Here is a 57,671-nt window from a genome sequence, read left to right on the forward strand (position 1 = left end):
AGGTGTAAAAAACGTCCATCAGGCTTTTGCGACAGCCTCTGAAGGCCGGGGTTTCAAACCCTAGTCAGATTTTTGATGAAGTTTGATCTTGCTCAAGCGCTACCGACGCCATAGCTAGGATGATGAAGACAGCACACGCTTGCCTTGAAAGGATTGGTCATGTACCACAAAATCTTACTGCCCACCGATGGCTCCGAACTGGCCTCGGCCGGCATTACTGCCGGCATCGCTTTCGCCAAGCAAATTGAGGCGCAAGTCGTCGCTGTCTTCGTCGCTGGCAATTACCAGTACCCTATCTATATCGACATCATCCCACCCAACACGCCAACCGAAGCCGATTATCAAGCCACCATGCGCACGGTCGGCGACAGCTATCTTGAAGCCGCACGCACACTGGCCGAGGAAGCCGGCGTGTCCTTCACCGGCGTGGTCGAGTTCAACGATTCAGCCGCCAAACAAATCGTCCGCACCGCATGCCAGCAGGGCTGCGACTTGATTTTCATGGGCTCACACGGACGCAGTGGCTTAGGGCAATTACTGCTAGGCAGTACCACCGCCAAGGTCTTATCACTGTGCGACATCGCAGTGCTGGTGCACCGAACGAAAGTGCGCTGATTGACGCACAGTTACCACACCAAGGCGGCGGCATTCAAGCCGTCGCGGGCTCTGGCGCGCTTTTGTACAGTACAATGGTGCAAATCTTGGGAAGCGCGAATGAAATTGCAGCGGCTTGCCTGCCACCACTGCGATGAAAATTCACACATGATCCGTATTCTGATTGCCGACGACCACACTATCATGCGCGAAGGGCTCAAGCGCATCCTCGACGGCAATGAAGACATCGTCGTCGTCGGCGAAGCGGTCGATGGCTTCGATACACTGGAAAAAGTACGCAGTACCAGCTTCGATGTCTTGTTAATGGATTTATCGATGCCGGGACGCAGTGGCGTCGATTTGATTCGTCAAATCAAAGAAGAATTCCCCAAGCTGCCGATCCTGATTTTAACCATGCATGAAGAAGAGCAGTATGCCGTGCGCGCCATTCGTGCCGGTGCACGCGGCTATCTGACCAAAGAAAGTGCCGGCACCCAATTAGTGACAGCGCTGCACAAGGTCGCGTCCGGGCGACCTTACATCAGTATCGAAGTGGCCGAACAACTGGCCATGAATGCCATGCCGGCCGATGACAGCCTGCCACATCTGAGCCTGTCGGACCGCGAGTTTGAAGTATTCTCGCACTTGGTCAAAGGCAGGACCATCACCGAAATTGCTGAACTGCTGCATCTGAGTGTCAAAACCGTCAGCACGCACAAAATGCGCATCATGCAAAAAATGAAAATGCATACCCTCTCTGACCTCGTGCAATACGCCGTCGCACACAATCTCCTCGTCCCCGCAGTCTGAAGCTCAGCGCCCAACGTGTAGGAATCGTCCTATACGGGCGGCGCTAAATACTACAAGTCAAATCAGCATCGACTGATATAAATCAAAGTTCGTAAGCGTGATAATGGACACAAGCAAACAAAGCAGTGTCCAAGCACGCACGCATCATGAATTTATTTATCGTTGAAGATTCCGTCTTAATTCAGAACCGACTCATACGCTTCGTTGAAGAAATCCCCGGCATCCATGTTATCGGGGTCGCCGCCGACGTCACCACTGCCTACGATCGCGTCATCCACAGCAATACCGACGCGATGTTACTCGACCTGCAACTCGGCGAAGGCAACGGCATGCAATTGCTCAAAGATATCAAGCACAGTAAACCGGAAGTGAAAGTGCTGATCTTGACCAACCATTCCAACGCTGAAAATCGTCTGCATGCCTTACGCGCCGGTGCCGACAGTTTCCTCGATAAATCGACCGATTTCGCCATGATTCCCGCCGTACTGCACCGCTGGCAAGCACCGATCACACTCAATACTATCAATTAAACTATTTCTCGTATTTCAGGAGACTGACATGAACACTACCGCAATTTCTTCCCGCCCGAGCAGCAGCAAACTTCCGCTCAGCAAGGTGCTGCCCTTGAGTAGCGAGGCGGGCTGGCGCTGCCATGGTAATTTGTGGTCGAATTTACGCGAAGTCTGCGAGCTCTTGCACATCCCGGCCCCGGCCAGCAGCGGCGACGAAGAAATATTGTTTCAACATGTGCGCTTCAAAGCCGGTCAACGCGTGCATACGATAGGCCAGAATTTCGAATCGCTGTACATTGTTAATTCCGGCTTCCTCAAAACTGTGCTTATCGATGAATACGGCAATGAACAAGTCCTGAGCTTCCCGATGAAAGGTGATTTGCTCGGCATCGATGGCATCCATAACCAACAGCATGCTTCTGAAGCGGTGGCCTTGTCCGATTGCGACATCATTTTACTACCCTATAAAACCTTCGCTGCGCTCGGCCGTACCTATGCCGAACTCGAGCATGCGATGTTTTCGGTGATGAGCCGCGAACTGGTGCGCGAACAATTAATGATAGGCATGTTGAGTGCCTTGAGTGCCGAAGCCAAAGTCGCGCGTTTCCTGACCAGTCTGGGCGAACGCTTCAGCTTACTCGGCTATTCCGGCCGCGCCTTCAATCTGCGCATGACGCGCCATGAAATCGGCAGCTATCTGGGACTGACGCTGGAAACGGTCAGCCGTACCCTGTCGGCCTTCAATGAAATGGGCTTGATCAGTGTCGATCAGCGTGAAATCTGCCTCATCGATATACTGACCTTAAAAACCCTGCGCCGCTTGCCACCGGCTAAGGCACGCAGTAAAGTCAGCGACAAAGTAACGGCATTGGTTGGTAAAAAGCTGTTGCCGCAATGGGGTAGCGAAGCAGCCGTCGCTGCATAATCCACAAATACCGTATGCTTTGTGTCTGACGCAAAGCAAGCGTTTAATTTTATCTATGGAGGCTCAAGATGTCATACAAAACGATACTGGTACACGTCGATGAATCGGACCGTTCCAAACTGCGCGTCGATTTGGCCGCGCAACTCGCTCTCGATCAAGGTGCCCACCTGATCGGTACCGCCGTCACCGGCGTGTCACGCTTCATCTACCAAGATGGCAATATCAGCGCCAGCGACCCCAATCTGACGATACACCTGAATTTTTTACGCGAACGCGCAGAAAAAGCCATCGCCGTATTTAATCAACAAGTCACCCAACGCGGCGTCACTTCATTCGAGAGTGCGATCGCCAATGATGAAGCCGGCGGCGGCATAGGCTTGCAAGCGCGGTACAGCGACTTGGTCGTGATCGGCCAAACCAATCGTGATGAACCATCGCCATCGGTATTGCCCGATTTTCCTGAATACCTGATCATGAATTCCGGTCGCCCGGCCCTGATCATCCCGTATGCCGGCGAATTCGACCACATCGGCAAACGTCCGCTGATTTCTTGGGATGCCAGTCGCGAAGCGACGCGTGCCGTCACCGATGCGATTCCGCTGCTGAAAAAAGCCGAGCTGGTGCAAGTGGCGATTTTCAATACCAAGTCGGTGCCCGACGCGCACGGCGAACAACCAGGTGCCGACATCGCCCTGTATTTGGCCCGGCATGGCATCAAAGTCGAAGTCTCGGTGCACAAGACCTCCACCGACATCGGCAACGCCCTGCTCTCGCTGGCCCATGACTTCGACAGCGACATGCTGGTCATGGGCGGCTACGGTCACTCGCGCTTGCGCGAAATGATCATGGGCGGCGTCACCAGAACTATCCTTGAAAGCATGACCGTGCCGGTATTCATGTCACATTAAGTTCACGCGCAAGCGGAATCGATGGCACTCTGTTCGAGTGCCATTTTTTTATCCGCAACGCGCCCTTCCATACCTTGATTCCTTGTAATATAGAAAATGTTTTCGCCACCGAGCCCAGCCATGCCATCCACCGCCCTGTTTCTGAGTCCCGCACTGCAGCGCGCGCGCTGGCTGTGCGCCTTGCTGTTTTTGGTTTCTGGTATTTTATGGAGCACGCAGGAACGCTTGTCGAACATCGTCATTCACCATGCGCTGCCACTGCACATGCTGCTGGAAACGATAACGATCATTATTTTTACCTCAGTATTCATCGTCTGTTGGAATGCCTTCGGTGAAGTGCGCAAAATCAGCAGCGTGATACTGGCCGTGGCATTTTTATGTGCCGCAGTACTCGGCTTACTGCATGCGATCAGCTTTCGCGGCATGCCCGGCTTCGACAGTGCGACCGATATGCACAAATCGCTAAGCTTTTGGCTGGCCTCACGTGCCATCATCGCTGCCACCCTGCTAGGCTTGGCACTCGATCCGCAAGACTCGGAAATCAGCGAACGCCACTCGAATACCCTGCTGCTGGTCGGCGTGACGATCACCGCGTGCTGGGCCGGCGTCATCTTCAGTTTCCCCTCGTTGATTCCATTAACCTACCTCGAAGGCTATGGCCAAACCTCATTCAAACTCAGTTGTGAAGCCGGCCTGATCGGCGCCAATGGATTGAGCGCGATATTATTTTATCGCCATGCATTGCGCTTCGGACGCCAACAAATCGCCGAACACTTGCATATCGACCGCACCCCATTACTGCTGGCCAGCGCCATGATGGCCCTGTCCGAAGTGTATTTCTCACTGTACGCCAGAGCGAGTGAGATCGATGTCGTGATCGGTCATGTGCTGCAATTATGCGCCGCCGTGGCGATTTACCGCAGCATGGTGGCAGTCAATATCCACAAACCTTATGCCAGTCTGGCGCAAACTACTGCTCGTCTGGCCAATTCAGCTCGCGAACTGAGCTTGCAGCGCGAACGTCTGAGTCGCATGATCGATACCGCCATCGATGGCATCATTACCGTCGATGATCAGCAAAACATTGTGTTGGTCAATCCGGCGGCCGCCTTCATCTTCGGTTATACGGTAGAAGCCTTGACCGGCAGTTCGCTCGACCGACTGATTCCGCCGCGTCACCGCCATACGCACGCAGATCACGTCCAACAATTCGGTGCGGCCGGCGTCACTCGACGCAAAATGGGCACGCACTTCGAAGATTTTTACGTCACCGGTTGCCGTGCCGATGGCAAGGAATTTCCACTCGAGGCCTCGATAGCGCATCAACTGGAAGATGGAAAACGCTATTACACCGTGATTTTCCGCGACGTCAGCGAACGCAAAATCGCCAAAGAAAAAATGGCCGCCTACCACGACCAATTAAGCCTCTTGTCATCCACCCTGCAAACCATACGCGAAGAAGAACGCAAGCACATCGCACGCGAATTGCATGACGATTTAGGCCAACTGCTGGCGGCGCTACGGATGGATCTCTCGCTGCTACAACGTGATCAACAACTGACCAGCCGCAGCGGCCAAACCATACACAGCATGGATCAGCTAATTCTGACCGCCATTACCACCTTGCGCCGCATCGCTACCGATTTACGTCCACGTGCCCTCGACGAGGGTGGTCTGTATTTTGCCCTGCAAAGCTTACGTAAAGACTTCACACAAAGGCATGGCATAGAATGCGAATTGATCGCCGATGAAGAACAACTGACACTCGATGATGCCCACAGCACGGCGATTTTCCGCATCGTACAAGAGTCGCTCACCAATGTTGTACGGCATGCCATGGCCAGCGAAGTACGCATTGAATTTGAACGCACGCCGAGCAAATTGGAATTCAGTATCAGCGATAACGGCAAAGGCATCGATGAGGGAGATATGCGCAAAACGCAGTCATTCGGCTTGGTCGGGATGCGCGAACGAGTCAAGGCCATGCAAGGAGAATTCCAGATAAACAGCCGCGGTAGCGATGGCACAAGCTTGAGAATCAGCTTGCCAATGCGAAATATTTCTGCAAATCATGAAAAAATCGACTAAGCTCAAAGCAGTTTCTTCTTAGCGGAGCATGTCATGTCTATTTCATCACTAAGCAGCGGCCTATCGGGTATGCGTGCCAATCAAACTGCGCTCGATGCCGCCGGCCACAATATTGCCAACGCCGAAACCGACGGTTTTACGCCGCAGCAAGTCAGTTTTAAAGAAAATGCTGGGGCCGGCGTCCAAGTCAATATCAGCCAAGCCGGTGCCAATGCCAGCACCACGACAAGTACCAGTACAGCGAGCAGCCAAGCCAGTGCAACCGATCTCAACAACGAGATCGTCAACTCGCTGACCTACCAAGCCAATTTCGCCATCAATGCCAAGGTGGTGAAAAGCGCCGATCAAACTTTGGGCACGCTGCTCGACATCAAAGCCTGAACGATTCAGCGGCACTCAAGTCAGCGGTACCACACATAAAAATCCCGGCATGTTCTGCATATCGACGTAGAAAAAACCTGCGCTTCCCAACCCAATGAGCAGCACCGCACCAGCGTAACGTGCAGCCGGTGGCACGCCGACGCGGCTAATGGCATGAAAAATCCCCTGACTGAGCAAGAGATGCGGCAAGGCGCACAAGCCGAACAACAGCATCAGCACGGCACCCGACCAGGCTGCGCCCGATAATAAGGCGAACGGCAACACCGCATACAGCAAGCCACACGGCAAACAGCCCCAGCCCATACCGATCAAAAACGGCCAACGTAAGCCATGCTTCAAGGCCGGTAAAGCGGCAAACAGCCGCGCCTGTAAGTTGGCACCCCACTTACTCAAGGCAGTCACTTGCCAACGCCAACCGAGTACGCGCAAACCGAGAAAAATCAAGGCCAAGTTACCGAAGGCATACAGAATTTGATGCAATGGCCAATGCGGCGGCAGCAAAATGCCGGCACTGCCGAGCGCACCGAGCACCGCGCCGATCAGCATATAGGTAGTCAGCCGCCCGGCTTGCAGCAGAATTTGAAACCGCAGCGCCGTGCGCGGCCTTGATACGACCGGCGACCCTGCCGAGCCTATCGGTATGATACGGCGCGTCCCCGCCTGTGTCAGCAAAGTCGAAATACCGCCACACATGCCAACGCAATGCACGCCACCAGCCAGTCCGGCAGTAATGGCCGCCAATACCAAGGGAAGCGTCAACACTAAGTGGCCTTTTGCGCCAATAAGGCGGTCAAGCCGCTGGATAAAATACCGAGCATCCAGAAAATAAAGAATCCCAGCGTGTAGACACCGCTGATATGCATTTGCAAACGTCGATCAAAAATGATCAACTCCATCGGATCGACCAAACTGAAAAACAAGCCGGTCGCTACCGCCGCCATTAAAAACGCCGGCCACAAAACTATCATCAACATCGGTCGCAACATATGCTGAGGATGCGCGTTCTGTTCCATGTTCTTACCTCCTTGTACCAGGTGAAATCTGCTATCCCATACTACGCTGGGCGCTGCTCCAGCTTCCCCTCAGAGAAGCGCCGAACACACTCAGCGCGCGGCCGACAATGCGGCCGGCTTTTGGGTCGGCTCATACCAATCACCGGTCAAGCGCCAGTCGCTCGTTTCCAACTTAATATGGAATAATTTAACAGCACTCGAAGAAATATTCGAGGCCAGCTTGATATCGCCTTCATAACGACCGTCGCTGATCAGCTTCATCGGCAAACGACGTATGACTTCATTAACCGAACTGCCATCTTCGGCGGCATTGGCCAAACTCAGTTGTAAAGTTTGCGGCAATACGCCTTGACCGCGTAATTGCAGGCGAATTTTTCCGGCATTCATATCGAGCGTCAAATTTGCCGCCAACTGCAATTCTCTGGCTTTGGCATCGCGCCGAATATCGGTATTAATCATCAAGCCTTGCTTATAATAATCTTCGGCCACCACTTTATCGGAACCGAGATACGCCAACACGCCGGTAAAAATACTGGCACAAACCACTATCGCAGGCCCACCAACAACCAGCAACAACCACGGTTCTTTGTACCATTTATCGATTTTCTTCGGTATCAATACAGCTTCCATACTTTCCTCCAAAAAGCCTTGAGAGGCAAACATACAATCAAATTCGTCTGAATAAAACCAGCAGCAACGCTATCGCGGAACAATAAATACTGCTTTTTCCGTCACACTCACATCCTCGGCATCGAGATCTTGAATCACGAAGCGAATACGGTTCGAACCGATTTGCAGCACATTCGGCGGCACCCGTACCCGTACCGGCATGGCGCGAGCCGTGGCTGACTTGACGTCGATATCGGCATTATTGAGAATCACAGCACCCGGCACACCGAGCACCCGCACACTGTAACGACGCGGTGACTCCTGAGTATTCATCACTTGCAAGCGATAGACATTTTCAATCTCACCGGCTTCGGTGATACGTGGCTGACCGCGATCTCGGATCACGTCGACTTTCAAGGGCACGTGGTAGTACAGCGACACCGCACTGGCAAGAATGATGAGGCCGAGTATGGCTGCATAAATCAGCGTGCGCAGACGGAATACGCGCTGCCACATCGCTTGCTTATCGAGCTTGCCAACCAGCGCGTGTTCGGTCGTGTAGCGGATCAAACCGCGCTCATAACCCATTTTATCCATCACCTGATCACAACCATCGATACATAAGCCGCAGGCAATACACTCATATTGCAGGCCGTTGCGAATATCGATGCCAGTCGGACAAACCTGAACACAGATGCCGCAATCGACGCAAGCACCGAGGCCGGCCGCTTTAAAGTCGACTTTTTTATTGCGTGAACCGCGCGGCTCGCCGCGTTCACTGTCATAGGTGACGATGAGGGTATCTTTATCAAACATGGCGCTCTGAAAGCGCGCATACGGACACATATACTTACACACTTGCTCGCGCATCCAACCGGCATTGCCATAGGTGGCAAAACCATAAAACAGAAGCCAGAACGTCTCCCACGGCCCCAAAGTAAGGCCGGCGACTTCCAGCGTCAATTGGCGAATCGGTGTGAAGTAGCCGACAAAGCTAAAGCCGGTCCATAAGGCGATCGCCAACCAAATAAAATGCTTGATGAATTTTAAAGAAAATTTACGCGCCGTCAGCGGCCCGGCATCGAGTTTAATGCGAGCATTGCGGTCACCTTCAACCCGTTGTTCTACCCAAAGAAAAATTTGGGTATACACGGTTTGCGGACAGGCGTAACCGCAGAACAGGCGGCCAGCCACAGCGGTAAATAAAAACAGGGATAAAGCTGAAATCACCAACAACACGGCCAGATAAATAAAATCTTGCGGCCAAAAGACAATACCAAAGATATAGAATTTACGCGTAACCAGATCGAACAGCACGGCTTGCCGGTCATTCCAGTTCAACCACACGGTACCGTAAAACATCAACTGCGTAATGACCACCAACACCCAGCGCCATGAGGCGAACCAGCCTTTTTGCGAACGCGGATAAATCTTCTTGCGCTCTTCAAACAGGGCAAGGTCAACCTCGTCAAGAGGCACCGGGATGATGGGGATATGCTTCATTTTTTGCGTCTTTATTAAATAATTACTTGTACTGCAAAAACTTACTTATCAAGCGTGGTGGCAGCTGAAATTTGCTTGATCGCAGGGACATCGGTGTCACTGACCTGGGCTGCCGTACCGTTATTCGACAAACTCCACACATAGGCTGCCAACAAATGGATCTTAGCTGGCGTCAGAATGTCTTTATGTGCCGGCATCTGGTTATTGCGACCCTTATTGATGGTTTCCATGATGGTATTGATATCACCGCCATAGAGCCAAATTTTGTCGCTCAAGTTCGGTGCGCCGAGCACTTGGTTACCCTTACCGTCGATACCATGACAAGCCGCGCAAGCCGCAAATTTCGGCTTACCGATCGCCGCTTTAATCGGATCATGCGCCGAATTCGACAAGCTCAGCACATAATTGGCGACATTGCGTACATCATCATCGGTACCGACCACGGCACCCATCGGTGGCATTTGACCGTGACGACCTTCATTGAGCGTGGTCTTGATCGTTTCCGGATCGCCACCATAGAGCCAGTCGGTATCGGTCAAATTCGGATAGCCTTTACCACCTTGCGCATCCGAACCGTGACACTGCGAACACGTGTTCAAGAACAGCCGTTGGCCGATTTCATGGGCTTGCGGATCTTTAGCGACCTCTTTGATATCCATTGCCAGAAATTTATTGAAAACCGGACCGTACTGCGCCTCGCCATCTTTCATTTCCTTTTCATATTCGCCAACCTGACTCCAACCCAAGCTGCCTTGACGGGCACCAAAGCCTGGATACACAATCAGATAGCCGATGGCGAACACGATGGTCAGATAAAACAACCACTTCCACCACAATGGCAACGGATTATTCTGCTCCATCAAGTTGCCATCCCAAACGTGTCCGGTCGTTTCCGCCGGCAAAGGCTTGCCGTCAGTACCGATCTTGACTCTCACCTTAGACTGCGACCACAACAGCAGTGCGCAGGCGGCAATACTGATGGCCACAACAATGGCGATCCCTATTCCCCACCATTCATTAAAAAAATCAGCCATGACTATTTTCCATCCTCATTTTCAATTGGCAAGCGAGCCAGTTTCTCGAAGCGCTCCTTGTTACCGGAACTGAATGCCCAGTAGACGATGCCCACAAAAACAATCAGGCTGATCACCGTCACCACACTGCTCAGGATTGTAAAGCTCATAATTTTCCCTTTTTTAAAAAGTGATAACCCAAGGAGACACTCTTCTTAGTTTTTGTTTTTGATTGCCGTACCAAGAACCTGCAAGTAAGCGATCAAGGCATCAAGCTCAGTCTTGTTTTCCAATTCCGCCGGACCAGCTTTGATGTCGGCATCGGTGTATGGCACACCAAGTGTCTTCATCGCTTGCAGTTTCGGCGTGATATCGGATGGATCCAAGGGCGACTTGGCCAACCACGGATAAGCCGGCATATTCGATTCGACCACCACCGAGCGCGGATCAGTCAAGTGATCGCGGTGCCAGTTGTCGCTGTAACGACCACCGACGCGCGCCAGATCCGGACCAGTGCGCTTACTACCCCACTGAAACGGATGATCGTAGACCGATTCACCAGCCACCGAATAGTGACCATAACGTTCGGTTTCCGCACGGAATGGACGGATCATCTGCGAGTGGCAGCCGTAGCAACCTTCACGCAGATAAATATCGCGACCGGCCAGTTGCAGCGGCGTATAGGGCTTCATACCCTGCACCGGCTGCGTGGTCGACTTCTGAAAAAACAGCGGAACGATTTCCACCAAACCACCGACACTGATCGTCAAGATAACCAATATCAGCATCAGGCCGACGTTGCGCTCGATCAGATCGTGAGTAAATTTACGCATTACATTTCTCCTGTTGATTTCTCTGACTTATGCATGCGCGGTCGGCAATGCGGGAATCGCATTATTGACCGGCTTGGCAGCCATCAAAGTTTTCGCCACGTTATAAGCCATGACTACCATGCCGCTCAAATACATCGCGCCACCGGTCAGACGAATCACGTAGTACGGGAAGGTTGCTTTGACTGATTCCACGAAGGAATACGTCAAGGTACCGTCTTCATTCACCGCACGCCACATCAAGCCCTGCATCACACCGGCGATCCACATCGAAGCGATGTACAGCACCACACCGATGGTGGCAACCCAGAAATGCACCTCAATCAAACGCTTGCTGTACATTTCAGTCTGACCGAACAGACGTGGAATGAGGTAATACAAACTGCCGATGGAAATGAAACCGACCCAACCCAAGGCACCCGAGTGCACATGGCCAATAGTCCAATCGGTGTAATGCGAGAGTGAATTGACGGTTTTAATCGCCATCATCGGACCTTCGAAGGTCGACATACCGTAGAACGACAGCGAAACGATCAGGAAACGCAAGATAGGATCAGAACGCAACTTGCTCCAAGCACCCGACAAAGTCATGATACCGTTGACCATGCCGCCCCAAGATGGCGCCAGCAAAATCAGTGAAAACACCATACCGATCGATTGTGCCCAATCCGGCAAAGCGGTGTAATGCAAATGATGCGGCCCCGCCCACATGTAAGTAAAAATCAGCGCCCAGAAATGGACGATGGACAGACGGTACGAGTACACCGGACGATCGATTTGCTTAGGAATGAAGTAGTACATCATGCCGAGGAAACCGGCAGTCAGAAAGAAACCGACCGCATTATGTCCATACCACCACTGCACCATCGCATCCTGCACACCGGCGTAAGCCGAGTAGGATTTAGTCAGCGAAACCGGAATCGCCGCACTGTTGACGATATGCAGAATCGCGACGGCCAAGATGAATGCACCGTAAAACCAGTTGGCAACATAAATATGCTCGACTTTGCGCTTGACCAGCGTACCGAAGAACACGATGGCATACGCGACCCACACCACGGCGATCAAAAGGTCGATAGGCCATTCGAGTTCAGCATACTCTTTACCCTGCGTGTACCCGAGCGGCAGCGTGATGGCCGCCGCGACGATCACCAATTGCCAACCCCAGAACGTGAATTCCGCCAAACCGTCCGAAAACAACCGGACGTTGGAAGTGCGCTGCACAACATAGTATGACGTCGCCATCAGTGCACATCCGCCGAAGGCGAAAATCACTGCATTGGTGTGCAAGGGACGCAAACGTCCGTAGCTCAACCAAGGTATCCCTGTTAAAAATTCCGGCCAGGCCAGTTGAGTCGCAATCACCACGCCTACGAGCATGCCGACTATTCCCCAAACTACAGCCATGACAGAAAATTGGCGTACAACTCGATAGTTGTAGGTGTTTTCTTTAGTTATCGTCATGATCTCACTCTGTTGTAAAAATACCCTGCCAGAATAACAAGGCACTGTTTAGTTACATTGATACACATCAAATGTTTTCGGAATCCGAGAATGCTTCGCACAGTCCTGCCGCAAATAGCGCAAAGCTGCGTGCCCACAGGCGCAGAGTGAGACTGACGGTGGCTGGCCGCCTTAATAAAAAAATATCATCGGACCATCATAGCAAGTCCGTCATCATCACGGCTAACTCAATTCAAGACGAAAAAAAACGGCGTCCGCAGACGCCGTTTTTTTGGAACTACCTGGTGTTACTCAATGACTGGCGCGCTCGTGCTCAGTGCCGCCTTATTGATCGTGACCTTGGCTTTGGTTTTCAAACCCTCGATATACGAACTCAGTTCTTGCTGTGCGATCAGATTAGCAAGTTGCTTCGCTTCCGCCTTGCGTTTTTCCAGATCTGGTGTGCCGGCATTGACTTTGGAAATCCGATAGATGCTGTAGGCCTCGCCCGCTTCCAATGTGGCAAACGCCGGCAGCTTACGCGTATCGGCTTGCATGATTTGCTTGAGCGCCGCCGCCGGTATATCGAGCGGCTTGGCGCGCGAAACCAGCTTCGCTTCAGCAAAGCCACTGCTTGCATCCGCCACCAGCAAGGCCGCCAAGCGCGCTTTACCGGCTTGCTCCGCCAAGACCAAGGCTTGCTCCTGCGTCAAGCGAGAAATGATCGCCGCGCGCACTTGATCCAAGGGTTGGCGACTGGCTGACTTATAGTCGACGATACGCGCTGCGACCAAGGTATTCGGTGCCACTTCAACCACTTCAGTGTTGTGTTTCTTCTTCACGACATCATCGGCAAACAAGGCTTTGATCAACTTTGGATTGGCCAGTACCGGATTAGTTACAGCAGGGTTGCCGCTGCGGGTGATGCCATCGACGACTTCAATTTTCAAACCGAGTTTATCCGCGACCGGCTTCAAACTGTCGGACTGTTCATACGTCAGATTACCGAAGCTTTCAGCGGCGTCAGCATACGCCTTGAGCGCTTTTTGTTTTTTAATATCACCAGCGATCTGGGTTTTGATATCAGCCAGCGGTTTAACCGATGCCGGCTTGATATCAGTGACTTCAATGATATGAAAACCATAGTCACTCTGTACCACGTCGCTGATTTGTCCTTTACTGAGCTTGAACACGGCATCTTCAAATGGCTTGAGCATCGCGCCCTTACCGAAGAAATCGAGGTCACCACCACGTTCAGCCGAACCGGAATCTTGCGAGTTTTCTTTTGCCAATTTGGCGAAAGCCGACGGATTACTGCGCAACTGCAGCAGCAGCGCATCGGCTTTGGCTTTCGCCTTGGCTTTGACATCGGCGCTGGCATCTTTGCCGGCGGCGATCAGAATGTGGCTGGCACGACGCTGTTCATCGACGCTGTAAGCTTTTTGATTACTTTGGTAGAACGCTTCAATTTCCGCATCGCTGACCACACTGCGCTCGGCCAAGGCTTCATTACTGAGCACCACGTACTGGGCTTTGATCATTTCAGGGATATCAAATTGCGCAGCATTTTTATCGTAATAGGCCTTGATCATCTCATCACTGAGCTTGACCTCTCCGAGGTAATCGCTAGCCTTGAACGATAACACCGCGACTTCACGTTCCTGCTCACCGATCAAAGCCAAACGGTCGGAAATGGTCTTCGGTACAAAACTGGTGTTTTGCACCGCCCCGAGCAACTGCTCGAGCACCATATCTTGACGTAAGCGCTGTTCGTACAGGGCCGGATTCATGCCCTGGGCAGCGAGTAAGCTGATATAGCGTTCTTTATCAAAACTGCCGTCCGGTTTGATCATGCCGGGCGTCGCCAAAATCGCCTGCTGCAACATGGCATCGCTGATCGACAATTTACTCTGCACAGTTTCGACCGCAATGGCCTTGCGACCGACCAGTTCATCGAGCACGCCCAGTTTCATTTCCGGTGTATTGAGCAATTTCGAATCAAATTGCGCACCATACATCTGACGGAATTTATCGAGTTGCTCACGCATGGCACCATCGAGTTCCTGCTGCGCCACCACTTGGCCGGCGACTGTCGCGACCGTGGCACCGGCAGCCGCTTGCGATCGGGTATAACTTTCTATACCGAAAAAAGCAAACGACGGGAAAATAATCAGCAACAGCAAAAACTGCATCAAGCGCTGATGGGTACGAATATATTCAAACATGTTCAACCAATCGTATGACTAAAAATGACAATTCTGGAATAACAAAAAAAGGCGAACTCGCGTTCGCCTTTCGCATTTCCAGCGCAGCGGAACCGGTCGTTAGCGACTGATACGCCGGTCTATCCAAGGAATTAACAGCATTGTTAACACAAGAGAACAATTTTCATCATTCCGTGTCGCCGCTGACCGAATCAGGATTTTATCAGTCTTTTCTGCCTGCTTGTGGCAGTGGCAGCAAAAAGAAGCAGTGAAAACAGGCTTTTTTGCTGATTTTTCATGATTAAAAACACAAGCAGGACAGACGTTCATGCTCATGCCAGCAACATTAATGACAAACCATTACAATCACCCACCTATTCTCACCAACATGGCCAGTTCACGCCTCATGCCTCTTTCCGCAAAAGTCACCCCACCAGCGATCTACACAGATGGCTTGCCGGCGCGCGAACGTTTGCTCGCCATGCTGGCACTCTCGCTCGGCGTCGCCATGGCCTCACTCGACACGGCCATCGCCAATACCGCCCTGCCAGCGATCGCCGCACAATTGCATACCTCAGCGGCGGCCTCGGTCTGGATTATCAATGTCTATCAACTCGCCATGGTCGCAACCTTGCTGCCGTTTGCCGCGCTTGGCGAAATCATCGGTTACCGGCGCGTTGCATTGGCCGGCATCGCACTGTTTACACTGGCATCATTGGCCTGCGCCTGCGCTTGGTCGCTGCCCTCACTGGTGATCGCCCGGCTATTTCAGGGTTTAGGTGGCAGCGCCATCATGGGTGTCAATACGGCACTGCTACGTTCGATTTTCCCTGCCCAGCTACAGGGACGTGGCTTCGGCCTCAACTCCATGGTGGTCGCAGTAGCCTTCGCGACCGGGCCAACCCTGGCTTCCTTGATTTTAGTCAGCGCCGCATGGCCCTGGCTGTTCGCTATTAATATCATACCGGGTGTGATCGCACTGCTGCTGGGGCGCCGCTTCCTGCCGCTGAGCGCAGGGGCCAAGCATCAGATCGATAAACTGACGGTGTTTTACAATATCGTCGCCTTCAGCCTGCTGATTTTATTATTCGGTGACGCCGCCCATCTCGCTGCGCGCACCACCCTGCTGACCGAATTGATCGCGACGATGGCCTTCTTCGGCTTACTGATTCATCGCCAGCGCAATCATCATGCCCCGATGCTGCCGCTCGATTTATTACGCCGCCCCTTGTTTCTACTCTCGGTGGTGACAGCGATCTTTACTTTCGCCACCCAAAGCCTGGCCTTCGTGACGCTACCGTTTTATTTTGAAATCGTACTCGGCCGCTCACCCGTGGAAACCGGTTTTCTCATCACCCCGTGGGCCATCATGGTGGCCATCATGGCACCGCTAGCCGGACGCCTCAGTGACCGCTATCCGGCCGGTCTGCTCGGCGGCATAGGCTTGGCGATTTTGGCCGCAGGTATGAGTGCACTGGTATTTATGCCAACTACAGCCGGCGTAGCTGACATCGTCTGGCGCATGGCGGTCTGCGGAGTCGGTTTCGGTTTTTTCCAAGCCCCTAACCTGAAAGCGATCATGAATTCCGCCCCCGCCAAACGTGCCGGCAGCGCCAGCGGCATCGTCGCCACCGCGCGCCTGCTCGGGCAAGCCAGCGGTGCCGCCTTGGTCGCGCTCTGCCTTAGTCTGTCTGGCAACGCCGGCACCAGCCATGCCTTGGTGCTGGGCGCACTGTTCGCCGGCTGTGCCAGCATTGCCAGTTTTTCACGCTTATTTGTTGCTGCGACGCCGGAATAGTCAGGCTAAGTCGGTTTTTTTAACAATCGCTGGCGCCGATGAACGCGTTTGGTTTGATGTTACCTCAGCTGCCCACGCCTCCGCATCGTCGCTCCCGCGTAGGCCGATACCTAGTGGCGGTTCACACAAAATACAAAGCAATACGATCAGATGTCCAGGTTGGCACGCCGATCATCAGGCGCAAAGAACTTGACCGTCGCAGCATTGTCGAAAATCAGTTCACGCACCCGCTTCCCCAGCACAGCACGAATCAGAATGTTCGCATCGAGAACGATGGCCTTGCCACTCATGCTGCTTTGGGTTTCAACTTTTTCGCAGGCGCACTTGCCCTCTTGCGTGCGACTTTGAAATCTGCCACTACAGACTCGACATCCACCCCCTGTGCCTCAAGCAGCTCGTCCAAGGTCTTGCTGGCTTTTTTCAAGGCAACAATATCGGCTTCCGCTTGTCCATGTATGGGAATAAAGTAGCCAACTGTTTGCCCATGCCGTGTCACCGCCACTGGCGTGCTTGATGCAATGTACTCGGCCAAGTCGGTGCGGAACTCGCGTATACCCACCTTCATTGTCTCCATGTGATTGCCCTTTCAGTTGCGAATCTATGTGTACACACTTTACGCAATCCAGCAGACTGATGCAAGTCTCTCTCCAATTAATCAGCGATTGCAAGACGTAGTGCGACCAGTACTCAGTTGTATCGACAAAACGCGGAACACACGACAACTTTCAGACATGTGGCCCCAGACCCCAACACCAGTAAAGCGCATCCGCAGAACAAGATTTACCCGTACTTACTGAGACGTATCGACGTCACTCGACCAAATATGGTCTGGAGTACAGACATCACCTTCATCAGGCTGCCGCGGGGTTTTGTGTATCTGGTGGCGATGGTTGACTGGTACAGCCGGAAGCTGCTGTCCTGGCGGTTGTCGAACACGATGGATACGGGGTTTTGCGTGGACTGCTTGGAAGAAGCCATAAAATGGTATGGAACGCCGGAGATTTTTAATACCGATCAGGGTGCGCAGTTTACCAGCCACGCCTTTACTGGGCTGCTGCTTAGAAGCGGCATTAAAATCAGCATGGACGGTCGCGGTCGGGCACTGGATAATATTTTTGTTGAGCGCCTATGGCGCAGCGTGAAATAGGAAGAAGTGTATTTGAAAAAGCATGAAAGTATGCCGGAATTGGTGATCGGCTTGGCGAACTATTTTATGTTCTACAACGCTGAACGTAAACATCAATCATTGGGTTATCAAACGCCGGAAACCGTGTATGGCTCAGGCGTGGGCGGCGGTGCCAAGCTCGTGAATAAATTTGGTGCTGAACTGCCTGATTCAAAAATACAGGAAAAGAAAAGCACGGTAGTGATGTAGTGCGAATAACGGGGCCGCGCCGTGCAGCTGTGGCAGAAACAGGCACTATCTTAAACTCTTTGGATAATTGTCTGGACTTAGGGGGCCACTTTACCGTTCCAAGAGGCGGAACACGCCGATGAAATTCGATTTTCCCGAACCGTTGGCGCCGATGATCACGTTCAAATCACCCAGCTCCAACTCCGCGCTGGCGATCGATTTGAAACCCTCTATCTTGACCTGGCGTAACGTTCGCATGGGGTCTCCTATGTAATCCGCAAATGAAATAGGCCAGCAGGTTTGGCCTCGTTGCGCAACAAAATTTCCTGCGGATAATCATGCGCCTCGCCCATAAAATAGGACCGAAATCGAGGCTGTCGCTGGCGTTAGGGTGAGCGCAACGCCAGCGTACGGCATCCGTGGCCGAGTTGTTAACGATGCGGCCGGTGCCAGATGGCAACCAGAACAATGGTACAGCCACGAGCATCGGCATAGTGGCATTCCGTTCGTGACGCCAGCAGAACGCCATCAGGAACGTGGCCGAATGATTTTAGCACAACGCAAAGCAGTCTATGAAATCGCCCGTGCAAAGCAACCGGAACGCTGGCGAGGTGATACGCGAAACTGGACTTGGGTTGATCAGGTCAGTCTCAATCCTGATCGTGAAGAAGTCTAAAAAATGAATAAGGAAATGGCAGCGGCTTGACCTCAAATCTTACCAACTATCTTGACAGATACCGCCCGCTCACCCTGATAAGCAGCGCCTTCTATGCGATTCGTGTTCCTCGGCTCATGATTTATGATTCGTACTTCCTTCCCACGGTTGGTCACCCTTCCGCAGTTGTACTTCACTTCGCTCGCTGTGGTCAGCTTGCGGGAGGACTTGCACCTCCAGGAGTGCGCCCATGCTGGGCGCACATGAAAAAAGCCGTTTGCTTGCGCAAACGGCTTTTATTGTTTTGGCGGAGCGGACGGGGCCCTCCCACATCCTGCGGGCCGCTGCCGGGCTGGTAAGCCCGGCCCAAGCTCAGCCTCACCCCACCCCGACGCAAGCCAAACTCTTGGCTTGCTTCCGCTGAAATGAAAAAAGCCGTTTGCTTGCGCAAATGGCTTTTATTGTTTTGGCGGAGCGGACGGGGCTCGAACCCGCGACCCCCGGCGTGACAGGCCGGTATTCTAACCAACTGAACTACCACTCCTGGTATTTCTTTTCTATTTCTATTTGATGAACTGGTGGGCGCTGAGAGGCTCGAACTCCCGACCTAAGCCTTGTAAGGGCTCCGCTCTACCAACTGAGCTAAGCGCCCGCACCTTACCATCAAACATCACGACGCCGTCACAGCGCCACGAAAGAGCATTAGTTTACAGCATCTTTCAACGCTTTGCCAGGTTTAAATTTAGGAACCTTGGCTGCCTTGATTTTTATTGCCTCGCCGGTACGTGGATTGCGGCCGGTTCTGGCTGCACGCTTACCAACGGAAAACGTGCCGAAACCGACCAAGGTGACGGTGCCGTTCTTCTTTAAAGTCGTTTTTACTGCATCGATCAATGCGTCCAGGGCGCGCGCTGTAGCCGCTTTGGAAATATCCGCTGTTTTCGCTATATGATCGATCAACTCAGTTTTATTCACTTCAAGCCCCCTCGTAAAAATTTGAATTCGCTGCGATATCGTCGGTTATTGTATTGGTCGTTCATCGCTCGCACTCGGCAAAAATTGCTGCCCACGATATTAAACAAGCGGCCCACTTTGGTGTCAAGCGGTTTGCAAGCTTTCCATACAAACATCCGTTTTAATTCTGATTTCCTCAGTATAATTTGAACTTTGCAGCAATGACCACACCGGCTGCCTGCACACCAAACCCTAAAACCATTACCAATCCATGAACTCCACACACCTCATCGGCACACCGCTGTCACCATCCGCCACAAAAGTCATGTTACTCGGCTCGGGTGAGCTCGGCAAAGAAGTTATTATTTCGCTTCAGCGACTGGGCATTGAAGTCATTGCCGTTGATCGCTACGCCAACGCCCCCGGTCATCAAGTGGCGCATCGCGCCTATGTCATCGATATGACTGATGGTGCCGCATTGGCCGCTCTGATCGAACAAGAACGCCCTGATTTAGTGGTGCCGGAAATCGAGGCTATCGCCACACCGATGTTGATGGAATTGGAAGCCGCCGGTAAAGTGCGCGTCATCCCGACCGCGCGCGCGGCTTGGCTGACCATGAACCGCGAAGGCATACGCCGACTCGCAGCAGAAACATTAGGGCTGGCCACCTCGCCATACCGCTTCGCCGATAGTCAGGAAGAATTACGCGCCGCCAGTCTTGAAATTGGTTTTCCATGCATCGTCAAACCGGTCATGTCGTCGTCAGGAAAAGGCCAGTCGCGTCTCGACAGCGCGGCGGATGTTGATTCTGCTTGGGACTATGCCGCCGCCGGCGGTCGCGTCAATTCCGGTCGCGTGATTGTCGAAGGCTTCATCGATTTCGATTATGAAATCACCCTCTTGACGGTACGCGCCATCGGTGCCGCCGGTCAGATAGAGACGCATTTCTGCGAACCGATCGGGCATGTGCAAGTTAACGGCGACTATGTCGAATCCTGGCAGCCGCAAGCCATGCATCCGGCTGCTTTGAAACTGGCACGTGAAATCGCCAAAAAAATTACCGATGACCTCGGCGGCCTGGGTTTGTTCGGTGTTGAGCTGTTCGTTAAAAATGACATGGTGTGGTTCTCCGAAGTCAGCCCGCGCCCACACGATACCGGCATGGTGACGATGGCCAGCCAGGCTCAAAGTGAATTTGAATTGCATGCCAAGGCGATACTCGGCTTGCCGGTCGATATCAGCTTGTTGTCGCCGGCCGCTTCGGCCGTCATTTATGGCCAACATGATGCGGTCGGCATCGCCTTCGAGGGCGTTGCTAAGGCTCTGCAAGTGCCGGGCACCGATATCCGTTTATTCGGCAAGCCGGAATCGTTCGCACGCCGGCGCATGGGCGTAGCACTGGCGAAAGCAGCCGATACCGATACCGCGCGCACCTTGGCCAAAGCAGCCGCTGCCAAGGTGAAACCTGTAATTCCGGGCAAGGCAAACTGAGCGTACCGCGCGACCGCGCCGCAATCCTGTAATATACGGGTTAGCGCGGCCGGGACGTCCGCGTTCCGGCCGCGCCAGAACAGCTGCGACTGCAACCATATAAAGTAGACATAATGAAGAATTTCGATGTTGCCATCGTCGGCAGCGGACTGGCCGGCCTGTCGGTCGCCTTGCATCTCGCCAAGACCCGCAAAGTGGCGATCATTTCCAAGCGCGAATTACTCGATGGCGCCAGCAGTTGGGCCCAAGGCGGGATTGCCGCAGTACTCGATTCGCATGACAGTCACGAACAACATATTGCCGACACCCTGATTGCCGGCGGCGGCTTGTGCGATGAAGGTGCGACGCGCTACATCATCGAACATGGTCGCGCTGCCATCGACTGGCTTATTGAGCAAGGCGTACCATTCACGCGCGACGACGAAGCCGAGCTCGGCTTTCATTTGACGCGCGAAGGCGGCCACAGCCAGCGCCGCATCATTCATGCGGCTGATGCCACCGGCCATGCGGTGCAAGTGACGCTCGAGCAGAAGGTGCGCAATCACCCCAATATCAGCCTGTTCGAACACCATTACGCCATCGACGTCATCACCTCAGCCAAACTCGGCGCACCCTTGACTACACCTCGCTGCGTCGGCCTGTATGTGCAAGACGTCCGCACTGGCAAGGTCGATACCTTCGCGGCGCAACACACTGTGATGGCCACCGGCGGTGCCGGTAAAGTGTATCTGTACACGACCAATCCCGATACCGCCACCGGTGATGGGATTGCCATGGCTTGGCGTGCCGGTTGCCGGGTCAGCAATATGGAATTCATGCAATTCCACCCGACCTGCCTGTACCATCCGTTTGCCAAATCTTTTTTAATTACCGAAGCCGTGCGCGGTGAAGGTGGGGTACTCAAACTGCCGGCCGAAGCCGGGGCTGCTGCCGGCACGCGTTTCATGCTGGCGCACGACGAGCGCGCCGAATTAGCCCCGCGCGATGTGGTCGCACGCGCCATCGATTTTGAAATGAAAAAACGCGGCCTTGATTATGTCGAACTCGATATCAGTCATCAACCGCCGGAATTTCTCAAAGAACACTTCCCCACCATTTACGCGCGCTGCCTTGAACTCGGCATCGACATCACCAAACAAGGTATACCGGTGGTGCCAGCGGTGCATTTCACTTGCGGCGGCATTGTTACCGATACCGATGGCCGTACCGATTTACCTGGTCTGTATGCGGTCGGCGAGACTGCTTGCACGGGGCTGCATGGCGCCAATCGCTTGGCCAGCAATTCGCTGCTCGAATGTTTGGTGGTCGGTCACGCCACGGCCCTGCACATCGAGAGCCAGGAGCGTGCGAGTCCATTAGCCCTGCCGGATTGGGATGAAAGTCGGGTATCGGACGCTGACGAAGAAGTCGTGATCGCGCACAATTGGGATGAGCTGCGTCGTTTCATGTGGAATTACGTCGGCATCGTACGCACTACCAAACGACTCGAACGCGCCAAACACAGAATCCGCCTGCTCAAAGAAGAAATCGACGAGTACTATGCTAATTTCCGCATCTCGAATCACTTGCTCGAATTGCGCAACTTGGTGGAAGTGGCTTCGCTGATCGTCAACAGCGCGCTATCGCGCCGGGAAAGCCGCGGCCTGCATTTCAGTCGCGACTACCCCGATACCTTACCGAAGGCCTTGCCAACGGTATTGACACCGAAACGCAAAAAATAAGCGCGCCGCAGCGACCGCTGGTCGCTGCGTTTTAAGCAGTAAGCGATCAAATAATCCGCAAAGAATAATCAATCGCCCGCACGTCTTTCGTCAGGCTGCCGATGGAAATTCTATCGACTCCGGTTTCTGCAATCGCGCGCACCGAACTTTGATCTACCCCGCCGGACGCCTCGAGCACCGCACGGCCAGCCGTAAAGGCAACCGCCTCGCGCATCTGGGCCAGATCAAAATTATCCAGCAGTACCGAGGTCGCCCCAGCTTCCAGTGCCAGCGCCAGCTCAGCTAAATTTTCCACTTCAATTTGAATGCTGACCCCAGCCCGCAAGGCCAGTGCATGCGCCATCGCTGCGGCCACCCCACCGGCTGCGGCAATATGGTTTTCCTTGATCAAAATACCGTCATACAATGCCAGTCGCTGGTTTTGTCCGCCACCTGCCAACACCGCGTATTTTTGCGCCAAGCGCAAACCCGGCATAGTTTTACGCGTATCGAGTATGGCCGCCTTGGTACCGGCCACCAAGCCCACATAGTGGCTGGTGGCGCTCGCTACGGCCGACAACATCTGTAAAAAATTCAATGCCGCGCGTTCAGCCGTGAGCAAAGCGCGGGCTGGTGCCGTGATCTTGCACACCACGCTATCGGCCTGCATCAGAGCGCCCTCGGCATACTGCCAATCGATCTGCACCGATTCTGCGCAGGCCGCCATGACCGCATCAAACCATGGCGCACCGCACAGCACCGCCGCTTCGCGCACCACCACATGGGCCGTCACCTGTTCGTATGCCGGCACCAACAAACCGGTCAAATCACCAGCACCGATATCTTCACTCAAGGCATCGCGCACATTGCGCTCGAATGCCGCTTGCAAATCAGCCTCAAATGGCCCCAGACGATTGATTAAATTACTACTCATGCGCATTCCTTCCTTCACGCCGGACCAATGCCGGAAAATAATTGTCCATCTTGGGCCAAATCTCCCGATGGTCGAACCACGGTTTTTCTGGCCGCAGCAAAATCGAGCATACGATCAATACACTGCTTGGCTGGTAGCGCGATTTCGGCCGGCACGTGGATTTCATTGGCAGCATTTTCCAGCACCGCCACCAGATTCCGCAAACCGTTCATGGCCATCCACGGGCAGTGAGCGCAACTCTTACAGGTGGCGCTGTTACCGGCGGTAGGTGCCACCAAAAAGCGCTTGCCGGGGGCTGCCATCTGCATTTTATGTAAGATGCCATTATCGGTAGCAACGATGAATTCAGTCGCTGCTAAATTCTGTGCCGCTGCAATCAACTGTGAAGTCGAGCCGACCACATCGGCCAGCGCCACCACCGCTGCCGGTGATTCCGGGTGCACCAGTACCAAGGCATGCGGATGTTCCGCCTTGAGCAAGGCCAGTTCAGTAGCCTTGAATTCATCATGCACCAAACAAGATCCTTGCCACAGCAACATGTCGGCACCGGTTTGCTTTTGGATATAGCTGCCCAAATGCTTATCCGGCGCCCACAGTATCTTCTTGCCCTCGGCATGCAAGGCTGCGACGATATCGAGCCCTATGCTCGAAGTGACCATCCAATCGGCACGCGCCTTCACAGCGGCACTGGTATTGGCATAGACGACCACGGTGCGATCCGGATGGGCATCACAAAAGGCGGCGAATTCATCGGCCGGGCAGCCGAGATCGAGCGAACAGGTGGCATCGAGATCGGGCATCAGGATGGTTTTTTCCGGGCTCAGTATTTTCGCTGTTTCACCCATGAAGCGCACCCCCGCTACCACCAGCGTTTGCGCCCGGTGGTCGCGACCGAAGCGTGCCATTTCCAGTGAATCGGAAACACAGCCGCCGGTTTCCTCGGCCAAGTCCTGCAAATCCGCATCGACGTAATAATGCGCCACCAAGACCGCCTGTTTCTCAACCAGCAACTCACGCACTCTTTGCTTGAGCAGTAATTTTTCCGCCGCATCGGGCGTTTCGGGGATGCGCGCCCATGCATTGGCGGTGCAACTGCTGCCAGCTTCCATTTGTGGACGTTCAAATTCTATGACTTTAGTGGTTTCCATGATAAATCATCAGTGCGCTGCCGACCACCGAGCTCGGGTCGACAGAATCAAAATCGGCACCGCTACCTGACAGACTACAGGCAGCGGCGAACAGTCAATTACGCACACAGTATACCGTAGCGTGGCGCAGGCGTTTTACCAGATCTGCACCAGCTTGCTGCCATGCCGCAGCGGCGAGCGCTCGCCTTGACAACTGAACGCTGCGGAAAACTCCGGCAGATTCGCCAATGGGGCAATCACACGGTATTTATCTGGGGCATGCGGATCGGTTAATAATCTCAAACGCAGCATTTCAGCGCGAATCGAACTGCGGAAACTCTGGCCATTGGCCACGAAAAACCGTTGTTCCGGCGTTAAACCATCGATCAGTGCCGCCTGCGGCTGCACTTCTAAAGCCGTGCGCAAGGCTTGCAAGGCGATTTTCATCCCACCTAAATCGGCAATATTCTCACCGGCCGTCAGCTTGCCGTTCACGTGCAAGGTATCAATCGGATTGAATTCATCGAATTGCTGCTCTATCGCCTTCACCCGCAGCAGAAACTGCTGTTCGTCACGTTTGCTCCACCAACTTTTGAGATTACCCTCGGCATCAAACTGACGTCCTTCGTCATCGAAGGCATGGGTCAATTCATGTCCTATGGTGGCGCCGGTATTACCATAATTAGCGGCAGCATCGGCTTTGGGGTGATACAACGGCGGTTGCAGTATGCCGGCTGGGAAGACGATTTCATTCATGCTCGGGTTGTAATAGGCATTGACAGTCTGTGGCGTCATGCCCCATTCGTTGCGGTCGATCGGTTTGCCCAGCTTGGCTAAGCCACGTTGAAACTCAAACATCGCCGCCTGCGTGACATTGTCGACATACGAATCCGGCGTGATCTGCAGGCTGCTGTAATCGCGCCACACATCGGGATACCCGATCTTAACCATCACGGTATCGAGCTTCTTATAGGCTTGCTGTTTGGTCGGTTCCGACATCCATGCCAACTTGCCTATACTGGCACGCATCGCGGCCTTGATGTTATTCACCATCTCCAGCACGCCGGCTTTGGCATCGGGCGGGAAGAATTCCGCCACATACAATTGGCCGAGTGCTTCACCGGCTTGCGCATCGATATTGCCTAACACGCGTTTCCAGCGTGGTTGCAGTTGCTCGGTGCCGGCCAAGGTTTTGCCATAGAAATCAAAATGCGCATCGACAAAATCATGACTGAGGTCGACGGCACGGGCATTGAGCAATTCCCAGCGCAAATAAGTTTTCCATTCCGGCAGCGACAAACGCTCGACCAGACCGGCAGCGACACGCAAAAACTGCGGATGTGCCAGATTGATTTGCCCTGGCTGCGGCAAGCCTATGTCATTGAAATACACTTGCCAAGGCGTGTTTTTATGCAACTTCTGCAAACCTGCCATATCCGACAAATGGTAACTGGCTTGCGGATCGCGCAGTGCCACCTTGGAGAGTGAAGCTTTGGCCAACTGCGTTTCGAGCTTGACTACCTGGGCCGCCGCTTGCTGTGCCTCGGTCTCAGATTCACCGACGAGCATGAACATGTGCGTGATATAGGCCAGATACTGCGCACGTATCCGCTGCGTCTTGGCATCCGTATTGAGATAATAATCACGATCCGGCAAGCCAAGGCCACCTTGCGTGAGCTCAGGAATCGTCCGCGTGGCATTTTTCGCATCCTGTCCGACATCGAAACCAAACAGCGCGTACACGCCCTGCTTATGCAAACGCGCCAGCATCGCCATCAATTCACGCTGATTCGATAGCGCGGCTATTTCAGCAAACTGCGCCGCCAAAGGCGTGAAGCCGAGTTGTTCAATGCGCGCCTCATTCATGCCGCTGACATAAAATGCGCCGACCAGACGCTGGCTCGGGCTGCCGACAGAGCCATCACCGGCCGCTTCAGCGATGCGTTTCAATGCCGTCAAATTGCGTTCGGCCACTTCATCATAGGCACTGTAACGTGAACGATCGGCCGGAATCGGATTATTTTTAAGCCAGTTACCATTGGCATACTCAAAAAATTGTCGACACGGATCAGCAGTTAAATCCATGGTCTGTGCTTCGAGCACGAACTGATTCGACGGCATCGTTTGGGCTGCGGCGGGCACGCAGGCGCAGGCGACCAATACGGCCATTGCCGTGCGCTTAAAAAATTTTAATGAAACCATGGTTTGTCTCTTTGGCTATAACAATGAATCGGCATGACCGATAAGGGAACAACAATTACTTGATGTGTTCAGACAAGATCGGTAACACAATACCGGAAAACTGACCGGGCGCATGATAGACACGCTGCGTGGCGCGCTGAAAATCGGCCGGCTGCGCCTGTGGAATCGACATGAAGCTTTGCGGATTGAGGTCAACCAGCGGAAACCAAGAGCTTTGCACCTGCAGCATGATGCGATGGCCGCGCCGGAAAGTATGGTTAATATCGGGCATGCTGTAATTGAGCGCGGTAACTTGGTTCGGCACGAAGGGTTCGGCCTGCTCGAAGCTGTTTCTGAATTTTCCACGCAATGGTTCACCGCGTACCAATTGCTGATAACCGCCCATACTGAGCGCCGGTCGGGCCACGTCAGCGCCGGCCTCATGCGCCGGCTCGGCTTGCGGATAATCGGGTGGATAGACATCAATCAATTTCACTACCCAATCGGCATCGCTGCCGCTGGTACTGACGAAAAGTTGCGGACTGACTGGGCCAGCCACCGTCACATCCTCGTTCAACAGCGCAGTTTGATACGTCAACACATCCGGCCGCGTGGAGGCGAAGCGCTGATCTGATACCATGTATTCGCGCGGCACGCCGGTGGCCACGTAGGAAATGAATGGTACCGGTTTGTGCGGATCACTGACATATTCATCAAATGCCGGCGCCGCGTCGGTCGGCGTTTGCCAACTTAAGCTGCCGCCAGCACCGAGGTATAAGCGGCGCATTTGCACTTGCTGCGGCGGCCAACTGGCATAACGCCGCCAGACATTAGTACCGGTTTCAAACACTGTCGCCACCGCCGCCGTCTGATTGCTCACACCTTTCAGGTACTGTTCAAAAAACGGCAACAAGATATTTTTGCGATAGTATTCGCCGGTTTTCGATTGAAAGTCGACATGTCCCAGCGTTTTACCATCGGCACTGTGCCAGCCACCATGCGCCCAAGGGCCGATGACGATGCCATTGAAATAGCCTTGGTTGTTGGCAGCGATGCTGTGATAGGTGGCAAACGGGCCGTGTAAGTCTTCGGCATCATACCAACCACCTACCGTCAGAACGGCCGCTTTGATTTGCTTCAGATGCGGCGCGATATTGCGCGCCTTCCAAAAGTCATCGTAACTGCTGTGTTCTATGGTCGGCATCAGCAGCGTGCGTTGTTTCTCACTCAGTTGCGCGGTAATGCGCGCGAGGCTCAAGTGTTCAAGGAAGAATTGGTAGCCATCGTTACTGCCGTAATCATACGGAGTCCAGGTTTTCGGCAAGCTGGTCGGGTTTTTCTCGATGGTGAAACTGGAATAAAAATCAAAATTAGCCGCCAACATAAACGCGCCGCCATGATAGGAATCATCGCCCATAAACAGATCGGTGACCGGTGCCTGTGGCGAAGCCGCCTTGATGGCGGGATGCGAATTGATGATGCTGGCCGAGGTATAGAAACCCGGATAGGAAATCCCCCAGATACCGACTTTGCCATTATTGCCAGGCACGTGTTTGAGCAGCCATTCGACGCTGTCGTACATATCTTCACTCTCGACCCCCTCGCCAGGGGCGCGTGTTGCTTGAAGATGTGGCGTCATTTCTTGCCAACTGCCTTGCGATAAAAAGCGCCCGCGCACATCTTGATTAACGAAAATATAACCGCTGGCATCGAATTCTTTACCTGGCCCCAGTGTTTTCGGATAAAAATCCACGCCCTGATGCGTTTCATCACCCACCCGTACCCCGACACCATACGGCGTACGCGTGATCAAAAAAGGATAACTGAGCGAACTGTCTTTCGGCACATAGACAACGGTATGCAGGCGCACGCCGTCGCGCATAGGGATATCGTAGTCGTATTTGGTATACCGTTCGCTGGTACTGACTTCAGCCTGAGCACTGATACCGAGCAGCGTGCTGCAAGCCAGCACTGCCGCCACCAATGAACTAGTAATTTTCATGCAATTCTTTCATCCGCTAAAACAAATCGGGAACTCAATTCCCACTACCGACTCTAACAAGCAGCTTGCACCACTTGGTAACAGAGTGTATGGAACGGCCCGACTGCCTGCCTTTTTCCTTTTTTTGACGTAGACTGATTACTTTACCGCTGGGACATTGTCATCATGAAAATCCTCACCCTACTCTTTATTCTATCGTGGAATCTGCTCACGACCGCCACCGCACAGGCGCACTCATCGCACTGGCACGGCGGTTACCGCGGCGGTTACCGCGGTGGTGCCGGTCTGGGCGTCGGTCTGGGCGTCGGCTTAGGTCTGGGCCTACTTGCTAATCGCGGCCCCTACTATGGTGGCTACTACGGAGCTTATTCCGGCAGCTACTACCGCAGCTATCAGCCGTATTACGGCGCCACCTACGTCAGCAGCCCATATTACTACCGCGACACATCCTACTATCCGACGGTACAAAACAGTCAACCGACGGTGATTTACAATTCGACCAGCTATGTCTCGGCACCGCCGCCGGTCAGCTACCGCAGCGATGAAGTCCGTTACTACGATGCGCCTCAGTCTGGCGACGATTGGTTGTACTGTAATGATCCCGATGGTTTTTATCCGGCCATCAGTAACTGCCCAAGCGGCTGGCGCAGAATTCATAAGTAAACCACGCACTCTCTGCGAGTTCTTAATATATTAAACAGAAAAAGCGAGGCTGTACAGCGTCGCTTTTCTTTGCAGCTCAAAAATCAGTTCAGAACGGCAGCGATCGCCTGTGCAGCAGCTTCTACATTGCCGCTATTAAGGCCGGCCACGCAAATCCGGCCGGAACGCACCAAATACACAGCGAATTCTTCTTTGAGACGATCACACTGCTCAGCACTCAAACCGGTATAACTGAACATCCCGCGTTGCGTGAGGAAATAACTGAAATCACGCCCCGGCACTTTCGCCGACAAGACATCATGCAATTGACGGCGCATCGCTTGAATACGATCGCGCATGGCCACGACTTCGGCTTCCCACATCGCGCGCAAGGCCGGATCACTCAACACCCGCGCCACCAACTGGCCGCCATGCAGCGGCGGATTTGAATAATTGCGACGAATGGTAGATTTCAATTGTCCAAGCACATTCACGGCTTGGGCCGCATCGGGGCAAACTACGCTCAAGGCACCGCAACGCTCGCCATACAAGCTCATGCTTTTGGAAAAGGAATTGGCGACGAAAAAGCTCAAGCCGGCATCGGCTAACAAACGTATTGCATACGCATCTTCTTCAATCCCATCGCCATAACCTTGATAGGCCAAATCCAAGAAAGGCAACAATTCGCGCTCTCGCAACACCGGCAGCAATTGCTGCCATTGTTCTTTACTCAAATCGACACCGGTAGGATTATGGCAGCAAGCGTGCAACAGCACGATGCTGTGCTTGTCAGCTTGGCGCAGGGCTGCCAGCATGGCATCGAAACGCACACCGCCAGTGGCCGCATCGTAGTAAGGATAGGTTTTAACGGCCAAGCCACAACCTTCGAAGACGGCGCGATGATTATCCCAGCTTGGATCGCTCAGCAACAGCGTACTGTCAGGGAAATAACGTTTGATGAAATCGCCGCCGACTTTCAAGCCGCCGCTGGAGCCAACTGTTTGTATCGTCACGATGCGGCCGGCCAAAGCGGCCGGATGAGCGACACCGAACAACAACTGCTGGACGGCGCTGCGGAAATTGGCCGCACCTTCCATCGGCAAATAAGGACGCGCACCGGCTGCGGCCACGACTTGGTGTTCAGCTGCACGAACCGAAGGCAACATGGGAATTTTGCCGGCATCATCAAAATAAATACCGATCGACAAATTGATCTTGTTCGGCCGCGTATCTTTACCAAACGCTTCGTTCAAGGACAAAATAGGGTCGCCCGCATAGGCTTCGACATGCTCAAACATGAGTACACTCCGGATGGTTGCTTAAAAAAACAATGTGCTGGGGCGAAGTGTTTACAAAAAAAACCAGCGCCGGCAGCCTTTGCTCGCTATTGTGACACATCCGCTTGCGTCTTTAGGATACAGAGGCAGGATAAAATTGCCGCCTCTGTATCGTTTCGCTCACATAGCTAATCGCCGCCGTGTGACGATCCAGTCGCCTCGACCGGCATACCGATGCCGCTCTGGCCCTCAAAAAAGAAGGGCTTGCGCGGTTTACCGCCATGACCGCGCGGATTCATCGTCGCCGTGTCATACAGCCGCCCATTGAGCATCACCTGCGTGACCCGGTCCGACTGGCGTATATCGGCCAGCACATCGCCATCAATGACGATCAAGTCAGCCAACTTACCCACCTCGAGTGAGCCGATATCGTGATCAAGACCAAGATAGCGGGCACCGTTGAGGGTGGCGCTACGCCAAGCCTGCAGCGGTGTCATACCGCCGCGAACCAAGGTCCACAATTCCCAGTGTGCCGCCAAACCTTCGCGCTGACCGTGCGCACCAAGGTTCACCGCCACGCCGGCACGCTGCAAATCGGCCGCCACCGCAGCGGCACGGAACACATTGTAATCTTCCTCGGGGGCGATTTCACGCCGTACACTGCGCGGTTCCAGCACGGTACGCGGCACATATTTACTCAGTAGCGGATGCTGCCACACATCTGTATGGGCATACCAATAGTGTTCGCCATCGAGACCGCCGTAAGCCACACCGAGTGTCGGGGTATAGCCGACCTTGGTCTGCGACCATAACTGGCGCACATCGTCATACACTTTCTCGACCGGCAAAGCGTGCTCGACACCGGTATGACCATCAATCACCATGGTCATATTATGCTCAAACAAAGAACCGCCCTCCGGCACCACCATCATTTCGGTCTGACGTGCTGCTTCAAGAATTTGCTGACGTTGGTCGCGGCGTGGTTGGTTATAACTTTTGACCGAAATCGCACCGGCGGCCTGTAAACGTTTGAGGTGGGTCAGCGCATCGTCGAAATGATTGACGACCGCGCTGAAATTGGCCTTGGCACCGTACAAAATCGTCCCGGTCGAAAAAATACGCGGCGCCACCAATAAGCCGGCTTTTTGCATTTCGCTGTGACTGAAAATTTCATTGGTATCGTTGGACGGGTCGTGCAAGGTGGTAATACCAAAAGCCAGCGAGGCATAGTCGATCCAACTTTGCTGCGCGATGATGCCGCCCTCCCCCATGCTGCCATGCCAGTGCACGTCGACGATACCGGGCACAATGGTCTTGCCGTTGGCATCGATTTCCAGCGCACCGGCCGGTATTGCCACATCGGCCATGGTACCGACGGCGACAAGCCGATTATCGCGCACCACGATGCGACCATGTTCAATCACTTCATCACCACGCATGGTGACAATGCGCGCACCGGAAATGACCGTCACACCCGACGGCTTATCGGCCGCCACCGTGAAGCCGATAGGCAGGCCATGCTCGGGCGTTTTGGGTAAGGCCGCGGCGGCACCCGGAACAAAGGCGAACACGTCTTTCAAATCGCGGCTAAATAATTCATCGCCGAGCGCAAAATGGATACGGCGACTGTCCCCAGACCAGTGTAAATACTGCGCACCGTTGACATCGAGGCGCGTCACCGGCAAGGCATCACTTTTCTCACCGATACTCACCGCTTTGCCAGCCAGCGGCAACGGCGTGACATAGGCATGGTAACGTTCACCGAAAGCCAGCCAATTACCGTCCGGTGAGAGAGAGAATTCGCCGGCGAATTCGCTCTTGGCCACGGTTTCCTCGGCCTTTCCATCCAAGTTCACCCGCACCAGCGCAGTACTCCAATCGACTTCGCCACTGCTTTGCGTGCGCGTGACGTAGACCGCCGTTCCATCGCGACCGAACTGCGGCGCACTGCCTTCTTCGGTGAGTAAACGCGGGACGCTGCGGCCGTCGAGCGCAAGCAGATAGACCCCGGCATCCATGCCATACCAAGGCGTGGTCAGGTAGCCGCCCTTGGTTTTAACAAAGACAACTTGACGGCCATCGGCTGAAAAACGCGGCTCGGTATATTTACCCAGTTTGGTCGTGAGTACCGTTTCCTTGCCGCTGGCGATATCGAACATACGCACGGAACCGGTTTTTTCATCGTCCCAGGTGGTATAGACCACCCGTTTTCCATCGCGAGAAAAGCTGGGGAAAAATTCAAAGTGATCATTTTGCTGGGTCAAGCGGCGTGCTGTTCCTTGCGGCAGCGTGCGTAAGTACAGATGTCCAAGTGCCGAATACACCACCGCCTTACCATCCCCGGCGACATTCACCGAACGCAGCTGGTGCACGGAAAAATGCTCGGGCGCGACCTCATGCTCGAACCGCAGCGCCGCGCGCACTTCGCGCGTATCACTGACATGAAAAGGAATTTCTTGCGCTTTTTGCGCAAACGGATCGACCCGCCAGATTTTCCCCTTAGCCCAGATGACGATTTCTTTACTCCCAGGCATCCAAGCAAATGCCGGGTAGACACCGTGTATGGCCCATGATTCCTGCATGTCACGCTCGAGTTCCGGCCAAGCCGCCGTTTCAATGCCGGTATCGAGATCTTTCAAAAACAAGGTCGACTGGTTGCGCAAGCGCCGCACGAAGGCCAGGTAACGGCCATCGGGCGACGGTACAGGACGCACGGCACCACCGGCACCGCTGACGAGTGCGATCTGCTTGCCATCGCGCAGATCGCGCCGGAAAATTTGATAAATCTGCCGATTCGAATCTTTGTTGTATTCGAATGCCGTACCGCTGGTAGTGTCTTGTGAGTAATACAGGTAGCGACCATCCGGAGAAAAAGCCGGCTCGCCCAAATCTTTTTGCCAGTTCGGTTTTTCATTCAACTGTACGCCGCTGCCACCGCTTCGATGATACATCCAGATCTCACCGGAGCCGAGCGAACGGGTGCCAGAAAAATGCTTGCGCGCGGCAATGTACTGGCCATCCGGATGCCAGACAGGATTGTTGAGCAAGCGAAAATCTTCCTTGCTCACTGCATGCGCGGCGCTGCCGTCGGCCTGCATGACCCAGATATTATCGCCGCCACCGGCATCGGACATGTACGCGATTTGTTTGCCATCGGGTGAAAAGCGCGCCTGCATTTCCCAAGCGATGCTGTGCGTCAGCGGCCGCGCTTGACCGCCGGCGATCGGCAACAAATACAAGTCACCGAGCAAATCAAACACCAACTGCTGACCATCGGGGCTGACATCCACACTCATCCACGTACCGCTGCGGGTATCGAGCGTCACGGTGTTTGCCACACCGGGAGGATGATTGACATCCCATTTACTCTCAGCCTTCGGTGCCGCAGGCGCATCGGCGGCGACCGGCCCGGACAACATGAGGACGACCAAGCCGCTCAATAAGCTTACCCAATACATCTGCGCTCCCTTCATTTCTATTAATATATTAATCAACTAATATATTAACATGTACCTCCCTCAAACCTTAAAGTCCATGCAATGCCAAGCACCTTGGCCTCCCCTTCCCAATCAGGCGGCCCATGCCCAGCAAGGTAAAGGTAAAATTAACCGTTCCAGGCCCGCTTCAAAATGCAGAAAATCCGCCATCCAAGCCGCCGCCGCCGGAAATAATGCCACCGGCACCGAGCAGATTAAAACCGCCGTTCTGTATGACGCCGTCCATGCCGGAAATCGTCAGGCGAAAATAAATCCCTGCAGCGACGGTCTGAAAATGCAGCCCGCGTGGATACTCGGCAATCAAGGAACTGAGCGGGCGGGCGAAATACACCGCGTCATCAACTGCCGCGCCCCAGCCAAGCACCAAGCCATAGTCACCGGAAAAGCGCGCGACCCCGCTGCTGCCGTCGTAAAAATTGCAACTGGCTGTGCCGCCCAGCACGCCACCAAAATAGCAACTGGCGGAATAGGGTCCATACCAAGAACGTCGGGCGCTGCGCGGCGCATTACAAGCAAGGCCCGCACCGGTTTGCTCAATCCCATTCCAGCCACGGCGATCGCGCAGACAAAATCCTATCGGTATCATGTCGGCGCCGGCACCGAGATATTCTTGATGGTGGAAGTTGACCGGCCCGGCGGTGTACACGCTCTCCATATTTTGCGCTTGTTGGGAAAAATTCGGATTATCAAAACCACCCGCGGCTTCCTGATAGTGCCCATTCTGGTAAACCCAACGCGTGACGCGCACAATTTCGCGATTTTTTATGCTATTGACCACTAAGTAAGGATTTTTGATTACCGAAAAAAGTCCTGCGGCGGTAAAATTGGCGTTGATTGCCGCATGATCAGGAAATCTGGTCAGCGCTTTCTTCACATTAAAAGCCAATGCTGGCGCGATCTCATAAATATTCACCGGCTGCCGGTCGGTAAACGATGAGTGATTCAGCGCCGCCAGCAAATCGGCGCGGCTGTCGGATAAGCTGATCAAGGCGCTGCTTGCGTCGGCGATCGATTTGCCTGACAAATGATGATGGAGGTTCAAATCACCCGGATTGACCGTCGCTACGTCCATACCGAAACTGGCACGTTGGGCGAGAAATACCTCAGTCATACCCGAACCGAAGCGAATGCTAGCCGGCTCGGTACGACTGTCGGCCAAATACAAAATGCGGCAAGGCACGCCGGCTCGGGCCGACTGACCCGGACAAGCACCGAGATCTCTATTGACAATAATCGGGCGACTGAGCGCATTGTAGTAGCTGCCACCATAGTACAACTTCACTACCAGATGCAGCTGATTACCATTTTCCAGCGCCTGCAATACCGTCGTCGCGGCCGTCGAATCAAATCGGATTTGTATTTTTCCAGCGTTCTCGGTAAACGGCAAGTCGCCATGCAGTACCGTCGTCTGCCCAGCGCTTTCCTTGAGCAACAAGACCGAGGCTTGATGATAGCCACGCAAGCCGCTGCGGCCCAGATCCAGCTGATAGACACTGTTGCGATCGGCAATATCAGGACCATCAATGTGCTCCGGCTCCAAGCCGGTGATGCTGCGTATCCAATCGCGTACCGAGGCAACCTCGCCGAACAGCATGTTCAGCGGCAGATTAGGCGCTACGCTCGCCGTATACACGCCGACCTGACGATAACCACCAGCAAAACTGCCGACCACCGCCGGCGCACCACTATCACTATCTTGCCCACCCGCATTGACCGGCTTACCCGCATCCATGCCGTAACCGCTCGTGCGAAACGCCCGCGCCACCGAATCTTGGCTAAGTTTGACAAACGCCGACAATGACGAGGTCATTTGTTCGAGCCGACCATTCTCGCCGATTTCACCGCCCGGTTGCCCGGCAAGACCAGGCTCCCCGGCCCCTTTGGCCCAGCCCATCATATCGATCGCCTGTTTCATTTTCAACTCAGAGACATCGCGCGAAACCGCAATCGGTGCAGTACGCGCCGAAAAACTCAGCGGCTGCGCCAATTCATACAACACAAAATCGGAATACTGCGCTTGATACACCGGATACACATGCACAGCCTTGACCTTGATGCCGCCGGTGCCGTCGAGTTGACGCACGCTTGAACCTGAATAGACGGTAATGCTGCCGGACGGAGATAAGCGATCGCAATGGCCGGCCGAAAGTATCCAGCGCTCAGCAATGATAGAACCGGTGCAGGTGCTTTCTCCAAGTTGCCCGTTACCGAAGTTGGCAATTTTTGTCGTCGACACCAAAAATGGCACGGATTCAATTTGCACCGGACGTCCGTTCAGTACCCGGGCAACGGGCGACGCTGCCGTCGCCGTCCCCCCCAAAAATACCTGCACGATTAAGCTAGCATACAGAACGATGTTTTTCATATGAGTGCCTAGGAGTCTGTCGATCACACCCCGATTGAGCTTAGCTAAAAAGCAGAATAGCCTGCCAGATTAGCGCAGCTCGAGGAATAATCGCTTGGACAAGCGAGTTCACCCCCCGACCGAAACTTTATGAATTGTGCTACTTAGTCCTTATTATTGAATTCAAAAAACGACTATTTTTAGATATTGACAACAAATAAATAAGCGCAACAAACAGCTTGGCATAGCGATGCGACATTTACATCAAAGCAACTAGTTTGTTGCACCGAAAAAAAAACCACCTGCAGCGGCTGCAGGTGGTTTTTTCTGAATTACAACTACTCAAACGATCACGTCTGCCGTTTCCGTTGTCGCTTCGACTTCGTGTTTACCAGAAATGAAGACATACATCGCCGGTACCACGAACAGGGTGAACAAGGTGCCGATAGAGAGACCGGTAAAAATTACCAGGCCCATCGCATGCCGCCCGGCAGCGCCGGCACCGGAGGCGATCACCAAGGGCAAGACACCGAATACCATCGCGGCAGTCGTCATCAGAATCGGTCGCAGACGCTCACCGGCTGCTTCTTCAATCGCCGCGCGTTTGCTCAAACCTTTTTTGCGCAACTGATTGGCGAATTCGACGATCAGTATCCCATGCTTACTGATGAGCCCCATCAGGGTCACCAAACCTACCTGAGTATAAATATTGACCGAAGAATAGCCCCAGAAAATAAAGATCATGGCCCCGAACAAAGCCAGCGGTACCGACACCAAAATGATGACCGGATCGCGGAAACTTTCAAATTGCGCCGCCAAGGCCAAGAACACGATAATGACCGCAAAAATCATGGTCACCACGAAACCGCCCGATTCATTTCTGAATTGACGCGACTGACCGGAGTAATCGACCGTATACCCACTCGGTGCAATTTCCTTGACCAGCCCACTCAAGTAGCTGAGCGCTTCATCCTGCGACACCCCGGCGACGCCAGAAATAGTCGCAGAATTAAGCTGCTGAAAACGATTGATCGCTTCCGGCACCACGCTATGGGTGATATGTGCCACCGTGCTGGCTGGAATCATCGCACCGCTTGGTGTGCGCAGGTAAAAATCGAGCAAATTATCGGGATTGAGCCGGTCAGTTTGCTGTACTTGCGGTATCACTTTATACGAGCGACCGGCGATCGAGAAGTAATTGACATAACCACCACCGAGCGCGGCACCGAGCGCCTGCCCGACATCTTGCTGCGTCATGCCGAGCGCGGTGATTTTATCGCGATCAACTTCCAGCGTCGCTTGCGGCTTATCGAGCTTGAGATCAACGTCCATAAAATAAAACTTGCCCGATGCGCGTGCCTTATCCATTACCTGCTGAGCAATGGCATTGAGATTCTCAAACGGCTCAGTCGTGGTGATCAAGAATTGCACCGGCAAACCGGATGAGCCCGGCAAGGCGGGGAACTGGAACGCCGCCACGCGCGCACCGGCGATCTGATTCCATTTCGCTTGCAGATCCTTTTGGATTTCTTTAGCGCTGCGATTGCGATCAGCCCAGTCTTTCAGCAACACACCACCGATACCGGCATTGGTAGTAGGTACACCGGTAATCTGAAACATCTGCTTGTATTCAGGCATGGAATGCGCGACCTGATACACTTGATCGGCATAGGTTTGCATCTGATCCGAGGTCGCCGTCGGCGCACCGACCACTTGCGACAGCACGATGCCCTGATCTTCTTCCGGTGCCAGTTCTGATTGCGACATCTTGAACATCAAACCCAAGCATAAAATCAGCAATACGCTCATGACAATCAAGACTTGCCAAGTATTGAGCAAGCTGTGCAGCAGACGTAAATAGCCAGCGCGTACCCGCTCAAACTGATGATCGATGAATTTCACGAAGCGACCTTCGCTTTGTTCGGCCTTGAAAAAGCGCGAACACATCATCGGCGAGAGCGTCAATGCAACCACACCCGACACCGCTACCGCACCGGCCAAGGTGAAAGCAAATTCAGTAAACAAGGCCCCGGTCAAGCCGCCTTGAAAACCGATCGGCACATACACGGCAATCAACACCACGGTCATGGCCAGAATCGGCCCGCCCAGTTCGCGTGCGGCCAACAAGGAAGATTCCAGAGTCGACTTACCTTCTTTCATGTGGCGATCGACGTTTTCCACCACAATAATGGCATCATCGACCACCAAGCCGATCGCCAGCACGAGCGCGAGCAAAGTCAGTAAATTGATCGAATAGCCGAACATCAGCATGACGAAGAAAGTACCGATCAAGGACAAAGGCATGGCAATCACCGGCACCATCACGGCGCGGAAACTGCCCAGGAACAGATAAATCACCACCGTCACAATGAGCAAGGCTTCGAGCAAAGTCTTGACCACTTCATCGATCGAAGTATTGATGAACTCAGTGGAATCGTAGACGATCTGACCGGTCAACCCAGCCGGCAATTGTGACTGCACACCGGGGAAAGCCGTGCGCACGCGCTTGGCGACATCCAGGATATTCGCCTCCGGCGCGACCTTGATACCGATGAACACCGAACGCACGCCACTGAAAGCGACGTTGAAATCGTAGTTTTCCGATCCCAGCGTGACGGTAGCCACGTCTTCAAGACGCACGATGGCGCCATTGCCCTGCTTGACCGCTAACTGCTTGAACTCTTCCACCGAATGTAAATCGGTGCCAGCCGTCAGCGGCACGGTAACCATTTGGCCTTTCGAGGCACCGAGCGCGGCGAGATAATTATTCGCCGCCAGTGCGGTGCTGACATCGGCCGCCGTGACGCCGAAGGCCGCCATCTTGCTGGCATCAAGCCAAGCGCGCAAAGCAAACTGACGGGCACCGAGCAATTCAGCCGTTTGCACGCCATTAATCGAATCCAGCTTAGGCTTGACTACGCGGATCAGAAAATCCGTGACATTATTGGTCGGCAGCGTATCACTGTAAAAACCCATATACATGGCATCGGTAGTCTGCCCGGTCTGCACCGTCAACACCGGTTGCTGCGCTTGCGCCGGCAATTGGTTTTTAACGGAATTGACCTGCGTGCTGATTTCGGTCAGGGCGCGGTTGGCATCATAATTCAGACGCAAGGTGGCGGTAATGGTCGACACCCCACTGCTGCTCGATGACGACAAGTAATCGATACCCTGCGCCTGGGCGATGGCTGATTCCAGCGGTTGAGTAATGAAACCGGCCACGGTTTGCGCATCGGCGCCAAAGTACGTGGTTGAAATCGTCACCACCGCATTTTGCGTGCGCGGGTATTGATTGATAGGCAGACTGAACAAGGAGCGCAAACCGAGCACAACGATGAGCAGACTGACCACGATCGCCAGCACCGGACGCCGGATAAAAATATCGGTAAATTTCATCGTAGCCCCTCTTAGTGTTCTTGCGGAGTAGGATTCGGGCTGTTTTTCGGCTGAACGGAATTATCCACGATGACAGGCGTGCCGTTTTTCAATTTCAACTGCCCGCTGGTGACCACCATTTGCCCGACTTCGATGCCTTTCAAGACCGCCACCTGATCGCCGCGTGTGGCACCGGTCGTCACGAAGACTTGCTGCGCAACTTTCACGAGCTGACCTTGCTCGTCTTTCTTGTCACCGTCTTTGACCACGAACACGGTCGAACCGTAAGGATTATAGGTAATCGCGGTTTGCGGCAAAGTGATGTATTTATTCTTATCGCCGACATCAATGGCGACATTGGCGAACATACCTGGCAACAGCAACTGTTTTTGATTGCTCAAACTGGCTTGTATTTGCACGTTACGCGTGGCGGTATCGATTTTCGGATTGATCGCGCTGATCTGTCCGACAAATTCCTGCCCCGGAAAAGCATCGCTGCGCAGTTTCAAATTTTGGCCGAGCTTGACCGAAGAAATTTGTTTTTGCGGCAGAAAGAAATCAACAAAAATCGGATCGACGGTTTGCAAGCTGACCAGCTTGTCACCGGTATTGACATACTGACCGGGATTAACCGTGCTGATGCCAAGACGACCGTCGAACGGAGCACGTATGGTTTTTTTCTCGACCAGTGCGGCCTGCTGCGCTACTAAGGCACGCTTGCTTTTCAGATCGGCCATATCGGCGTCGACCTGGGCCTGACTCACGCCTTCCACCGCCAACTGTGCCTGATCACGCTTCAATACCGTGGCCGACAATTCAGCACTGGCTTCGAGCGCATGCAATTGCGCGATATCGGCATCGGCATTGAGTTCTATCAGCACCGCGCCACGCTTGACGTTTTGTCCCGATTTGAAATGCACTTGACGTACCAGACCGGTAATTTCCGAACCGATGTCGACACCGCGGAAAGCACTCACCGTGCCAACCGAACTCAATTGCGGTTGCCATTCCAGCGCTTCAGCCTTGGCCGCACTGATGGTTTGTGCGCCGGCTTTCGGTGCACTCGCAATCAATTGCTTGATTTGTAAATATTTGCCGAATGCCAGTCCGGCGATCAACAGGACTATGCAACCTAACATGATGAGCATACGCTTGGTCATGAATACTTCCCCTTACGATTCAAATACGATTCAAATTAAAATGGCATACCGAAAATCTGCTGCCGCTCACTGCGACGCTGCCGTACGCGAAATGTCAGCGAGCTCGCTGCGATTCCACCAACCGCCGCCGAGCGCCTGAAACAGCGCGGCCGTATCGGCATAGCGACTGGCTTGCGCCTGCACCAAGGCGATACGCGCACTTTGATAACTGCGCTTGGCATCGAGCAGCGCGAGCGAGCTGACACTGCCCAATTGATACTGCTTAGTGGTCAAATCTAAGGTTTCTTTGGCCAAGGCTTCGACTTCGGCCTGCTGCTTGAGTGTTTGCGCATCGTAGTCGAGCGCGCGCAGACTGTCGGCGACATTTTGAAATGCCATCAACACCGTATTTCGGTACTGGGCTGCGACCTGATCGTAAGCGGCTTCGGCGGCGCGGCGTTTAGCCGACAAGGCTCCACCATTAAACAGAGGCGCGGTCAAACCGGCCCCGATGCTCCACAAATTACCGTTACTCGAAAACAGTTTGCCACTGTCGGTACCGCTGTAACCGTAATTGGCCGTCAAATTCAGTTGCGGGTACTGCGCCGCCGTTGCCACACCTACCTGAGCGCTGGCCTGCTGCAGCAAACTTTCTGAGGCCCGGATGTCTGGGCGTTGGCGCAGCAAAGTCGAGGGCACAGTCAAAGGCAAGGTCGCCGGCAATTGTAACGACTCGAGTTCAAAATGCGGCAAGTCTGCTTCACCCGGCAATTTACCGGCGTAGACAGCCAGTTGATTCCGCGTTTGCTCCAAACTTTTCTGTAAAGCCGGTACACCGGCGCGGGTTTGCGCCAGCAAATTACGTTGCGCCAGCAAACTGGCTTTGGCAATCGCACCGATCTTGAACTGCTTTTCCAAGACCTCCAGCTGACTGTTTTGGGAGGCAATGATTTGCTCGGTCGCTTGCAATTGGGCCCGCAATGACGCTTCGCGAATCGCACTGGTCACCAGATTAGCGGTCAAACTCAGATACGCCGCTTCAACCTGGAAGCGCTGATAATCAACGCCGGCGCGCAAGGCTTCGAGACCGCGCTGATTGCCACCGAACAAATCGACCGCATACGATACGCTCACCGAAGCATTGTAGAGATCATAGGCCGGCACATGCACACCACTGGTTGCCACCGCCGCCTGCTGCTGGCGATTGGCACCGAGGCTGCCCGACACGGCCGGATAAAGTACCGAGCCGGCCTGTGCCGTATAATTTTCTTGCGCTTGGCGCAAAGCGGCTTGGGCGGCTGCCAGATTCGGGCTTTTTTCCAAGGCAGTACGAATCAAGCTATCGAGCGCCGGTGAGTGGAACACCTGCCACCATGCCGAAGGGATATCCTGACCGCTGACCAAGGTTTGCGCCACACCGGCCGCACCGGGCGCGGCCACAGTGCCAGCTAGCGGCGCACCATAGGCGGCCTGATCAGCATTGAGCGGGGCTAGCGGCGTTTTAAAATTAGGGCCGACCACACAGGCGCTGAGCAAAACGCCGAGCACGCTGAGCGAACACACGGTGCGCGCGCCACGGCTTAAAGATTGTTGGGAAAATTGTTGACCCAAGCTGTTGTTTTTCACTCCACCCTCCGGGAATACGCGTACTGATCGTCAAAAAAATACAATAAAAACAAGATCGAAATTATTACTGACCTAAAAGTCATCAATATCCTACCCGATTTTGCCAGACGCTGACAAGCAAATCAGGTAAATACTTCCGTGACGGAAAGTTTTTACCTTTCAATGCGAGCAGCGGCGCACTCCAGAGCAAAATCTCTATGCAATACGATTGATTCAGATCAACCCCATTATAAATAGTGTGCCTTAGTTTTGCGTAGTCAGGCAAGCACAATGACATATGTTTTTGTCAAAGTTCAGTCGGTGAAGAAAGCGATATGATGAAATACCACAGAATGCATTGGCAAAACTTGCTGGAGAAAAACTTCAGAAAATTCCTACAGAAAAATTAGGGAACTGCAATAACATGGCGAACGTTTTTTCCATACCGAAAATACCGCATGCCGCGGGATTCCTGCCAAAAGCTCGCAGGAATCGAGTGGCACGTCGCTGCCGTCAGGGTAGGAGCGTCGATCAAGGGCACTTTTTTTTCTGTGAAATGAACACGTTCTGCTGCGCCTGAGCAGCACAGATATAAAAGGCGCATACGCGGCAATGACGAATTGGGCGAATGGGTGGATGCGCAATCGACCTAACTTGTGGGTAATGATCAGCGCGCTTTTGGCGAGAACCTGGCGGCGTTCGTGCTTAACTAAAAATGCCAGAAATTATCGTGTTTTCAGTGCAAAAACGATACTGGGTTCCAGCCAAAAGCGTGCGGGACTGACGAGGTATGCGGTGTTTCAGGTGTAAAAAAGCGTCCATCAGGCTGTTGCGACAGCCTCTGAACGCCGAGGTTTTACGCGCACATCTGATAAGCGAGACACGCGACATCGATCAAAGCTTAGTACGAAAAATTGTATGATTTTTTTTAGAGCAAATCATATTTCTTTTCGGGAAATTCAATACTTATCCCAATGAAAATCTACGAATCCTTACCTACACTGAGGATGCTTAATAAGCAAAAACGCATCAGGCATAGTAAGTCGATCTTGCGCTGCGGTCGGAGCACAGGAAAGTATTTCCGTAGATTGGAGCTTCAAAAAATTTACGCTATGGACAGCATCGACGCATTATCGAGCAGGAGTTCTTTTACACACGATCAATTCCGTCGCAACAAACCCAGCCCAAAATGCTTGGGAACATACATGGCGATCCTATGCCGGACATATAGGTTCAGAATTTTTCTATGGGACGGTCATTGGGTCTCATTGGAAAAGCGACTCTGGGCTTTTTTCCATGATAGGAGAGAGCACGGCAACTGACTGCAACTTAAGCCAATGGGGAGCCTCATCAATGTCGACAATATTGATAAAACTTCGCGACCGCCGTTGCCATGCGAGAAGCAGCCCGGCATGTCAGATTGCATTGATAGCGGTGCTGTTAAACGGCCCGGCCAGCGCCACCGAGCTCAGCATAAGCAGCACCTCGCCGATACCTCAACTTGAAATCGGCAAACGGAAAAATATTCCCTTAGCTGACTTACCGCCGACGGTACGCGCCTTAGCAAACGATGAACGCCAGAGCATGGTCAATGGCATGCTGATCAGCGATGAAGAATATCTGCAGCGTTCCAATTATCACGCCCGCCTGCAAGACGAAAGAAATCTCCAAGGCCGCATCAAGCTACGCCTCGCCACCCTTGATGGCAGCGAGCTCAGTCGCTTTCGCTACCACGGTTTACTGCCCGACGGGCCGACCAGAGACGGCCCATGGACCAGCGTGATTCGTGTCTTCAGCCGCGCCGACGGCTTACTCATCATGCTTGACGAATGGGATTACGTGGCGTCGGGCGGCGGTGTAGTGACGGTGAAGGAAATGATGAATGCCAAAGTCGGCCCTTGGCCGGCGCGTTTCATCGTCAAAAAAACAGCCGACGGTCGGGCGATCTCGGAACTGACTTGGGCTAGCGATGAAAAATATCTGACGCTGTCAGTCTGGGAAGACTTGAGCAAGCCAAATCGCCGCAACGGCGACGATCTGGCTTGGTTAATCGGCATCGCCGACCAGCTCGACAGCGTCCAGTCTCAGGCCAGCACTAAATAAGCACCGGTCGCCGCGATGGCCGCGCCAGCTACTCGGCTGAGCAAGGTCCAGCGGCGTGCCGCCAGTGCCGCTGCTAAGCCCGATACATGCAGGGTCGCCGTCGAGAGCAAAAAGCCAGCACCAAAGGCGGCGGCACTGGCACTGGCCGGCATTTCCGCGCCATGCGCATAGCCATGCGCGAGCGCGAACAGGCTGATCAGTGCGACGCTGCCGGCCACCGGCATGCGTATCGCAAACGCGATCAGCAAACCAAGCACGATCAGCGAAGCCACAATACCGGCTTCGATGCCGGGTAAAACGATACCATTCATGGCCAACAGTGCGCCGGCCGCCATCATCACGGGAAAAGCCAGCGGCAACAAGTACAAGGCTGGACGTCGATGATGGGCAGCCCAGATACCGACGGCTAACATCGCCAACAAATGATCGAGCCCTTGCCACGGATGCAGCACACCAGCCCAAAAACCGCTGACACTATGTTCAATACTGACGTGCGCCGCCGCCGGCCCAGCCGCCAGTACCAGAATCAACAGCGCTGTCGTGCGCGCGACCGAGATATAGTTTACTTGTTGCATGGTGTTTCCCTTAAATAGTAGGTTCAGTAAGGACATCGAGCATGCCTTGCTCGCGAATGAAGGCAACCACCGCTTCCAAACCTTGGCCGCTGCGCAGATTGGTAAACACAAAGGGGCGCTCACCACGCATGCGCTTGGCATCCTGCGCCATGATGTCAAGATTGGCACCGACATACGGTGCCAAATCGATTTTATTAATGATCAGCAGATCGGAGCGGGTGATACCGGGCCCCCCTTTGCGCGGAATTTTTTCGCCGCCGGCGACGTCGATCACGTACAGCGTCAAGTCCGATAATTCCGGGCTGAAGGTGGCAGCCAGATTATCGCCGCCCGATTCCAGCAAGATCAAATCGAGATCAGGAAAATCGGCGCTCATGCGTGCGATCGCTTCCAAATTGATCGAGGCATCTTCGCGTATCGCCGTGTGCGGACAGCCGCCGGTCTCTACCCCCATCAAGCGTTCGGCCGGCAAGGCTTGGGCGCGCAGTAAAATATCCATATCTTCTTTAGTATAGATATCGTTGGTGATGACGGCCATATCATAGTCGTCACGCATATGCCGACACAGCATTTCGCACAGCGCGGTTTTACCGGAACCAACCGGACCACCGATGCCGACACGCAGGGGATTACTGGAATTTGCCATCATAAATCTTTCATATTTTAAATTTTTTCACTTCACGAACGGTACATGCGGCTGAACTGGACTTCATGCTGCATCGATAGCAGTGACAAGCCCGGTGCCCAATTCGATAATTGATGATCCTCGAGTTGTTGTGCCGTCGCCGCTGCGGCTGCCAATTCTTCTCGTAGCGACAAGAGCAGTCGCTGGCCGGCGACCTGTCCCAGCGGTATCGATTTCACACACACCAGCGACTGATTTTCCGCCCAAGAAAACAGCATCCCAAGCAGCACCGCCTCAGCCGGCACGGCCAGCGCTACGGCGGCGGCGGCCAGTGCGGTCGGCAACGGCAATTCTTTTTGTTCCTGCAACAGCGCCAGCAAGCTCGCATCAGCGATCTCGAGATCGGCAATCAGCTTACCCAGCGAATAACCCATCTGTATGGTTTCGGCGCGAAATTCGGCGCTGTCACGTGCGGCGATGAAAATCTCGGTCCAGTGCCGCACGGCGAGGCCATCGCGCGCTGCAAACGCCTGCAACAAACGCCATAAAATCGGCGCTTCGAAGCGCGCGACCACTTGCTGTAAATTCGCCACTATCCAGCTTTTCGCGCTCGCTTCGTGGTGCACCAAACCCTGCGCAATCGCCGTTTCCAATCCTTGCGAATAACTGTAAGCGCCGATCGGCAGAGCCGGACTCGCCAGTTGCAACAAATGCAGTAAAGCCGATGCCTGCATGGACTACTCGCGATCCGATGGTCGATGTATCCGTTGGCGCACAGGAATCGGTGCCAGCGCATGATGGCGCTCGTCGCCATGGCTGTGGCCGCCACCATAGGCACCGGCTTCCGGCTCAAAGCTGGCCAACTCTTCAATGACTTCGGCACCGAGCCCCTGCAACATATCACGCAATACTGCGTCTTGCCGTATGCGCAGAAAGCCATCGGCAAGCTGGGCTTGGGTATGCCGATTACCGAGATGGAAGGCGCAGCGCAGCAGATCGAAAGCGCTGGCACACTTGACGCGATAAGTAGGCTCCGCAGCGGCCAGTACTTCGATCACACGGCCATCGTTGGCCAGCATACGATCACCATCACGCATCACCGTGCCACGCACAGTGAATACCGCCACCTCTTCACCATTAGTCAGGCGCGCGCGCAGGCGCGATTTCTCGCGCAATTCGTAAGGCAACAGCAATTGGCCGTCGACCGCGCCGCTGTGCGCAATTTTATTATGTAAGGTCAGCATAGTTGTCGCATCAAAATAAAAAATAACGTTGCGCCATCGGCAGCACATGCGCCGGCTGACACACTAATAATTCCCCATCGGCCCGCACTTCATAGGTTTCCGGATCGACCTCCATCTTCGGCATGAGGCCATTATGTATCATGTCAGATTTGCGCAGATGACGCATATTCTTTACTGCGATCAGGGTTTTATTCAGTTTCAGTTGTTCCGCCAGTCCGGCATCCATGGCGGCTTGCGAGACGAAGGTGAAGGATTTTTTCAAGCCGCCACCGAAGGCACCGAACATCATCCGATAATGGACCGGCTGCGGGGTCGGAATCGAGGCATTCGGGTCACCCATCTGAGCCGCCGCAATCATGCCGCCCTTGAGTATCATCGATGGTTTGACACCGAAAAATGCCGGCTTCCACAACACGATGTCGGCGATTTTTCCTACTTCAAGCGAGCCAACCACATGCGAAATACCATGCGTGATGGCCGGATTGATCGTGTATTTGGCGATGTAACGGCGGGCGCGGAAATTATCATTATCACGCCCATCTTCAGGCAATGCGCCGCGTTGCTGCTTCATTTTGTGCGCGGTTTGCCAAGTCCGCATGATGACTTCACCGACCCTCCCCATGGCTTGCGAATCCGAAGACATCATTGAAATCGCACCGAGATCATGCAAAATATCTTCGGCGGCGATGGTTTCACGACGGATGCGCGACTCGGCAAAGGCAATATCTTCGGCAATCGCCGGATCAAGGTGATGGCATACCATCAGCATGTCGAGATGTTCATCGAGCGTATTGATGGTGTACGGCCGGGTCGGGTTGGTCGACGAAGGCAGTACATTCGCTTCCCCAACTGCGGCAATGATGTCAGGCGCATGACCACCGCCAGCCCCTTCGGTATGGAAAGTGTGGATGGTACGATCTTTAAAGGCGGCCAAGGTATGCTCAAGAAAACCGCCCTCATTGAGCGTGTCGCTGTGCAGCGCCACTTGCACATCCATGCGCTCGGCCACCGACAAACAGGTGTCGATGGCCTGCGGCGTACTGCCCCAATCTTCATGCAATTTCAAGCCGATTGCGCCGGCGCGGATCTGCTCTTCCAGCGGCAGCGGCAAGCTGATATTACCCTTACCAAGAAACCCCAAATTCATAGGGAAGGCATCGGCCGCCATGATCATCGCATGCAAATGCCAAGGCCCCGGTGTACAGGTGGTGGCGGCCGTGCCGACCGCCGGCCCGGTACCACCGCCGAGCATCGTCGTCACGCCACTCATCAGCGCTTCTTCGATCTGCTGCGGACAAATGAAATGAATATGCGAATCGATGCCGCCGGCGGTGACAATCATGCCTTCACCGGCGATGATTTCCGTCGCGCCGCCTATGGCCATGTCCACCCCCGGTTGAATATCAGGGTTACCGGCCTTGCCGATGCAAGCGATGAGGCCATTCTTGAGACCGATGTCAGCCTTGACGATGCCCCAGTGATCGAGAATGACGGCATTGGTGATGACGGTATCCATCACCGCGGCATGCGCCAACTGCGACTGCCCCATGCCGTCGCGTATCACTTTACCACCGCCGAATTTCACCTCTTCGCCGTAGATCGCAAAATCTTTTTCGATTTCGATGAACAAATCGGTATCGGCCAGACGTATCCGGTCGCCCGTCGTCGGACCATACATTTCGGCATAGGCCGAACGTGAAATTTTCATAAGTCCCCCATCACTTGGCCGTTAAAACCGAACACCCGGCGCAAGCCGGCCAAGGCCACCAACTCCACTGTTCGCTGCTGCCCCGGCTCGAAACGCACGGCCGTGCCGGCAGCAATATTAAGCCGCATGCCATAGGCCAGTTGACGCTCAAACAGCAAGGCCGGATTAGTCTCAAAAAAATGGAAATGCGAACCGACTTGTATTGGTCGGTCGCCGCTGTTAGCCACTTGCAGCGTGAGGGTGGCACGGCCAACATTAAGTTCGATGTCGCCGGCGGCGATCAACATTTCACCTGGTATCATCGGTCATCCTAAGGAATCGGGTGGTGCACGGTCACCAACTTGGTGCCGTCCGGGAAGGTCGCTTCGACCTGTATATCGGGAATCATTTCCGGCACGCCCTCCATGACATCGCAGCGCCGCAGTATCTGTGTACCCTGAAACATCAATTCGGCCACACTCCGGCCGTCACGCGCACCTTCCATGATCGCGGCCGTAATCAAGGCGATACTTTCCGGGTAATTGAGTTTGAGACCGCGTGCCTGCCGCCGCTCGGCCAGCAAGGCTGCGGTAAAAATCAGTAATTTGTCTTTTTCTCTCGGACTTAGATCCATTATTTCTCCTGTTACGGCCAGCGCCGACAATCGTGCAAGTAGCGACTCAATACTGTGGATACAGCAATAATCAAACCAGCTTTCAGCTATCCCTGGGGACAATATTGCGACATCCGGGTGCAGCATCGCACATTTTCAGTGCAATGTTTCCACAAGTATGCAAAAATACTATACCCCCCTATGCTATTTATACCTTCATGAGCCATACTGTTAAAGACAAACAAAAATTACTTAACCGAGTACGCCGCATCCGCGGCCAACTCGAAGCGATAGAACGCGCGCTGGAAGAAGAAAAAGGCTGCATGGAAGTACTGCAGCAAATCACCAGTTGTCGCGGTGCCATGAACGGCTTAGTCGCCGTGGTACTCGAGGAACACATTCGCACCCACCTGGTGGCGGCCGAAGCGACCGATGCACATGGCGACGCCCAGCAAGTGCTGATCGATGTCGTCAACAGTTATTTTAAATAAGGCAGATACCCATGACCGACCTTTCCAACTTGATCATTGCCGGCAGCAGCAACGCCTGGCTCTTCATTCCCAGTGCCATCGCTCTCGGCGCCTTACACGGGTTAGAACCAGGCCACTCGAAAACCATGATGGCGGCCTTCATCATCGCCATCCGCGGTACCATATTTCAAGCGGTGCTGCTCGGCGTGGCCGCAGCCTTATCGCATACCGCCGTGGTATGGGCGATTGCGCTGGCCGGGCTGTACTTTGGTCAACAATGGAATAATGCCGTCTATGAAGCGTATTTCCAAATTGCATCGGCGCTACTGATCATCGCCGTCGCCGCCTGGATGCTCAGAAATACGTGGCAAGACCAGCACCATGCTGAGCACGACCATGATCATCATGAGCACGAGCACGATCATCATGAGCACGAGCACGATCACCAAGATGCCCATGAACGCGCTCATGCCCAAGACATACAGCAACGTTTTGCCGGCCGCAGCGTCACCACGCCACAAATCCTGGTCTTCGGTCTCACCGGTGGCTTAATTCCCTGTCCGGCCTCGATCACGGTTTTACTCTTGTGCTTGCAGTTGAAAAAAGTCGCTCTCGGTGCTACCTTGGTGTTGTGCTTCAGTTTAGGATTGGCACTGACCATGGTCTTGTCAGGCGTGCTGGCAGCGCTGAGCGTGAAACATGTGGCGCGTCGCTGGAGTGGTTTCGGTGAATTTGCCCGCAAAGCACCCTACATTTCCAGTGCCCTGATCTTATTGGTCGGATTCATGCTGGCCTACCAAGGCATACGCGCATTGCCGTAAACGTCAGCGCGGCCCCATTCTTATTGCGAGTCATATCATGCTTAATAAAATGCTTAGCCTCACGCTACTAATTTTGGTTCTGCCAGCATCCGCAGCCTCGAGCAATCAAACTTGGCAACGGGTGCATATCGGCAGCGGTGGCGGTTACGATTTCCCACTGTATGCCAACCATGACTTACAGCAGCCACTGCCGTTGGTGCGTGAAGTTATTTTAGTACAACACGGTGTACAGCGTAACGGCGATGATTACTTTGCCGAAGCGATGACATTACTGCAGGCAGCCGGACGCAATAACGAGGAAGTGCTGATCATCGCACCGAATTTTCCAGCCAAAGCCGATCTGGCCAAAGGATTTACCGACTTGCCCTTATGGAGCTCGGCCGGTTGGAGCGGCGGTGACTATGCCGTCTCCGGCAGCGCGTACGAACTCAGTTCCATGCGCGTCTATGATGATTTGCTGACGATGCTGACGCAAAAAAAACAGTTTCCGGCACTAAAAAAAATCACCGTGGCCGGCCACTCCGGTGGCGGGCAATTGGTACAACGTTATGCCGTGCTCAATCAAGTCGATGAAACCGTGCGCCAGCACGGTATCGCGCTCAGCTATATCGTCGCCAATCCGTCCTCGTTTTTATACTTTACAGCCGAGCGCCCGAGCGAGCACGGCTTTGTCAATTATGATACCAGCCTGTGCCCGGCTTACGACCAATATCGCTACGGTATGCAAGCAATGGTAGCGTATGCGCATCAGATCAGCGGCGCGGCAGCCTTTGAACGCTACCGCCAGCGCAAAGTGACTTACTTAGCCGGCACTGCCGACAATGACCCACAACATCGCGTGCTGGATAAATCCTGCGGGGCCGAAGCCGAAGGAGCGACGCGTCTGGCACGCGCCCGTAATTATTGGCAATATGAGCAGCATTTGGCTGGTGCACGCAGCTTGGAACAGCATCAGCGCTATGAAGTCATCGATGTCGGGCATAACCAAAGCAAAATGTTCGGCTCACAGTGTGGCAGCCAATTATTGTTCGGCGTCCCGCGCGCCGACGGTGCCGCCTGTCGCATGATCAGCAGCGATAACAACACTAATCAGCAAGCAAGCACAGATCGACCTGCGCAAACCAATACAACGGGTACAATGAGCAACCCTGCCGCCACCCCGCCATAATAATCGATGACTTTCTCCTGGTTCCCTTCCCTGATTTCCACCGATGGCAGCACAATGGTCTTCGCCAATGTATTGCTACAACAATTGGGGCTACCGGTACCGGCAGTACCAACTTTGATGCTCAATGCCAGCCGCGCACCAAACTTCGGCACCCTGCTCACGCTGCTGCTGGCCGCGGTCAGCGCCTCGCTGATCGCTGATTTAATCTGGTTTCAGGCGGGGAAACTGTTCGGTTACAAGGTCTTGACCTTACTGTGCAAACTCTCGATCAACCCGGGATCCTGCGTCAACCAAACGGAAGCGCGCTTCATTCGTTGGGGCATGTGGTCATTGGTATTCGGTAAATTCATTCCCGGCTTTTCTACCGTCGCACCGCCGGTGGCCGGGGCGCTCGGCATGTCGCGCAGTAAATTCTTAATCGCCTCGGCAATCGGTGCCGGCTTATGGGCGGGTTTGGCATTGCTGCTCGGTTACGCTCTGCAGGCACAGATAGCGCTGGCACTGTTGCTGCTGGCTGAACATGGTATACAAATCGCCGCCATCTTCGGCACTCTCCTGGCGCTGTGGCTTGGTGTTAAATTCTGGCAAAAGAAACGCTTCGAATACTTGGCTTTGATGCCGCACATCAGCGCCAAGGAATTACAACAATTGTTAGCGTCAGATACCAAACCACGCGTCATCGATTTGCGCAGTTATGCGCTGATTCGAGAAAGCGGTATTTTTCCCAATGCGCTGGTACGCGAAATGAATCATGTCGGCGATCTGGTCAATGCAATCGGCTTCGATCAAACCATCGTCACGCTGTGCGCTTGCCCCGCCGATGCGGCGGCAGTCGATGCCGCACACACGCTCAAAGCGCTTGGTTTCCTCGATGTGCGCCCACTGAGCGGCGGCTTCGACAGTTGGCAAGCGTTACAGACCGAAGCGCTTACATCAGCATAGACATCAAGTTTGCCAGATACGCGGAACCACCGCCTCACGTCCCATCAAGGCCGGACGTAAGTGCTGCCAGACCAACTGCTGCCAAAGACGCGCCGTTTCACTGGAATTTCCGAGATAACGGGCGACAATCACCGATTTCATCTGGCTCACGCCACCTAAAGCAGTTTCTTCGCGCGCTGCCAGCAGCGCACTGCTTTGCGCCCGCAAAGCCTGCAAGGCAGCAGCGCTGAGCGGGTTGCCGCAACCGAGCACGCTGGCGCAAACGCTGCGCCCAGCCAAACCCAAAGGACTCTGCATGGCCGCGCCAGCGCCCTCGATACTGCCCTGTTCATGCCAAATCAATTGCTCACCGCGCAGAATACGACTGCACTGAGTAATCGTACCGGAGGCATAACGTTCGGCCGCAGCACTGCGGCCGAAACAAAAAATATCGCTGCTGATGAAGCTGGCTTGCTCGTCGAGTTGCACGGTCTGATTCAAGATCACCCGTGCGTCATCGAAAAAAATACTTTCCTGTGGCAACCACTCAAGCTGCGCGCCAGCAGCGACGCGCAGAGCAATGTCTTGTTGCGAAATCTGGCCATTACTGCGATACCATTTGGCCGCTCCTGGCGTTGTGATCAAGACCCGCGTGTCGGCAGCGACATGAACTTCGGTCTTGAGCCTGTCACCGCCAACCACACCACCAGGCGGATGAATGATGATGGCATGGCAGACTTCCGATCCTTCCGGGTACAAAGTTTTTTGCACCCGCAACGGCCCATGGTGGCGACAATGGGTAAGGCGTGTGCTGGTCGCATCGCGCTGAAAGCCAAGCTGCAAATGAGCTTCCCAATCGGACGAGGTCGGCGCGCGCGGAAAAACTGGGGGCGAATTCATAAAGTTATGTGTTAGCAAAACAAGCAATATACCGCCCTATTGCGCAAAATTCCAGCGGCCTGCGCCTCACTGCCGTGTCGATCTCGCCCCTTGCTCGATCTGAGCACCCACATAACGCTGCGGCAGCGCTTGGCAGACCTGCACCAGCTAGTGCTCTGGGCGCTGCCATTAATCGCAATGCGCTCAAAACCAATCGGGAAAAAGCGTCAGAAAATCCGGCCGTTCCCGGCGTATTTCGGCATGCAAGCGCTGCAATTCATTTTGCCTATCCTGTTTCACTGCAGGAGAGTCGGCGGTGGCGATTCGATCAACTAACAAAGTATGCGCAAAATACAGTCGAAACAGGAAAAAATTGTTTTCTTCAGCCACACTACGGCGTTCAATTTTCATCTGAGCCGCATGGACGGCCCGCAAACCATCGATCAAAGGCTGCGGCGCAGAAGATAATTGTTGTAGCGAAAAATGCTGATAAATCCGGTCATTGGCGGCGCTGATCGTTTTTGCCAGCGCATCATCACCGAGCACATCGTTGACGAACCTCAGTGCAATCAGCCATTCTTCAGCCTGCTGTAATTGCGCCGGGTCGCCAGGCTGCGCCGTGCTGATCACAGCGAGCAAATGAATACGATATTTCTCTGCCACACTATGCAGCAAAGCCGGATCAGGATCGTGCATGCCTTGCAGCAGATCGAAATTATATCGACAACTTTCCATATCCTCGCACGCATTCTGATCAAGCTGACTTTGCACGTAATTGCGCACCATCGCATCATGCAAAAAATTGTACTGCGTTATGTTGCATCCAGCGACCCGAAAAACCGGTATGCGTTCGGCGTACTCACGCATACGCACTATCGATTCATCTAGTTCGGCGCGGCTTCGTGGGCTCAGATTTATACTCGCAAGCAAACACTCAAGGGTGCGGCGCGCCGTAGTCGAACCACGTGGTGGGCGATCGCTGTTGAGAATGAGGTAATTACGGTACTGTTGCGTGCGCTGCGCTGGCGACGGCGCGGCTCGCGTAATGGCAGCCTGCGCCGTCACCCGCGCCGCCAATTGCCAACTAGGCCATAAGCCCTCGATCTGAACCAAGCGCAGCAGTTCCGGCGATTCTGCCCGGCCATCCAACTGCTCATGTGGCTGCGCCGCCGATGCCAGCGGCGGACTACTGCGATTGCTCACAGCCACAAGCTGAGCGGCCATATCCTCTTCCGTCGCCGCTGAGGGCGCGGCTGCTAATGGGGCTCCGACTGGGGTACGACTAGAGACTGGCGGTGCAAATAATAAAGCACGTAAGATCGGTGAACTTGGCGGCGAAGTTGGTACACCATTCATAAATCACTTTCTAAAAAAATGCTCGGCAATATGTTCGTCCCACTCACGCTGCAATGATGCGGAGCTCAATCGCGAATCTCGCTCAATTCCCTATTATTGACTTTCAAAATTCGACCATAACAACCCGACGAACGGTGCCATACCAGCGCGTATTGCGCCTAAAATCTGACCTCTAAGCGGCAGTCTTGCATGCCGCTTTATTTTAAAAAATAACTGGTAACATCGTTTTTTTATTTACTTGATACGCCATCGCCATGCCATTTCCCATCCTATCTGAACTGTCACGTTTGTTTTCTTTTTCACTCCGCAGCAACGCCGAGCACGTGCCGAGCAATGCCATGGAACGCGCTGCCACATGGCAGGCATGGGCCAATGCCGCTGCCGCCGGCAGTGCAGAACAGCGCGACATCGCGCTGGCACGCCTGCTCGATTGCCAACAGCGTGAACTCGAAACTCTTGATCTATGCGAGCTGGAACTGCGCAGCCTGCCGCCCTTTCTGCCAGAACAATTACAGCGCCTCGAAATCGCCGACAACTTGATCAGCAAGCTCCCGGACGACTTACCACCGACACTACGCGTACTCATCGCGAGCAACAATCCTTTGACGGCATTACCGAAACAATTGCCCCCGCAATTGGAACACCTGGAAATCGCCGACACACACATCAACACCCTACCCAGCAACTTGCCATCGACCTTGCGCACCCTGATGCTCAACTATTCACCGATACAAGTACTGCCCGAGGATCTTCCCAGCGGCTTGCAGATTCTGTTCGTCAATGGCACCTTGATACGCCACTTACCGGACGTGCTGCCAGCGGCGCTGCGCATGCTCAAAGTCGAATATACTTTACTGCGCGAATTGCCGACTCCCTTGCCACCCGAGTTAACCCATCTCGACATTAGCCATACCCGCATCACGCGCTTACCGGTACAACTGCCCCCCTTACTCGAACTACTCAGGGCCGGACATACCCGTCTGCGACGCCTGCCGCCACTACCGCCCACACTCAACTATCTTGACCTCAGCTACACCCGCATCACCCGCCTACCGTCCGATTTTCCGTCGCATCTCAATATCCTCATGGTTGACCATAGCCCTTTACTGAGATTACCTGACCCGCTGCCGCCGAGCTTAGTCTACCTGTCGGCCAGCCATACCCGCATCAGCGAACTACCGTCCGAATGGCCAGTTGGCTTGGTCTATTTTTACCTACCTGAAAGTCTGGCTAATTCCTACGAAGACACTGCCGATGTGTCTGAATATAGCCGAGAGCAATTGCACAGCATGCTCTGCGATCTGATTGAAATTTGGTATCCAGCGTCACAACAAGTAGCAGCGCAAACAGCTTGGGACGCACTCTACACAGAAGATAATGCGGCCGCGTTCATCCACTTTCTGCACGATTTACCCCGTACCATGAACAGCCGCTTACCCTCGTTCCGCGAATATATGCAAACTTGGCTGACTCAACTGACGCAATCAGCAGCTTTGCGCAGTGAAACATTTTTACTCGCGCACGGGGCCACCGAAAGCTGCGAAGACCGTCTCGCGCTGACACTGGCACACATGCAGCATTGTCAGATCAAGCATGCCGTACTCGATGGTCAATACGATGCGCAACTGGAGAATTTGGTGTTACGCGGTCGCGAACTGTATCGACAGGAAGTACTGGAAAGCTTCGCACATGAAAAAATCATTCAGCAACAAAGACTTAGCGAGGCCGACGGTATGCTGCCGCATGAGATCGATGAAATCGTGATTCACTTAGCTTATTTGGTGGCCTTGCGCGAAACGCTGGCATTGAATTGTATCGTGCAGGAAATGTACTTCTTCAGCATTGCCGGGCTCAGTCAAGATGATCTGGCGGGCGCTGCTGCTGCCGTGCGGCAGAGCGAGAATGCCGGCTTTGCCATGTGGCTGGCCAATTGGGAACCGTGGCAAAGTGCCATGCAACGCTTAGACGGCGCACAGCATGCGCTGGCACAGGAAAATTTAAGTACACACTTAGAGCAGCATTTTGACGACTTGCTCGAGCAAAGTCTGCAGACACTGGCTCTAGACCCCGACAGCGCGGCCTATGACAACACCAGGATACGCCTCGGTGCCGAAATCTTACAACGCGAACGCAGCAGGCACAATTGGGCCTACACGGTAGAATTTATGCGTCGTCAAAATATGCACTCACTGTTAGCTCCGGCTTGGCCAGAGCAAAATCAGGCGGCCATGCCGCCGCCATTTATACCGCCAGATGGCGTTTGATGTCAGCACCGTCCATCAAGCTTTGGTCGCCGGCTG

The 57,671-nt window shown here is 53.9% G+C and carries 51 protein-coding genes, 2 tRNA genes and 1 pseudogene (1 of these 54 running past the window's edge); 19 read left to right on the forward strand and 35 right to left on the reverse strand.

Features of this window, described 5'->3' with window-relative positions:
- The first annotated feature begins 159 nt into the window (after positions 1-159).
- The 7 genes from QN359_RS08760 (at position 160) to QN359_RS08790 (ending at position 6,218) form a co-directional block, all read left to right on the forward strand.
- Positions 160-615: a universal stress protein gene (locus QN359_RS08760; protein WP_322248842.1), complete on the forward strand. Its 456-nt coding sequence runs from the start codon at positions 160-162 to the stop codon at positions 613-615.
- Between the two features lie 147 nt (positions 616-762).
- Positions 763-1,404 (forward strand): response regulator transcription factor, encoded by a 642-nt coding sequence (locus QN359_RS08765; protein WP_322248843.1) that lies wholly within the window; start codon positions 763-765, stop codon positions 1,402-1,404.
- Between the two features lie 146 nt (positions 1,405-1,550).
- Positions 1,551-1,934: a response regulator transcription factor gene (locus QN359_RS08770; protein ID WP_322248844.1), complete on the forward strand. Its 384-nt coding sequence runs from the start codon at positions 1,551-1,553 to the stop codon at positions 1,932-1,934.
- A 28-nt stretch (positions 1,935-1,962) separates the two neighbouring features.
- The gene (locus QN359_RS08775; RefSeq protein WP_322248845.1) at positions 1,963-2,841 is read left to right on the forward strand and encodes a helix-turn-helix domain-containing protein; all 879 of its coding nucleotides are present in this window, start codon (positions 1,963-1,965) and stop codon (positions 2,839-2,841) included.
- A gap of 68 nt (positions 2,842-2,909) precedes the next feature.
- On the forward strand, positions 2,910-3,749 hold the full coding sequence (locus QN359_RS08780; RefSeq protein ID WP_322248846.1) for a universal stress protein: 840 nt from the start codon (positions 2,910-2,912) through the stop codon (positions 3,747-3,749).
- Positions 3,750-3,869: 120 nt separating this feature from the next.
- Positions 3,870-5,837 (forward strand): MASE3 domain-containing protein, encoded by a 1,968-nt coding sequence (locus QN359_RS08785; protein ID WP_322248847.1) that lies wholly within the window; start codon positions 3,870-3,872, stop codon positions 5,835-5,837.
- A gap of 33 nt (positions 5,838-5,870) precedes the next feature.
- Positions 5,871-6,218 carry a flagellar basal body rod C-terminal domain-containing protein gene (locus QN359_RS08790; protein ID WP_322248848.1) on the forward strand — a complete coding sequence of 116 codons (348 nt, stop codon included), beginning with the start codon at positions 5,871-5,873 and terminating at the stop codon, positions 6,216-6,218.
- A 15-nt stretch (positions 6,219-6,233) separates the two neighbouring features.
- Here the strand turns inward: QN359_RS08790 and QN359_RS08795 are convergent, their stop codons facing one another.
- From QN359_RS08795 to QN359_RS08835, 9 genes are all read right to left on the reverse strand, one after another.
- Positions 6,234-6,980 (reverse strand): sulfite exporter TauE/SafE family protein, encoded by a 747-nt coding sequence (locus QN359_RS08795; protein WP_322248849.1) that lies wholly within the window; start codon positions 6,978-6,980, stop codon positions 6,234-6,236.
- Positions 6,980-7,231, reverse strand: coding sequence for a hypothetical protein (locus tag QN359_RS08800; RefSeq protein ID WP_322248850.1), 252 nt, complete (start codon positions 7,229-7,231; stop codon positions 6,980-6,982). Before QN359_RS08800 ends, QN359_RS08795 begins: the two co-directional genes overlap by 1 nt.
- Positions 7,232-7,321: 90 nt before the next feature.
- Positions 7,322-7,861: a FixH family protein gene (locus tag QN359_RS08805; protein WP_322248851.1), complete on the reverse strand. Its 540-nt coding sequence runs from the start codon at positions 7,859-7,861 to the stop codon at positions 7,322-7,324.
- A gap of 69 nt (positions 7,862-7,930) precedes the next feature.
- Positions 7,931-9,343: a cytochrome c oxidase accessory protein CcoG gene (gene ccoG, locus QN359_RS08810; RefSeq protein WP_322248852.1), complete on the reverse strand. Its 1,413-nt coding sequence runs from the start codon at positions 9,341-9,343 to the stop codon at positions 7,931-7,933.
- A 41-nt stretch (positions 9,344-9,384) separates the two neighbouring features.
- Positions 9,385-10,377 carry a cytochrome-c oxidase, cbb3-type subunit III gene (gene ccoP / locus QN359_RS08815; protein WP_322248853.1) on the reverse strand — a complete coding sequence of 331 codons (993 nt, stop codon included), beginning with the start codon at positions 10,375-10,377 and terminating at the stop codon, positions 9,385-9,387.
- A 2-nt stretch (positions 10,378-10,379) separates the two neighbouring features.
- Entirely contained in the window at positions 10,380-10,526 is a 147-nt protein-coding gene (locus tag QN359_RS08820) for a cbb3-type cytochrome c oxidase subunit 3 (RefSeq protein ID WP_322248854.1), read from the reverse strand.
- Between the two features lie 45 nt (positions 10,527-10,571).
- Entirely contained in the window at positions 10,572-11,189 is a 618-nt protein-coding gene (gene ccoO / locus QN359_RS08825) for a cytochrome-c oxidase, cbb3-type subunit II (RefSeq protein ID WP_322248855.1), read from the reverse strand.
- 27 nt (positions 11,190-11,216) lie between these two features.
- The gene (gene ccoN, locus QN359_RS08830; protein WP_322248856.1) at positions 11,217-12,650 is read right to left on the reverse strand and encodes a cytochrome-c oxidase, cbb3-type subunit I; all 1,434 of its coding nucleotides are present in this window, start codon (positions 12,648-12,650) and stop codon (positions 11,217-11,219) included.
- A 287-nt stretch (positions 12,651-12,937) separates the two neighbouring features.
- Positions 12,938-14,854 carry a SurA N-terminal domain-containing protein gene (locus QN359_RS08835; protein WP_322248857.1) on the reverse strand — a complete coding sequence of 639 codons (1,917 nt, stop codon included), beginning with the start codon at positions 14,852-14,854 and terminating at the stop codon, positions 12,938-12,940.
- Positions 14,855-15,221: 367 nt separating this feature from the next.
- Here QN359_RS08835 and QN359_RS08840 point away from each other — a divergent pair, with 367 nt between their 5' ends.
- Positions 15,222-16,631, forward strand: coding sequence for an MFS transporter (locus QN359_RS08840; protein ID WP_416200196.1), 1,410 nt, complete (start codon positions 15,222-15,224; stop codon positions 16,629-16,631).
- Between the two features lie 146 nt (positions 16,632-16,777).
- Here QN359_RS08840 and QN359_RS08845 read toward each other — a convergent pair whose 3' ends face one another.
- Both QN359_RS08845 and QN359_RS08850 read right to left on the reverse strand, forming a co-directional pair.
- On the reverse strand, positions 16,778-16,921 hold the full coding sequence (locus QN359_RS08845; protein ID WP_322248858.1) for a PIN domain-containing protein: 144 nt from the start codon (positions 16,919-16,921) through the stop codon (positions 16,778-16,780).
- Entirely contained in the window at positions 16,918-17,205 is a 288-nt protein-coding gene (locus QN359_RS08850; protein WP_322248859.1) for a type II toxin-antitoxin system Phd/YefM family antitoxin, read from the reverse strand. The genes QN359_RS08845 and QN359_RS08850 overlap by 4 nt, the downstream gene beginning before the upstream one ends.
- A gap of 159 nt (positions 17,206-17,364) precedes the next feature.
- Between QN359_RS08850 and QN359_RS08855 the strand changes: the two are divergent.
- A pseudogene (locus tag QN359_RS08855) lies at positions 17,365-18,006 on the forward strand (IS3 family transposase); the annotation flags it as partial.
- A 90-nt stretch (positions 18,007-18,096) separates the two neighbouring features.
- Here QN359_RS08855 and QN359_RS08860 read toward each other — a convergent pair.
- Positions 18,097-18,243 carry an AAA family ATPase gene (locus tag QN359_RS08860; protein WP_322248860.1) on the reverse strand — a complete coding sequence of 49 codons (147 nt, stop codon included), beginning with the start codon at positions 18,241-18,243 and terminating at the stop codon, positions 18,097-18,099.
- A 133-nt stretch (positions 18,244-18,376) separates the two neighbouring features.
- Here QN359_RS08860 and QN359_RS08865 point away from each other — a divergent pair, with 133 nt between their 5' ends.
- Positions 18,377-18,661, forward strand: a complete 285-nt coding sequence (locus QN359_RS08865) for a hypothetical protein (RefSeq protein ID WP_416200197.1) — start codon at positions 18,377-18,379, stop codon at positions 18,659-18,661.
- A gap of 446 nt (positions 18,662-19,107) precedes the next feature.
- Here QN359_RS08865 and QN359_RS08870 read toward each other — a convergent pair.
- The 3 genes from QN359_RS08870 to QN359_RS08880 form a co-directional block, all read right to left on the reverse strand.
- Positions 19,108-19,184 (reverse strand) — tRNA-Asp (locus tag QN359_RS08870).
- Positions 19,185-19,216: 32 nt separating this feature from the next.
- Positions 19,217-19,292, reverse strand: a tRNA-Val gene (locus tag QN359_RS08875).
- A 50-nt stretch (positions 19,293-19,342) separates the two neighbouring features.
- Positions 19,343-19,615, reverse strand: coding sequence for an HU family DNA-binding protein (locus tag QN359_RS08880; protein WP_322248861.1), 273 nt, complete (start codon positions 19,613-19,615; stop codon positions 19,343-19,345).
- Between the two features lie 250 nt (positions 19,616-19,865).
- On the opposite strand from QN359_RS08880, the gene purT reads away from it, so the two are divergent.
- Positions 19,866-21,086 (forward strand): formate-dependent phosphoribosylglycinamide formyltransferase, encoded by a 1,221-nt coding sequence (gene purT / locus QN359_RS08885; protein ID WP_322248862.1) that lies wholly within the window; start codon positions 19,866-19,868, stop codon positions 21,084-21,086.
- A 113-nt stretch (positions 21,087-21,199) separates the two neighbouring features.
- Positions 21,200-22,807 (forward strand): L-aspartate oxidase, encoded by a 1,608-nt coding sequence (gene nadB, locus QN359_RS08890; RefSeq protein WP_322248863.1) that lies wholly within the window; start codon positions 21,200-21,202, stop codon positions 22,805-22,807.
- A gap of 46 nt (positions 22,808-22,853) precedes the next feature.
- Here nadB and nadC read toward each other — a convergent pair whose 3' ends face one another.
- The 4 genes from nadC to QN359_RS08910 form a co-directional block, all read right to left on the reverse strand.
- Positions 22,854-23,720, reverse strand: coding sequence for a carboxylating nicotinate-nucleotide diphosphorylase (gene nadC / locus QN359_RS08895; RefSeq protein ID WP_322248864.1), 867 nt, complete (start codon positions 23,718-23,720; stop codon positions 22,854-22,856).
- A gap of 14 nt (positions 23,721-23,734) precedes the next feature.
- Entirely contained in the window at positions 23,735-24,868 is a 1,134-nt protein-coding gene (gene nadA, locus QN359_RS08900; protein WP_322248865.1) for a quinolinate synthase NadA, read from the reverse strand.
- A gap of 135 nt (positions 24,869-25,003) precedes the next feature.
- Positions 25,004-27,049 carry a M13 family metallopeptidase gene (locus tag QN359_RS08905; protein ID WP_322248866.1) on the reverse strand — a complete coding sequence of 682 codons (2,046 nt, stop codon included), beginning with the start codon at positions 27,047-27,049 and terminating at the stop codon, positions 25,004-25,006.
- A 55-nt stretch (positions 27,050-27,104) separates the two neighbouring features.
- The gene (locus tag QN359_RS08910; protein WP_322248867.1) at positions 27,105-29,030 is read right to left on the reverse strand and encodes a CocE/NonD family hydrolase; all 1,926 of its coding nucleotides are present in this window, start codon (positions 29,028-29,030) and stop codon (positions 27,105-27,107) included.
- A 165-nt stretch (positions 29,031-29,195) separates the two neighbouring features.
- On the opposite strand from QN359_RS08910, the gene QN359_RS08915 reads away from it, so the two are divergent.
- Positions 29,196-29,693 carry a hypothetical protein gene (locus QN359_RS08915; RefSeq protein WP_322248868.1) on the forward strand — a complete coding sequence of 166 codons (498 nt, stop codon included), beginning with the start codon at positions 29,196-29,198 and terminating at the stop codon, positions 29,691-29,693.
- Between the two features lie 83 nt (positions 29,694-29,776).
- Here the strand turns inward: QN359_RS08915 and QN359_RS08920 are convergent, their stop codons facing one another.
- The 6 genes from QN359_RS08920 to QN359_RS08945 all read right to left on the reverse strand — a co-directional run bounded on the left by QN359_RS08920 (position 29,777) and on the right by QN359_RS08945 (position 42,930).
- The gene (locus tag QN359_RS08920) at positions 29,777-30,970 is read right to left on the reverse strand and encodes an amino acid aminotransferase (RefSeq protein WP_322248869.1); all 1,194 of its coding nucleotides are present in this window, start codon (positions 30,968-30,970) and stop codon (positions 29,777-29,779) included.
- A gap of 167 nt (positions 30,971-31,137) precedes the next feature.
- Complete coding sequence (locus QN359_RS08925; RefSeq protein ID WP_322248870.1) at positions 31,138-34,407, reverse strand: amidohydrolase family protein; 3,270 nt, start codon at positions 34,405-34,407, stop codon at positions 31,138-31,140.
- Positions 34,408-34,573: 166 nt separating this feature from the next.
- Positions 34,574-36,811, reverse strand: a complete 2,238-nt coding sequence (locus tag QN359_RS08930) for a S1 family peptidase (RefSeq protein ID WP_322248871.1) — start codon at positions 36,809-36,811, stop codon at positions 34,574-34,576.
- A 321-nt stretch (positions 36,812-37,132) separates the two neighbouring features.
- Positions 37,133-40,186, reverse strand: a complete 3,054-nt coding sequence (locus QN359_RS08935; RefSeq protein WP_322248872.1) for an efflux RND transporter permease subunit — start codon at positions 40,184-40,186, stop codon at positions 37,133-37,135.
- Between the two features lie 11 nt (positions 40,187-40,197).
- Complete coding sequence (locus tag QN359_RS08940) at positions 40,198-41,325, reverse strand: efflux RND transporter periplasmic adaptor subunit (RefSeq protein ID WP_322248873.1); 1,128 nt, start codon at positions 41,323-41,325, stop codon at positions 40,198-40,200.
- 66 nt (positions 41,326-41,391) lie between these two features.
- Positions 41,392-42,930 carry an efflux transporter outer membrane subunit gene (locus QN359_RS08945; RefSeq protein WP_322248874.1) on the reverse strand — a complete coding sequence of 513 codons (1,539 nt, stop codon included), beginning with the start codon at positions 42,928-42,930 and terminating at the stop codon, positions 41,392-41,394.
- Between the two features lie 1,332 nt (positions 42,931-44,262).
- Between QN359_RS08945 and QN359_RS08950 the strand changes: the two genes are divergently transcribed.
- Positions 44,263-45,012, forward strand: coding sequence for a hypothetical protein (locus QN359_RS08950; protein WP_322248875.1), 750 nt, complete (start codon positions 44,263-44,265; stop codon positions 45,010-45,012).
- On the opposite strand, the gene QN359_RS08955 is transcribed toward QN359_RS08950, so the two are convergent.
- The 7 genes from QN359_RS08955 to QN359_RS08985 are packed head-to-tail and all read right to left on the reverse strand — an operon-like array spanning position 44,994 to position 49,777.
- Positions 44,994-45,587, reverse strand: coding sequence for a HupE/UreJ family protein (locus QN359_RS08955; protein ID WP_322248876.1), 594 nt, complete (start codon positions 45,585-45,587; stop codon positions 44,994-44,996). The two genes, QN359_RS08950 and QN359_RS08955, sit on opposite strands and share 19 nt — an antisense overlap.
- A gap of 10 nt (positions 45,588-45,597) precedes the next feature.
- The gene (gene ureG, locus QN359_RS08960) at positions 45,598-46,233 is read right to left on the reverse strand and encodes an urease accessory protein UreG (protein WP_322251137.1); all 636 of its coding nucleotides are present in this window, start codon (positions 46,231-46,233) and stop codon (positions 45,598-45,600) included.
- A gap of 32 nt (positions 46,234-46,265) precedes the next feature.
- Positions 46,266-46,946, reverse strand: coding sequence for an urease accessory protein UreF (locus QN359_RS08965; RefSeq protein ID WP_322248877.1), 681 nt, complete (start codon positions 46,944-46,946; stop codon positions 46,266-46,268).
- Between the two features lie 3 nt (positions 46,947-46,949).
- Positions 46,950-47,456, reverse strand: coding sequence for an urease accessory protein UreE (gene ureE, locus QN359_RS08970; RefSeq protein WP_322248878.1), 507 nt, complete (start codon positions 47,454-47,456; stop codon positions 46,950-46,952).
- 10 nt (positions 47,457-47,466) lie between these two features.
- Positions 47,467-49,164 (reverse strand): urease subunit alpha, encoded by a 1,698-nt coding sequence (ureC, locus tag QN359_RS08975; protein ID WP_322248879.1) that lies wholly within the window; start codon positions 49,162-49,164, stop codon positions 47,467-47,469.
- On the reverse strand, positions 49,161-49,466 hold the full coding sequence (locus QN359_RS08980; RefSeq protein ID WP_322248880.1) for an urease subunit beta: 306 nt from the start codon (positions 49,464-49,466) through the stop codon (positions 49,161-49,163). Before QN359_RS08980 ends, ureC begins: the two co-directional genes overlap by 4 nt.
- An 8-nt stretch (positions 49,467-49,474) precedes the next feature.
- Positions 49,475-49,777: an urease subunit gamma gene (locus tag QN359_RS08985; RefSeq protein ID WP_322248881.1), complete on the reverse strand. Its 303-nt coding sequence runs from the start codon at positions 49,775-49,777 to the stop codon at positions 49,475-49,477.
- 197 nt (positions 49,778-49,974) lie between these two features.
- Here QN359_RS08985 and QN359_RS08990 point away from each other — a divergent pair, with 197 nt between their 5' ends.
- From QN359_RS08990 to QN359_RS09005, 4 genes are read left to right on the forward strand one after another with little or no spacing between them, the layout of a single operon-like run.
- Positions 49,975-50,247, forward strand: a complete 273-nt coding sequence (locus QN359_RS08990; protein WP_322248882.1) for a metal/formaldehyde-sensitive transcriptional repressor — start codon at positions 49,975-49,977, stop codon at positions 50,245-50,247.
- Positions 50,248-50,258: 11 nt separating this feature from the next.
- Positions 50,259-51,047 carry a nickel/cobalt efflux transporter gene (locus QN359_RS08995; protein WP_322248883.1) on the forward strand — a complete coding sequence of 263 codons (789 nt, stop codon included), beginning with the start codon at positions 50,259-50,261 and terminating at the stop codon, positions 51,045-51,047.
- A 37-nt stretch (positions 51,048-51,084) separates the two neighbouring features.
- Positions 51,085-52,215 (forward strand): hypothetical protein, encoded by a 1,131-nt coding sequence (locus QN359_RS09000; RefSeq protein WP_322248884.1) that lies wholly within the window; start codon positions 51,085-51,087, stop codon positions 52,213-52,215.
- Positions 52,216-52,221: 6 nt separating this feature from the next.
- Positions 52,222-53,157 carry a VTT domain-containing protein gene (locus tag QN359_RS09005; protein ID WP_322248885.1) on the forward strand — a complete coding sequence of 312 codons (936 nt, stop codon included), beginning with the start codon at positions 52,222-52,224 and terminating at the stop codon, positions 53,155-53,157.
- Between the two features lie 3 nt (positions 53,158-53,160).
- On the opposite strand, the gene QN359_RS09010 is transcribed toward QN359_RS09005, so the two are convergent.
- Both QN359_RS09010 and QN359_RS09015 read right to left on the reverse strand, forming a co-directional pair.
- Positions 53,161-54,036 (reverse strand): urease accessory protein UreD, encoded by an 876-nt coding sequence (locus QN359_RS09010; RefSeq protein WP_322248886.1) that lies wholly within the window; start codon positions 54,034-54,036, stop codon positions 53,161-53,163.
- A 183-nt stretch (positions 54,037-54,219) separates the two neighbouring features.
- A complete protein-coding gene (locus QN359_RS09015; RefSeq protein ID WP_322248887.1) occupies positions 54,220-55,239 on the reverse strand; it encodes a hypothetical protein in 1,020 nt (339 codons plus the stop codon).
- 386 nt (positions 55,240-55,625) lie between these two features.
- Here QN359_RS09015 and QN359_RS09020 point away from each other — a divergent pair, with 386 nt between their 5' ends.
- Positions 55,626-57,635 carry an NEL-type E3 ubiquitin ligase domain-containing protein gene (locus tag QN359_RS09020; protein WP_322248888.1) on the forward strand — a complete coding sequence of 670 codons (2,010 nt, stop codon included), beginning with the start codon at positions 55,626-55,628 and terminating at the stop codon, positions 57,633-57,635.
- Here the strand turns inward: QN359_RS09020 and urtE are convergent.
- Positions 57,613-57,671, reverse strand: the 3' portion of a protein-coding gene (gene urtE / locus QN359_RS09025) for an urea ABC transporter ATP-binding subunit UrtE (RefSeq protein ID WP_322248889.1). It continues 640 nt past the right edge of the window; only the last 59 of its 699 coding nucleotides appear in the window; its start codon lies beyond the right edge, outside the window; the stop codon is at positions 57,613-57,615. The genes QN359_RS09020 and urtE overlap by 23 nt on opposite strands.

Origin of the sequence: Undibacterium sp. 5I2, from assembly GCF_035019605.1 — a bacterium.
In the GTDB taxonomy this organism is placed as follows: domain Bacteria; phylum Pseudomonadota; class Gammaproteobacteria; order Burkholderiales; family Burkholderiaceae_D; genus Undibacterium.

Coding starts and splice junctions, on each gene's coding strand:
- ureC (WP_322248879.1), bottom strand. CDS start 49,164: ATGAAAATTTCACGTTCGGCCTATGCCGAAATGTATGGTCCGACGACG.
- QN359_RS08910 (WP_322248867.1), bottom strand. CDS start 29,030: ATGAAAATTACTAGTTCATTGGTGGCGGCAGTGCTGGCTTGCAGCACG.
- QN359_RS08765 (WP_322248843.1), top strand. CDS start 763: ATGATCCGTATTCTGATTGCCGACGACCACACTATCATGCGCGAAGGG.
- QN359_RS08920 (WP_322248869.1), bottom strand. CDS start 30,970: ATGTTTGAGCATGTCGAAGCCTATGCGGGCGACCCTATTTTGTCCTTG.
- QN359_RS08840 (WP_416200196.1), top strand. CDS start 15,222: ATGGCCAGTTCACGCCTCATGCCTCTTTCCGCAAAAGTCACCCCACCA.
- QN359_RS08925 (WP_322248870.1), bottom strand. CDS start 34,407: ATGTATTGGGTAAGCTTATTGAGCGGCTTGGTCGTCCTCATGTTGTCC.
- ccoO (WP_322248855.1), bottom strand. CDS start 11,189: ATGCGTAAATTTACTCACGATCTGATCGAGCGCAACGTCGGCCTGATG.
- QN359_RS08990 (WP_322248882.1), top strand. CDS start 49,975: ATGAGCCATACTGTTAAAGACAAACAAAAATTACTTAACCGAGTACGC.
- QN359_RS08940 (WP_322248873.1), bottom strand. CDS start 41,325: ATGACCAAGCGTATGCTCATCATGTTAGGTTGCATAGTCCTGTTGATC.
- QN359_RS08930 (WP_322248871.1), bottom strand. CDS start 36,811: ATGAAAAACATCGTTCTGTATGCTAGCTTAATCGTGCAGGTATTTTTG.
- QN359_RS08775 (WP_322248845.1), top strand. CDS start 1,963: ATGAACACTACCGCAATTTCTTCCCGCCCGAGCAGCAGCAAACTTCCG.
- QN359_RS09015 (WP_322248887.1), bottom strand. CDS start 55,239: ATGGCCGCTCAGCTTGTGGCTGTGAGCAATCGCAGTAGTCCGCCGCTG.
- ccoG (WP_322248852.1), bottom strand. CDS start 9,343: ATGAAGCATATCCCCATCATCCCGGTGCCTCTTGACGAGGTTGACCTT.
- QN359_RS08800 (WP_322248850.1), bottom strand. CDS start 7,231: ATGGAACAGAACGCGCATCCTCAGCATATGTTGCGACCGATGTTGATG.
- QN359_RS08985 (WP_322248881.1), bottom strand. CDS start 49,777: ATGGATCTAAGTCCGAGAGAAAAAGACAAATTACTGATTTTTACCGCA.
- QN359_RS08905 (WP_322248866.1), bottom strand. CDS start 27,049: ATGGTTTCATTAAAATTTTTTAAGCGCACGGCAATGGCCGTATTGGTC.
- QN359_RS08860 (WP_322248860.1), bottom strand. CDS start 18,243: ATGCGAACGTTACGCCAGGTCAAGATAGAGGGTTTCAAATCGATCGCC.
- nadA (WP_322248865.1), bottom strand. CDS start 24,868: ATGGAAACCACTAAAGTCATAGAATTTGAACGTCCACAAATGGAAGCT.
- QN359_RS08955 (WP_322248876.1), bottom strand. CDS start 45,587: ATGCAACAAGTAAACTATATCTCGGTCGCGCGCACGACAGCGCTGTTG.
- QN359_RS09005 (WP_322248885.1), top strand. CDS start 52,222: ATGACTTTCTCCTGGTTCCCTTCCCTGATTTCCACCGATGGCAGCACA.
- QN359_RS08995 (WP_322248883.1), top strand. CDS start 50,259: ATGACCGACCTTTCCAACTTGATCATTGCCGGCAGCAGCAACGCCTGG.
- QN359_RS08950 (WP_322248875.1), top strand. CDS start 44,263: ATGTCGACAATATTGATAAAACTTCGCGACCGCCGTTGCCATGCGAGA.
- QN359_RS08780 (WP_322248846.1), top strand. CDS start 2,910: ATGTCATACAAAACGATACTGGTACACGTCGATGAATCGGACCGTTCC.
- QN359_RS08820 (WP_322248854.1), bottom strand. CDS start 10,526: ATGAGCTTTACAATCCTGAGCAGTGTGGTGACGGTGATCAGCCTGATT.
- ureG (WP_322251137.1), bottom strand. CDS start 46,233: ATGGCAAATTCCAGTAATCCCCTGCGTGTCGGCATCGGTGGTCCGGTT.
- QN359_RS08805 (WP_322248851.1), bottom strand. CDS start 7,861: ATGGAAGCTGTATTGATACCGAAGAAAATCGATAAATGGTACAAAGAA.
- purT (WP_322248862.1), top strand. CDS start 19,866: ATGAACTCCACACACCTCATCGGCACACCGCTGTCACCATCCGCCACA.
- QN359_RS08845 (WP_322248858.1), bottom strand. CDS start 16,921: ATGAGTGGCAAGGCCATCGTTCTCGATGCGAACATTCTGATTCGTGCT.
- QN359_RS08770 (WP_322248844.1), top strand. CDS start 1,551: ATGAATTTATTTATCGTTGAAGATTCCGTCTTAATTCAGAACCGACTC.
- QN359_RS09000 (WP_322248884.1), top strand. CDS start 51,085: ATGCTTAATAAAATGCTTAGCCTCACGCTACTAATTTTGGTTCTGCCA.
- QN359_RS08785 (WP_322248847.1), top strand. CDS start 3,870: ATGCCATCCACCGCCCTGTTTCTGAGTCCCGCACTGCAGCGCGCGCGC.
- QN359_RS08935 (WP_322248872.1), bottom strand. CDS start 40,186: ATGAAATTTACCGATATTTTTATCCGGCGTCCGGTGCTGGCGATCGTG.
- QN359_RS09020 (WP_322248888.1), top strand. CDS start 55,626: ATGCCATTTCCCATCCTATCTGAACTGTCACGTTTGTTTTCTTTTTCA.
- nadC (WP_322248864.1), bottom strand. CDS start 23,720: ATGAGTAGTAATTTAATCAATCGTCTGGGGCCATTTGAGGCTGATTTG.
- QN359_RS09010 (WP_322248886.1), bottom strand. CDS start 54,036: ATGAATTCGCCCCCAGTTTTTCCGCGCGCGCCGACCTCGTCCGATTGG.
- QN359_RS08980 (WP_322248880.1), bottom strand. CDS start 49,466: ATGATACCAGGTGAAATGTTGATCGCCGCCGGCGACATCGAACTTAAT.
- ccoP (WP_322248853.1), bottom strand. CDS start 10,377: ATGGCTGATTTTTTTAATGAATGGTGGGGAATAGGGATCGCCATTGTT.
- ureE (WP_322248878.1), bottom strand. CDS start 47,456: ATGCTGACCTTACATAATAAAATTGCGCACAGCGGCGCGGTCGACGGC.
- QN359_RS08965 (WP_322248877.1), bottom strand. CDS start 46,946: ATGCAGGCATCGGCTTTACTGCATTTGTTGCAACTGGCGAGTCCGGCT.
- ccoN (WP_322248856.1), bottom strand. CDS start 12,650: ATGACGATAACTAAAGAAAACACCTACAACTATCGAGTTGTACGCCAA.
- QN359_RS08915 (WP_322248868.1), top strand. CDS start 29,196: ATGAAAATCCTCACCCTACTCTTTATTCTATCGTGGAATCTGCTCACG.
- QN359_RS08760 (WP_322248842.1), top strand. CDS start 160: ATGTACCACAAAATCTTACTGCCCACCGATGGCTCCGAACTGGCCTCG.
- QN359_RS08835 (WP_322248857.1), bottom strand. CDS start 14,854: ATGTTTGAATATATTCGTACCCATCAGCGCTTGATGCAGTTTTTGCTG.
- QN359_RS08850 (WP_322248859.1), bottom strand. CDS start 17,205: ATGGAGACAATGAAGGTGGGTATACGCGAGTTCCGCACCGACTTGGCC.
- QN359_RS08790 (WP_322248848.1), top strand. CDS start 5,871: ATGTCTATTTCATCACTAAGCAGCGGCCTATCGGGTATGCGTGCCAAT.
- nadB (WP_322248863.1), top strand. CDS start 21,200: ATGAAGAATTTCGATGTTGCCATCGTCGGCAGCGGACTGGCCGGCCTG.